Annotated in this window: 55 protein-coding genes (1 of these 55 cut by a window edge); 32 read left to right on the forward strand and 23 right to left on the reverse strand. The window is 63.8% G+C overall.

Translation table 11 applies throughout. From position 1 onward, the window contains the following. Positions 1–119: 119 nt before the first annotated feature. Genes mreD through GJ695_RS13800 form a run of 6 tightly spaced genes read left to right on the forward strand, consistent with a single transcriptional unit; the run spans position 120 to position 8,003 of the window. On the forward strand, positions 120–632 hold the full coding sequence (gene mreD, locus GJ695_RS13775; RefSeq protein ID WP_154360491.1) for a rod shape-determining protein MreD: 513 nt from the start codon (positions 120–122) through the stop codon (positions 630–632). Positions 633–647: 15 nt separating this feature from the next. Continuing rightward, positions 648–2,696 (forward strand): penicillin-binding protein 2, encoded by a 2,049-nt coding sequence (gene mrdA, locus GJ695_RS13780; protein ID WP_154365627.1) that lies wholly within the window; start codon positions 648–650, stop codon positions 2,694–2,696. Between the two features lie 13 nt (positions 2,697–2,709). Further along, positions 2,710–3,825: a rod shape-determining protein RodA gene (gene rodA, locus GJ695_RS13785; protein WP_154365629.1), complete on the forward strand. Its 1,116-nt coding sequence runs from the start codon at positions 2,710–2,712 to the stop codon at positions 3,823–3,825. Continuing rightward, complete coding sequence (gene rodA / locus GJ695_RS13790; protein WP_154365631.1) at positions 3,825–4,937, forward strand: rod shape-determining protein RodA; 1,113 nt, start codon at positions 3,825–3,827, stop codon at positions 4,935–4,937. Before rodA (GJ695_RS13785) ends, rodA (GJ695_RS13790) begins: the two co-directional genes overlap by 1 nt. After that, complete coding sequence (gene mrdA / locus GJ695_RS13795) at positions 4,934–6,853, forward strand: penicillin-binding protein 2 (protein WP_154365632.1); 1,920 nt, start codon at positions 4,934–4,936, stop codon at positions 6,851–6,853. Before rodA (GJ695_RS13790) ends, mrdA (GJ695_RS13795) begins: the two co-directional genes overlap by 4 nt. Beyond that, entirely contained in the window at positions 6,837–8,003 is a 1,167-nt protein-coding gene (locus GJ695_RS13800) for a septal ring lytic transglycosylase RlpA family protein (protein ID WP_154365634.1), read from the forward strand. Before mrdA (GJ695_RS13795) ends, GJ695_RS13800 begins: the two co-directional genes overlap by 17 nt. Positions 8,004–8,012: 9 nt before the next feature. On the opposite strand, the gene GJ695_RS13805 is transcribed toward GJ695_RS13800, so the two are convergent. From GJ695_RS13805 to GJ695_RS13840, 8 genes are all read right to left on the reverse strand, one after another. Continuing rightward, on the reverse strand, positions 8,013–8,699 hold the full coding sequence (locus GJ695_RS13805; RefSeq protein ID WP_166455214.1) for an SPOR domain-containing protein: 687 nt from the start codon (positions 8,697–8,699) through the stop codon (positions 8,013–8,015). 10 nt (positions 8,700–8,709) lie between these two features. Continuing rightward, on the reverse strand, positions 8,710–9,459 hold the full coding sequence (locus tag GJ695_RS13810; RefSeq protein ID WP_154365637.1) for a type III pantothenate kinase: 750 nt from the start codon (positions 9,457–9,459) through the stop codon (positions 8,710–8,712). Next, positions 9,456–10,253, reverse strand: coding sequence for a biotin--[acetyl-CoA-carboxylase] ligase (locus tag GJ695_RS13815; RefSeq protein ID WP_154365639.1), 798 nt, complete (start codon positions 10,251–10,253; stop codon positions 9,456–9,458). Before GJ695_RS13815 ends, GJ695_RS13810 begins: the two co-directional genes overlap by 4 nt. An 8-nt stretch (positions 10,254–10,261) precedes the next feature. Continuing rightward, complete coding sequence (locus GJ695_RS13820; RefSeq protein ID WP_154365641.1) at positions 10,262–11,059, reverse strand: SDR family oxidoreductase; 798 nt, start codon at positions 11,057–11,059, stop codon at positions 10,262–10,264. Between the two features lie 2 nt (positions 11,060–11,061). Then, on the reverse strand, positions 11,062–11,727 hold the full coding sequence (locus GJ695_RS13825) for a thiol:disulfide interchange protein DsbA/DsbL (RefSeq protein WP_154365643.1): 666 nt from the start codon (positions 11,725–11,727) through the stop codon (positions 11,062–11,064). Between the two features lie 11 nt (positions 11,728–11,738). After that, positions 11,739–12,434, reverse strand: a complete 696-nt coding sequence (locus GJ695_RS13830) for an SPOR domain-containing protein (protein ID WP_154365645.1) — start codon at positions 12,432–12,434, stop codon at positions 11,739–11,741. A gap of 21 nt (positions 12,435–12,455) precedes the next feature. Then, entirely contained in the window at positions 12,456–14,165 is a 1,710-nt protein-coding gene (gene argS / locus GJ695_RS13835; RefSeq protein ID WP_154365647.1) for an arginine--tRNA ligase, read from the reverse strand. A 119-nt stretch (positions 14,166–14,284) separates the two neighbouring features. Then, positions 14,285–14,524 carry a hypothetical protein gene (locus GJ695_RS13840; protein WP_154365649.1) on the reverse strand — a complete coding sequence of 80 codons (240 nt, stop codon included), beginning with the start codon at positions 14,522–14,524 and terminating at the stop codon, positions 14,285–14,287. 167 nt (positions 14,525–14,691) lie between these two features. Between GJ695_RS13840 and rsmB the strand changes: the two genes are divergently transcribed. From rsmB to GJ695_RS13885, 9 genes are all read left to right on the forward strand, one after another. After that, positions 14,692–16,098 (forward strand): 16S rRNA (cytosine(967)-C(5))-methyltransferase RsmB, encoded by a 1,407-nt coding sequence (gene rsmB / locus GJ695_RS13845; protein WP_154365651.1) that lies wholly within the window; start codon positions 14,692–14,694, stop codon positions 16,096–16,098. Beyond that, positions 16,091–16,699, forward strand: a complete 609-nt coding sequence (locus GJ695_RS13850; RefSeq protein WP_166455215.1) for a DUF4390 domain-containing protein — start codon at positions 16,091–16,093, stop codon at positions 16,697–16,699. The genes rsmB and GJ695_RS13850 overlap by 8 nt, the downstream gene beginning before the upstream one ends. Continuing rightward, the gene (locus GJ695_RS13855; RefSeq protein WP_166455216.1) at positions 16,700–19,003 is read left to right on the forward strand and encodes a sensor histidine kinase; all 2,304 of its coding nucleotides are present in this window, start codon (positions 16,700–16,702) and stop codon (positions 19,001–19,003) included. 60 nt (positions 19,004–19,063) lie between these two features. After that, positions 19,064–19,780 carry a response regulator gene (locus tag GJ695_RS13860; protein ID WP_154365655.1) on the forward strand — a complete coding sequence of 239 codons (717 nt, stop codon included), beginning with the start codon at positions 19,064–19,066 and terminating at the stop codon, positions 19,778–19,780. After that, complete coding sequence (locus GJ695_RS13865; RefSeq protein WP_166455223.1) at positions 19,780–20,223, forward strand: GTPase; 444 nt, start codon at positions 19,780–19,782, stop codon at positions 20,221–20,223. The genes GJ695_RS13860 and GJ695_RS13865 overlap by 1 nt, the downstream gene beginning before the upstream one ends. A gap of 77 nt (positions 20,224–20,300) precedes the next feature. Continuing rightward, positions 20,301–20,558 carry a BTH_I0359 family protein gene (locus tag GJ695_RS13870; RefSeq protein WP_154365657.1) on the forward strand — a complete coding sequence of 86 codons (258 nt, stop codon included), beginning with the start codon at positions 20,301–20,303 and terminating at the stop codon, positions 20,556–20,558. Between the two features lie 39 nt (positions 20,559–20,597). Continuing rightward, the gene (locus GJ695_RS13875; RefSeq protein WP_154365658.1) at positions 20,598–21,365 is read left to right on the forward strand and encodes a class II glutamine amidotransferase; all 768 of its coding nucleotides are present in this window, start codon (positions 20,598–20,600) and stop codon (positions 21,363–21,365) included. Beyond that, positions 21,362–21,895 carry a hypothetical protein gene (locus tag GJ695_RS13880; protein WP_154365660.1) on the forward strand — a complete coding sequence of 178 codons (534 nt, stop codon included), beginning with the start codon at positions 21,362–21,364 and terminating at the stop codon, positions 21,893–21,895. Before GJ695_RS13875 ends, GJ695_RS13880 begins: the two co-directional genes overlap by 4 nt. 77 nt (positions 21,896–21,972) lie before the next feature. Beyond that, complete coding sequence (locus GJ695_RS13885; RefSeq protein ID WP_154365662.1) at positions 21,973–23,253, forward strand: EAL and HDOD domain-containing protein; 1,281 nt, start codon at positions 21,973–21,975, stop codon at positions 23,251–23,253. 18 nt (positions 23,254–23,271) lie between these two features. On the opposite strand, the gene GJ695_RS13890 is transcribed toward GJ695_RS13885, so the two are convergent. Further along, positions 23,272–23,652: an SPW repeat protein gene (locus tag GJ695_RS13890; protein WP_154365664.1), complete on the reverse strand. Its 381-nt coding sequence runs from the start codon at positions 23,650–23,652 to the stop codon at positions 23,272–23,274. 152 nt (positions 23,653–23,804) lie between these two features. Between GJ695_RS13890 and GJ695_RS13895 the strand changes: the two genes are divergently transcribed. Continuing rightward, entirely contained in the window at positions 23,805–24,725 is a 921-nt protein-coding gene (locus tag GJ695_RS13895) for an ABC transporter ATP-binding protein (RefSeq protein WP_166455217.1), read from the forward strand. 10 nt (positions 24,726–24,735) lie between these two features. Further along, positions 24,736–26,034, forward strand: coding sequence for an ABC transporter permease (locus tag GJ695_RS13900; protein WP_154365666.1), 1,299 nt, complete (start codon positions 24,736–24,738; stop codon positions 26,032–26,034). Between the two features lie 3 nt (positions 26,035–26,037). Here GJ695_RS13900 and metH read toward each other — a convergent pair whose 3' ends face one another. Together metH and GJ695_RS13910 are read right to left on the reverse strand one after the other, a co-directional pair. Next, the gene (gene metH / locus GJ695_RS13905) at positions 26,038–29,811 is read right to left on the reverse strand and encodes a methionine synthase (RefSeq protein WP_154365886.1); all 3,774 of its coding nucleotides are present in this window, start codon (positions 29,809–29,811) and stop codon (positions 26,038–26,040) included. Positions 29,812–29,954: 143 nt separating this feature from the next. Next, the gene (locus GJ695_RS13910) at positions 29,955–30,542 is read right to left on the reverse strand and encodes a 2-hydroxychromene-2-carboxylate isomerase (protein ID WP_154365668.1); all 588 of its coding nucleotides are present in this window, start codon (positions 30,540–30,542) and stop codon (positions 29,955–29,957) included. Between the two features lie 47 nt (positions 30,543–30,589). Between GJ695_RS13910 and GJ695_RS13915 the strand changes: the two genes are divergently transcribed. Together GJ695_RS13915 and GJ695_RS13920 are read left to right on the forward strand one after the other, a co-directional pair. Next, complete coding sequence (locus tag GJ695_RS13915; protein ID WP_154365670.1) at positions 30,590–31,045, forward strand: hypothetical protein; 456 nt, start codon at positions 30,590–30,592, stop codon at positions 31,043–31,045. Continuing rightward, positions 31,042–31,917, forward strand: coding sequence for a DUF2145 domain-containing protein (locus GJ695_RS13920; protein WP_154365672.1), 876 nt, complete (start codon positions 31,042–31,044; stop codon positions 31,915–31,917). Before GJ695_RS13915 ends, GJ695_RS13920 begins: the two co-directional genes overlap by 4 nt. Here the strand turns inward: GJ695_RS13920 and GJ695_RS13925 are convergent. The 4 genes from GJ695_RS13925 to GJ695_RS13940 form a co-directional block, all read right to left on the reverse strand. After that, complete coding sequence (locus GJ695_RS13925; RefSeq protein ID WP_154365674.1) at positions 31,898–32,587, reverse strand: FkbM family methyltransferase; 690 nt, start codon at positions 32,585–32,587, stop codon at positions 31,898–31,900. The two genes, GJ695_RS13920 and GJ695_RS13925, sit on opposite strands and share 20 nt — an antisense overlap. A gap of 8 nt (positions 32,588–32,595) precedes the next feature. Then, a complete protein-coding gene (locus tag GJ695_RS13930) occupies positions 32,596–33,873 on the reverse strand; it encodes a hypothetical protein (protein WP_154365676.1) in 1,278 nt (425 codons plus the stop codon). Further along, positions 33,870–34,778 (reverse strand): hypothetical protein, encoded by a 909-nt coding sequence (locus GJ695_RS29825; protein ID WP_208023421.1) that lies wholly within the window; start codon positions 34,776–34,778, stop codon positions 33,870–33,872. Before GJ695_RS29825 ends, GJ695_RS13930 begins: the two co-directional genes overlap by 4 nt. A gap of 104 nt (positions 34,779–34,882) precedes the next feature. After that, the gene (locus tag GJ695_RS13940; protein WP_154365678.1) at positions 34,883–35,521 is read right to left on the reverse strand and encodes an NAD(P)H-dependent oxidoreductase; all 639 of its coding nucleotides are present in this window, start codon (positions 35,519–35,521) and stop codon (positions 34,883–34,885) included. 92 nt (positions 35,522–35,613) lie between these two features. Between GJ695_RS13940 and GJ695_RS13945 the strand changes: the two genes are divergently transcribed. Next, on the forward strand, positions 35,614–35,994 hold the full coding sequence (locus tag GJ695_RS13945; RefSeq protein WP_154365680.1) for a MerR family transcriptional regulator: 381 nt from the start codon (positions 35,614–35,616) through the stop codon (positions 35,992–35,994). Here GJ695_RS13945 and fmt read toward each other — a convergent pair whose 3' ends face one another. Continuing rightward, positions 35,995–36,942: a methionyl-tRNA formyltransferase gene (fmt, locus tag GJ695_RS13950; RefSeq protein WP_154365682.1), complete on the reverse strand. Its 948-nt coding sequence runs from the start codon at positions 36,940–36,942 to the stop codon at positions 35,995–35,997. It lies immediately after the preceding gene. Between the two features lie 3 nt (positions 36,943–36,945). Then, on the reverse strand, positions 36,946–37,488 hold the full coding sequence (def, locus tag GJ695_RS13955; protein ID WP_154365684.1) for a peptide deformylase: 543 nt from the start codon (positions 37,486–37,488) through the stop codon (positions 36,946–36,948). 196 nt (positions 37,489–37,684) lie between these two features. Here def and GJ695_RS13960 point away from each other — a divergent pair, with 196 nt between their 5' ends. The 4 genes from GJ695_RS13960 to GJ695_RS13975 all read left to right on the forward strand — a co-directional run bounded on the left by GJ695_RS13960 (position 37,685) and on the right by GJ695_RS13975 (position 43,289). Next, on the forward strand, positions 37,685–38,785 hold the full coding sequence (locus GJ695_RS13960) for a LysM peptidoglycan-binding domain-containing protein (protein WP_154365686.1): 1,101 nt from the start codon (positions 37,685–37,687) through the stop codon (positions 38,783–38,785). An 8-nt stretch (positions 38,786–38,793) separates the two neighbouring features. After that, positions 38,794–39,909, forward strand: coding sequence for a DNA-processing protein DprA (dprA, locus tag GJ695_RS13965; RefSeq protein ID WP_166455218.1), 1,116 nt, complete (start codon positions 38,794–38,796; stop codon positions 39,907–39,909). Between the two features lie 43 nt (positions 39,910–39,952). Then, a complete protein-coding gene (locus tag GJ695_RS13970; RefSeq protein WP_154365689.1) occupies positions 39,953–40,417 on the forward strand; it encodes a Smg family protein in 465 nt (154 codons plus the stop codon). Between the two features lie 199 nt (positions 40,418–40,616). Beyond that, positions 40,617–43,289 (forward strand): DNA topoisomerase III, encoded by a 2,673-nt coding sequence (locus GJ695_RS13975; RefSeq protein ID WP_154365691.1) that lies wholly within the window; start codon positions 40,617–40,619, stop codon positions 43,287–43,289. Between the two features lie 25 nt (positions 43,290–43,314). Here GJ695_RS13975 and GJ695_RS13980 read toward each other — a convergent pair whose 3' ends face one another. Further along, on the reverse strand, positions 43,315–43,539 hold the full coding sequence (locus GJ695_RS13980) for a hypothetical protein (protein WP_154365693.1): 225 nt from the start codon (positions 43,537–43,539) through the stop codon (positions 43,315–43,317). Here GJ695_RS13980 and GJ695_RS13985 point away from each other — a divergent pair. The 6 genes from GJ695_RS13985 to GJ695_RS14010 all read left to right on the forward strand — a co-directional run bounded on the left by GJ695_RS13985 (position 43,520) and on the right by GJ695_RS14010 (position 47,951). Beyond that, a complete protein-coding gene (locus tag GJ695_RS13985) occupies positions 43,520–43,756 on the forward strand; it encodes a hypothetical protein (protein WP_154365695.1) in 237 nt (78 codons plus the stop codon). The two genes, GJ695_RS13980 and GJ695_RS13985, sit on opposite strands and share 20 nt — an antisense overlap. 63 nt (positions 43,757–43,819) lie before the next feature. Beyond that, positions 43,820–44,140 (forward strand): metalloregulator ArsR/SmtB family transcription factor, encoded by a 321-nt coding sequence (locus GJ695_RS13990; protein WP_154365697.1) that lies wholly within the window; start codon positions 43,820–43,822, stop codon positions 44,138–44,140. A 26-nt stretch (positions 44,141–44,166) separates the two neighbouring features. Further along, positions 44,167–45,177, forward strand: coding sequence for an acyl-CoA desaturase (locus GJ695_RS13995; protein WP_229260524.1), 1,011 nt, complete (start codon positions 44,167–44,169; stop codon positions 45,175–45,177). Further along, positions 45,174–45,656 carry a hypothetical protein gene (locus GJ695_RS14000; protein ID WP_154365699.1) on the forward strand — a complete coding sequence of 161 codons (483 nt, stop codon included), beginning with the start codon at positions 45,174–45,176 and terminating at the stop codon, positions 45,654–45,656. Before GJ695_RS13995 ends, GJ695_RS14000 begins: the two co-directional genes overlap by 4 nt. Before the next feature lie 90 nt (positions 45,657–45,746). After that, a complete protein-coding gene (locus GJ695_RS14005) occupies positions 45,747–46,238 on the forward strand; it encodes a hypothetical protein (protein WP_154365701.1) in 492 nt (163 codons plus the stop codon). Positions 46,239–46,376: 138 nt separating this feature from the next. After that, on the forward strand, positions 46,377–47,951 hold the full coding sequence (locus tag GJ695_RS14010; protein WP_154365703.1) for a methyl-accepting chemotaxis protein: 1,575 nt from the start codon (positions 46,377–46,379) through the stop codon (positions 47,949–47,951). A 97-nt stretch (positions 47,952–48,048) separates the two neighbouring features. Here the strand turns inward: GJ695_RS14010 and GJ695_RS14015 are convergent, their stop codons facing one another. From GJ695_RS14015 to GJ695_RS14030, 4 genes are all read right to left on the reverse strand, one after another. Further along, positions 48,049–51,633 carry a M1 family aminopeptidase gene (locus tag GJ695_RS14015; RefSeq protein ID WP_154365705.1) on the reverse strand — a complete coding sequence of 1,195 codons (3,585 nt, stop codon included), beginning with the start codon at positions 51,631–51,633 and terminating at the stop codon, positions 48,049–48,051. 9 nt (positions 51,634–51,642) lie between these two features. Then, positions 51,643–52,536: an ABC transporter ATP-binding protein gene (locus GJ695_RS14020; RefSeq protein ID WP_154356690.1), complete on the reverse strand. Its 894-nt coding sequence runs from the start codon at positions 52,534–52,536 to the stop codon at positions 51,643–51,645. A gap of 167 nt (positions 52,537–52,703) precedes the next feature. Next, positions 52,704–53,900: an ABC transporter permease gene (locus GJ695_RS14025; protein ID WP_154365706.1), complete on the reverse strand. Its 1,197-nt coding sequence runs from the start codon at positions 53,898–53,900 to the stop codon at positions 52,704–52,706. 3 nt (positions 53,901–53,903) lie between these two features. Then, on the reverse strand, positions 53,904–54,680 hold the full coding sequence (locus GJ695_RS14030) for an ABC transporter ATP-binding protein (RefSeq protein WP_154365708.1): 777 nt from the start codon (positions 54,678–54,680) through the stop codon (positions 53,904–53,906). Positions 54,681–54,792: 112 nt separating this feature from the next. Here GJ695_RS14030 and GJ695_RS14035 point away from each other — a divergent pair, with 112 nt between their 5' ends. Further along, positions 54,793–55,227, forward strand: a complete 435-nt coding sequence (locus GJ695_RS14035) for a hypothetical protein (RefSeq protein ID WP_154365710.1) — start codon at positions 54,793–54,795, stop codon at positions 55,225–55,227. A gap of 50 nt (positions 55,228–55,277) precedes the next feature. Continuing rightward, positions 55,278–55,919 (forward strand): 2-polyprenyl-3-methyl-6-methoxy-1,4-benzoquinone monooxygenase, encoded by a 642-nt coding sequence (coq7, locus tag GJ695_RS14040; protein WP_154365712.1) that lies wholly within the window; start codon positions 55,278–55,280, stop codon positions 55,917–55,919. A 7-nt stretch (positions 55,920–55,926) separates the two neighbouring features. On the opposite strand, the gene GJ695_RS14045 is transcribed toward coq7, so the two are convergent. Then, positions 55,927–56,476: the 3' portion of an AraC family transcriptional regulator gene (locus tag GJ695_RS14045; RefSeq protein WP_154365714.1), read on the reverse strand. The gene runs 338 nt beyond the window's last position; 550 of the gene's 888 nt are visible here — the last part of the coding sequence; the start codon falls outside the window, past its right edge — the gene reads right to left on this strand; its stop codon occupies positions 55,927–55,929.

Here is a 56,476-nt window from a genome sequence, read left to right on the forward strand (position 1 = left end):
GCCGTGCCGGCAAACGCCGCGGCCACGCCAGCGGCGACGCGCGCAGCGCCAGCCGCAGCGACGACCGCGCCGGCCACGCAAGCGCCGGCTGCCGCCACCAAACCTAAGGAGCCGGCACGATGAATCGTCCGCACTATATCCTGCTGCCGGTCAGCCCGCTGTTCATCGCCTTCAGCCTGTTCTGCGCCTTCCTGCTGAATCTCCTGCCATGGGGCCAGTTCGTTGGCGTGCCGGACTTCGTGGCGCTGCTGCTGGTGTTCTGGGGCGTGCACCAGCCGCGCAAGGTCGGCATCGGCACCGCCTTCTTCCTCGGCCTGCTGATGGACGTCCACGACTCCACGCTGCTGGGCGAGAACGCGCTGGCCTACACGCTGCTGTCCTACTTCGCCATCATGCTGCACCGCCGGGTGCTGTGGTTCCCGATCTGGACCCAGGCCATCCACGTGCTGCCGCTGCTGATCATGGCGCAATCGGTGCAGCTGCTGGTGCGCTTCTGCGTCTCCGGCAAAACGCCGGGCTGGTTCTACTTCGTTGAAAGCGTGATCGCCGTGGTCCTGTGGCCGCTGGTGACCTGGATGCTGCTGGCGCCCCAGCGCCGCGCGGTCGACCGCGATCACACGCGCCCCATCTGACGCTGCGGCTCCGGCATGACTGAAATCAAGGACAACCAGCGCGAACTCCAGCAGTTCCGCCTGCGCCTGACGGTGCTGGGCGGGATGGTGTTCGTCTGCTTCGCGCTGCTGCTGTTGCGCTTCCTCTGGCTGCAGGTCGTCAAGTACAGCGACTTCGCCGTCAAGGCGGAAGAGAACCGCATCGCCATCGTCCCCATCGTGCCGAACCGCGGCCTGATTTTGGACCGCAACGGCGTGGTCCTGGCGCGCAACTACTCCGCCTTCACGCTGGAGATCACGCCGTCCAAGCTGAATACCACGCTGGACGAAGCCATCGACGAGCTGTCCAAGCTGGTGGAAGTCGACATCAAGGACCGCAAGCGCTTCAAGAAGCTGCTGGACGAATCGAAGAATTTCGAAAGTGTGCCGCTGCGCACCCGCCTGACCGACGAGGAAGTGGCGCGCTTCACCGCGCAACGCTTCCGCTTCCCCGGCGTGGAAGTGCAGGCGCGTTTGTTCCGCCAGTATCCGCTGGGCGAAACGGCGTCGCACGTGATCGGCTTCATCGGCCGCATCAACCAGTCCGAAGTCAAAGCCATCGAAGCCACCGACGACGGCCCGAATTACAAGGGCACCGACCATATCGGCAAGGAAGGCCTGGAGAAAAGCTACGAGAAGCAGCTGCACGGCCAGACCGGTTATCAGGAAGTGGAAGTGTCGGCCGGCGGCCGCGCCGTCCGTACCCTGTCGCGCACGCCCGCCACGCCGGGCAATAACCTGATCCTGTCGATCGACATCGAACTGCAGAAGGTGGTGGAAGAAGCCTTTGGCGAATGGCGCGGCGCGTTTGTCGCCATCGAACCGGAGACCGGCGACATCCTGGCCTACGTCTCGCGTCCCGGCTACGACCCGAATCTGTTCGTCGATGGCATCGACGCGCAAAGCTGGAGCGACCTGAATACCTCGCTGGACCGGCCGATGGTCAACCGTCCGCTGTCCGGCACCTACGCGCCCGGTTCCACCTTCAAGCCGTTCATGGCGCTGGCCGCGCTGGAACTGAACAAGCGCAATCCCGCTACCGCGTACCCCGATCCTGGCTTCTTCTACCTGGGCGGCCACAAATTCCGCGACGATAAAGTGGGCGGTCACGGCAACGTCGATCTGCGCCGCTCGATCATCGTCTCCTGCAACACCTATTACTACCAGCTCGGCAACGACATGGGGATCGACGCGATCACCCAGTTCATGCAGCCGTTCGGCTTTGGCCAGAAAACCGGCATCGACCTGGATAACGAAAAGACCGGCGTGCTGCCGTCCAAGGAATGGAAGCGCAAGCGCTTCAAGGGCAATGCGGGCAAGTGGGTCGGCGGCGACACCATCTCGGTGTCCAACGGCTCCGGCTACAACTCGTACACGCCGCTGCAGATCGCCCACGCCATGGCCAACCTGGCCAACAACGGCGTGGTGATGAAGCCGCACCTGGTGAAGATCGTCGAGGACGGCGGCACGCGCGCGCGCAAGCTCACCGTGCCGACCGAGAGCTACCGCATCCCGCTCAAGCAGGAAAACATCGACATCGTGAAAAGCGCGATGGTGGGCGTGAACAGTGAGCAGGGCGGTACCGCCTTCCGCGCCTTCGGCAACGCCGGCTACACCTCGGGCGGCAAGACCGGTACGGCGCAGGTGGTGGGCATCAAGGCCAACGAGAAGTACAACGCCTCGGCGCTGGCCGAACGCCTGCGCGACAACGCGCTGTACACCGCCTTTGCGCCGGCCGACAAGCCGAAGATCGTCATCGCCATGGTGGTGGAAAACGCCGGCTGGGGCGCGGAGATCGCCGCGCCGATCGCCCGCAAGGCGCTGGACTTCTACCTGCTGGGCAAACGCCCGGCCGACAAGGAAACCACCAAGGTGCCGAAGGAAGACGCGGCGGAAATCGTGCCGATCGAAGATCCGGAAGCGGCCGAAGCCGCCGCTGCGGCAGCCGAATCGCGCCGCGAGCCTGCGCCGACGCCAGCTCCGCCGCCAACGCCCGCCGCAGTACCGGCGCCGCAGCCGCTCGCGCCGGCACGGAAGAAACAATAAGGACCACCACATCATGCGCATCCATGAAAGACGTTCGCTGTGGCGTCGTATGCGGCCATACTTCACCGTCTTCGACGTCCCGCTGACCCTCATCATCATCATGCTGCTGACGGTCAGCACGATTACCCTGTACTCGGCCAGCATCGGCATCCCCGGCAAGATCGAGGACCACTTCCGCAATATCGTGTTGTTCTTCTTCGTCATGTGGCTGGTGGCGAACATCACGCCGCAGATGATGATGCGGATCGCCGTGCCGGCGTATGCGATCGGCGTGTTCCTGCTGGTGTGCGTGGCGCTGGTCGGCACCATCAAGCTGGGGGCGCGGCGCTGGCTGCACATCGGCGTGACCGACATCCAGCCGTCCGAGCTGATGAAAATCGTCACACCGCTGATGCTGGCGTGGTTCTTCCAGAGCCGCGCCGGCCACCTGACCTGGCATTCCTACCTGATCGCGGCGCTGCTGCTGATGGTGCCGGTGGGGCTGATCGTGCGCCAGCCGGATCTCGGCACGGCGCTGCTGGTGGTGGCCGCCGGCTTCTGCGTGATCTTCCTGGCCGGCCTGGCGTGGAAGGCGCTGGTGGGATTGTTCCTGGCCGGCGCCGCCGCGCTGCCGGTGATCTGGTCGGTGCTGCACGACTACCAGCGCGAGCGCGTGATGACGCTGATCGATCCGACCACCGACCCGCTGGGCAAAGGCTTCCACATCATCCAGTCCACCATCGCCGTGGGTTCGGGCGGCGTCACCGGCAAGGGTTGGACGCATGGCACGCAGGCTCACCTGGAATTCATCCCCGAGCGCACCACCGACTTTATCTTCGCGGTTTATTCGGAGGAGTTTGGCCTGATCGGCAACCTGATCCTGATGGTGCTGTACCTGATGCTGATCGGCCGTGGTCTGATGATCGCCGGGAACGCGCCCAACTTCTTTACCCGTCTGATGGCCGGCGCGGTGACCATGATTTACTTCACCTATGCCTTCGTCAACATGGGCATGGTCAGCGGCATCCTGCCGGTGGTGGGCGTGCCGCTGCCGTTCATGAGCTACGGCGGCACCGCGCTGCTGACGCTGGGCCTGGGCGCCGGCATCCTGATGAGCATTCAGCGCCACCGGAAACTGGTGCAGACCTGATGTCGCTTGCCCACGGGCCCTCGTGGTGGCAGCGCCTGCGCCCCCACGTGATGGTGTTTGACCTGCCGCTGGCGTTGGTCATCACGGCGCTGCTGTCGGTGGGCCTGGTCACGCTGTATTCGGCCGGTCTCGCCATTCCCGGCAAGGTGTCGGACCAGTTGCGCAATATCGCGGCGGCGGTGCTGGTGATGTGGTTCGTGGCGAACGTCACGCCGCAGATGATGATGCGGCTGGCCGTGCCGGCGTATGCCGTCGGCGTGGCGCTACTGGTGGCGGTGGCGCTGTTCGGCATCATCAAGGGCGGCTCGCGCCGCTGGCTGTATATCGGCACCCAGATCCAGCCATCCGAATTGATGAAGATCGCCATGCCGCTGATGCTGGCGTGGTTCTTCCAGCGCGAGCAGGGCCACCTGAGCTGGCGCTCCTATCTGATCGCGGCAGTGCTGCTGGCGATACCGGCCGGCCTGATCGCGCGCCAGCCGGACCTCGGCACGGCCATGCTGGTGACGGCGGCCGGCGCCTGCGTGATTTTCCTCGGCGGCCTGTCGTGGAAGGCGCTGGGTGCGCTGCTGGCCGCCGGCGCCGCCAGCCTGCCGGTGTTGTGGACCTTCATGCATGACTACCAGCGCGACCGCGTGCTGACGCTGATCGATCCGTATCACGACCCGCTGGGCAAGGGTTTCCACATCATCCAGTCGATGATCGCCATCGGCTCCGGCGGCGTGACCGGCAAGGGCTGGACGCACGGCACGCAGGCCCACCTTGAATTCATCCCCGAGCGCACCACCGACTTTATCTTCGCCGTGTTTTCCGAGGAGTTCGGGCTGCTGGGGATTATGGTGCTGATGGTGCTGTATCTGCTGCTGATCTGGCGTGGCCTGAACATCACGGTGAACGCGCCGACGCTGTTTTCGCGCCTGCTGGCCGGCGCCATCACCATGATTTACTTCACCTACGCCTTCGTCAACATGGGCATGGTCAGCGGCATCATCCCGGTGGTCGGCGTGCCGCTGCCGTTCATGAGCTACGGCGGCACGGCCTTGATGACGCTCGGCCTGGGCGGCGGCATCTTGATGAGCATTCAGCGTCACAGCAGGGAGGTGCGCGGATGACCGAATTCAAAGACAACGAAGTCGAAATGCGCGAGTTCCGCCTGCGCGTGACGGTGCTGGGCGGCCTCGTGTTCCTGTGCTTCTTCCTGCTGCTGGCGCGCTTTGTCTGGCTGCAGATCATGAAGTACCAGGATTTCGCCGTGAAAGCGGAAGAGAACCGCATCTCGCTGGTGCCCATCGTGCCGAATCGCGGCCTGATTTTGGACCGCAACGGCGTGGTCCTGGCGCGCAACTACTCGGCCTACACGCTGGAGATCACGCCGTCCAGGCTGGAAGCGCCGCTGGATGAAACCATCGACGAACTGTCCAAGGTAGTGGCGGTGGAGCTGAAGGACCGCCGCCGTTTCAAGAAGCTGCTGGAAGATTCCAAGGGTTTCGAGAGCGTGCCGCTGCGCACCCGCCTGAGCGATGAAGAAGTGGCGCGCTTCGCGGCCCAGCATTTCCGCTTCCCCGGCGTGGAAGTGCAGGCGCGCCTGTTCCGCCAGTATCCGCTGGGCGAAACGGCGTCGCACGTGATCGGCTACATCGGCCGCGTCAGCCGCGCCGAAGCCGATGCGCTGGAGGACGGCGATGACGCCGCCAACTATCGCGGCACCGACCATATCGGCAAGGAAGGCCTGGAGAAAAGCTACGAGAAGCAGCTGCACGGCCAGGCCGGTTTCGAGGAAGTGGAGAAGACCTCGGGGGGCCGGGCGGTGCGCACGCTGTCCAGCACTCCGGCCAAGGCAGGCAGCAACCTGATACTGTCGATCGACATTGAGCTGCAAAAGATCGTGGAGGAAGCTTTCGGCGACCGCCGTGGCGCGCTGGTGGCGATCGAGCCGGAGACCGGCGACATCCTGGCCTATGTCTCGCGGCCCGGCTACGATCCCAACCTGTTCGTCGACGGCATCGACACGCAAAGCTGGGACGAGCTGAATAACTCGCCGGACAAGCCGATGATCAACCGTCCGCTGTCCGGCACCTACGCGCCGGGTTCCACCTTCAAGCCGTTCATGGCATTGGCCGCGCTGGAACTGGGCAAGCGCACGCCGACGCAGGTGACTTACGATCCCGGCTTCTACATGCTGGGTGGCCACCGCTTCAACGACGATGTGCCGGGCGGGCATGGCTCGGTCGACATGCGCAAGTCCATCATCGTCTCCTGCAATACCTATTACTACGAGCTGGGTCACGACATGGGCATCAACGCCATTCACGACTTCATGCAGCCGTTTGGCTTCGGTGAAAAGACCGGCATCGACCTGGATAACGAAAAGACCGGCGTGCTGCCGTCGCCGGAGTGGAAGAGCCGTCGCTTCAAAGGTGCGGCGGGACGCTGGGTGGGTGGTGATACTATCTCGGTCAGCAATGGTTCCGGCCTCAATGCCTACACGCCTTTGCAGATTGCGCACGCTGTGGCCAATCTGGCAAACAACGGCGTGGTGATGAAGCCGCACCTGGTGAAAATCGTCGAGGACAGCACCACCCGCGCGCGCAAGCTGACGGTGGCGCAGCAGAGCTATCGCATCCCGCTCAAGCAGGAGAACATCGACTTCATCAAGAACGCGATGGTGGGCGTGACCAGCGAGCCGGGTGGCACCGCCTACCGCGTGTTCGCCAACGCCGGCTACACGGTGGGCGGCAAGACCGGCACCGCGCAGGTGATCACGATTAAAAAAGGCGAGAAGTACAATGCTGCCCGCCTGGCCGAACGCCTGCGCGACAATGCGCTGTTCACCGCGTTTGCGCCGGCGGACAAGCCGCGCATCGTGCTGGCCATGGTGGTGGAAAACGCAGGCCATGGTGGCGAAGCCGCCGCGCCGATTGCGCGCAAGGCGCTGGATTATTACCTGCTGGGCAAACGCCCGGCGGAGAAGGACAAGAATAAAGTGGAAAACGAAGACGTGGAGACCGGCGATGCGCCTGCAAGGTAATCCTCTCCTGCACCTGACCGCGATGGCGGCTGCGCTGGTGCTGGTCGGTTGCGGCACGGCGCCGGTGGCGACCCAGTCGTCGCCGCGTCCCGTGCAGGCGACAGGCCCGGTGATCAAGTCGCCATCCGCCAGCAAGGCCGATCCGTCGCTGCCGGTGCTGCCGCCGGCGAACTCCGGGCGTGGCGGCTACTACCAGGACGACGGCCCCGGCGATGCGCCGCCGCCGAACCTGATGGAGACACCGGATGCGGACGTGCGCAACGATCCGCTGCTGCCGCGCTCCAACCGTCCCTACGTGGTGTTCGGCAAGACCTATACGCCGATCACCGACGACCAGCCGTACACGCAGATCGGCGTCGGCAGCTGGTACGGCAAGAAGTTCCACGGCCAGCGTACCTCGTCCGGCGAGCTGTATGACATGTACAAGATGACGGCCGCGCATCCGACGCTGCCGATTCCGTCGTATGCGCGCCTGACCAATATGGTGAGCGGCGCGGTGGTCATCGTGCGGATCAACGACCGTGGACCGTTCCATCCGAACCGCGCCATCGACGTCTCGTACACCGCCGCGCTGAAACTGGGCCTGCTCGGCAAGGGCAGCCATGAACTGAAGATTGAACGCATCCTGCCGGAAGAGGTGGACCGCATCCTGGCCACGCGCGAAGGCATGTCGGGTGGCGCCAAGCCGCGCCTGACGCCGCCGTCCAAGGACCGCTTGCCTTCCTCGCAGCCGGGCGTCCCGGCTCCTGCGCCAACGCCGACAGTGACCGCGAAGATGATCGACACGCCGCTGGTGCTGACGCCGGCCGCGCCGGCCGCAACGACTGGGACCACAGCGCCGGTCAGCGCCCCGCCCAAGGATATCGAAGCGCTGATGCTGGCCGACCGCGCGCCGGCAGGCTATGCGGCGCCGAAGCCGCCGGCTGCCGCCGGCGGCTTCTATCTGCAACTGGGCGCCTACTCGCGCGCGGAAAATGCGGAGACGGTGCGCGGCAAGCTGTCCGGTAAATTCGAGGCATTGGAAGTCGTGCAGGGCGGTTCGGTGTTCCGCCTGTTCGGTGGTCCGTTCGCCACCCGCCAGGAAGCGCAGCAGGCGGCGCAAGGGCTGCCGTCGTCGCTGGGCCTCAAGCCCATCGTCGTGCAGCGCTGATTCGTAACGCTATTTGCAGCTGCGGGTTTCGGTATTCGGGAAGCCGGCGCGGATTTTTTCCAGCCTGGCTTTCAGGTCCGCATCCACATCGCGGAACTGGAAGGCCAGCAGCTTGCTGCCGCTCATGCGCGGCGCCACGCGCGCGGTGCGCACGCCTTGCTTCATCAGGGCCGCCAGCTGGTTCTGCGCCGCGCCTTCGGTCTTGAACACGCCCAGCGAAATCCCCCAGCGCAGCGGCGAATTGTCGGACATGATGAAGTAGTTGGTCACGCCCAGTCCGCGCAGCTCGCCGGCCTTCTTGTCGGCGGCTTCCTTGCTGCCTTGCGGCGGAATATAAACGATATAGCTCGATACCTCGGTGCCCGGCAGGTTGTGGCGCGACTGGCGGTCGCCCAGGTCCAGTGCTGCCAGCTGGGTTTCGAAGCGGCGCGCGTCGGCCAGCACGAAGCTGGCGACTTCCAGACAGGCCTGTACCGGCGCGGGCGCCGGCCTGGCGTCGGCGCTCGCGGCGGCGACGGTGGCCGCCGCCTTGTTGGCCTGCTCGGCCGAGATGATGGCCAGCTTGTTGGCGTTGAGCTGGTTGAGCAGGCGCTCCGGTTCGTGCTCGTTGCCGCTGAAGTGGCCCAGATAGCCGCGTCCATACGCGAACAGCGCGGCGTTCACGGCGAGCAGGGACCAGAAAATAAACTTCAGCACGGAGCGTTCCTTATTCGGTGCGGACGGCGGCGTGGAGGCCGATCAGCACAATGTTTTCAACGATACGGTACGGTACTTTCAGCATCGGCGCAATGAACGGTGCGGCGCCGCCGGAAATGATGCACGCCTCGGCCTTGTGGGCGGCGCAGGCATGCTCGATGGCGCCGCTCTGCGCGGCCAGGATGCCGCTCAAAATGGCGTCGTCGGTATTGTCGGCGAATCCGTCCGGCAGCTTACCGTCTTGCGCGATCTGCGGCAACTGCGCGGTGTTGCGCGCCAGCGAGCTGGCCATCAGGCCCAGTCCCGGCAGGATCATCCCGCCCAGGAACACGCCGTCCGCCGTGACGGCGTCGATGGTGGTGGCGGTGCCGCAGTTGACCACCACCACCGGCAGGCCTGGCGCCAGCGTGTGGCCGGCGATGGCGGCGGCAAAGCGGTCGCAGCCCAGTTGCGCCGGATTGCGGTAGCCGTTGGTGAGGCCGGCCAGCGCCGGCAGCGAGGCAAACCACTCCGGCTGGATATCGGGCAGGCAGCGTTGCAGCACGTATTCCAGCTGCACCCGCAGGGCGTTGCCGGCGACGTTGGCGATGAGGATGCGCGAGACGCCATGGCTGGTGGCCGCTTCGCACCAGGACAGTTCCAGTTGCGGCGTGTCGGCGTGGGTGGCGGCGCCGTGGGCAATCCATGCGCCCAGTGTATCGTTGGCCTGCACCAGCGCCCATTTGACGCGGGTATTGCCGGCGTCGATCAGTAAAATCATGTTGGTACTCCGGATAAGCGCAGCGAGACATCGCCGGACAGGATTTCCACGCGGCCGTTCTCGGTGTCTAGCAGCAGGCGGCCGATGGCGTCGACGCCGGCGGCGCGGCCTTGCTGGAGCACGGCGCCGTCGTCGAGCAGGACCACTTCCTTGCCCTGCCAGGCGTGCAGCGCGTTCCAGCGTTCGACGAACGGTGCGAAGCCGGTGTCGTCGAATTCATCCAATACGGCGGCGAGGCGGCTCAGCAGAGCTGCCATCAATTGGTTACGGTCCATTTGCGCCAGCCACGGTGCGCTGGCGACTTCGCGGCCGATGGCCGCTTCCAGTTCGTCCGGCATCAACAGGTTGATGCCGCAACCGATGACGGCCCAGATGGCGTCGTCGGTCTTTTGCGTTTCGACCAGGATGCCGGCCAGCTTGGCGCCGTCGCGCAGCAGGTCGTTCGGCCACTTGATCTGCACCGGCACGCCCAGCGCGGCGATGGTTTCGGCCAGTGCCACGCCGACCGCCATCGGCAGGCCGGACAGCTTGTGCAGCGGCCCCTTGAAACGCCAGGCCAGCGAAAACATCAGCGCGGCGCCGGGGCGCGACAGCCAGGAGCGGCCGGCGCGGCCACGGCCGGCGGTCTGGTTTTCGGCGATGCGCAGCAGCGGGCCTTTGAGGCTGTCGATGCGCGCCAGCAGGTCGGCATTGGTGGAGCCGGTTTCGGCGACGACCTCGATCGCCACATGGGTGGCGGAGGTGGCGCAGTGAGCGGCGATGTCGGGCGCGGACAGCGCGGCGGCTTGGTTCATGGCGATGCTCATTGAGGCGGCGCGGCCGGGCTGGCGGCTTTGCGTGGTTTGTGCGGCGCCTTGCTGAAGGCCCAGTCGTAGACGGCGTTCGGCAGCAGGCGCAGCACCTTGGCGACGACGCCCATCTGCCACGGGATCACGGCGTAGCTGTCGCCGGCGGCGATCACCTGCGCGGCGCGGGCGGCGAATTTGTCGGGCGCCATCAGGAACGGCATTGGATACGGATTCACCTGCGTCATCGGCGTGTCGATGTAGCCGGGACAGAGCGTGACCACGCGGATGCCGTGCGGCTTCATCTCCAGCCGCAGCGATTCGCAGTAGCTGATGACGGCGGCCTTGGAGGCGCTGTAGGCTTCAGCGCCGGGCAGCCCGCGAATGCCGGCGACGCTGCCGATGCCCACCAGCCGGCCCGGCGTGCGCTGCGCGCGCATGGCGCCGATGAAGGGCGCGAAGGTGGCGGCGGTGGCGACGACGTTGGTGGCGATGACTTCGGTGAATACGGGAATATCTTCGGCATGCTCGGTCAGGGTGCCGACCGAGATGCCGGCGTTGGCGATCACCACGTCGACGCCGTTCGCATGCGCGAGGAAGGACTGCGCGGCGGCGGCGATCGCCGCGTGGTCGCGCACATCAACCGCGTAGTGGCGGTGGCGTTCGGCGTTGGGGAGCGTGGCGATCAGCGCGGCGAGGGTGTCGCCACGCCGGGCCAGCAGGCCAAGGGTGGCGCCCTGCGCCGCATACTCGCGGGCCAGCGCGGCGCCAAGGCCGCTGGAGGCGCCGGTGATGAAGACGCGCAAAGGCGTCATGCTTACTTCTTCTCTGCTTTGGCTTTGGTGACCAGCACGTCCAGCACCTGCGTCACCGCTTCGTTCAGCTGCGCTTCGCTGTTGGCGTTGGATTCAGCCATCGACGGCGCGGTGACGTATTTGCCGTCCACCGCCAGCAGCGGCCAGAATTCGACGTTGTAGGCGTCCATCATCGACATGGCCTTGCGCAGGTGGCCGACGATGCCGAAGCCGCGGTAGGTATCGATGAATTTCTGCTTGTCGACGCCCTGTTTGGCGACGAAGTCGAACACCAGTTCATCGCGGTTCATGCGGTTGTGGTTGACGTGGATTTCGTTGAAGATCTTGGTGTGCAGCTCAGGCGTCAGCACGCCCATGGCCTGCAGCGTGTAGAACATTTTTTCCTGCGGCAGATCGGCGTTCTGGCGGCCGATGTGCACACGCTTGAAGACGATGTTGTCGCCCTGTTTTTTCACCCAGGCGTTGAGCGTGGCGTCGAAGCCGGCGCAGTGCGGGCAGGCGTAGTCGAAGAACTCGATGATCTCGACTTTTTTGCCGGTGTCCACGGGCTGCGGCGCAGCCAGGGTTTTGTACTCGACGCCGTCCTTCGGACTGGTCGGGGATGCGGAGGCGGTGAACGCCACGGCGCTCAGGGTTACTGCGGTCAGGATGAACTTCAGGAATCGCATCTTTACTCCTCTTATTTCTGGTTGCGCACAACGGCGACATCGACGCCGTTTTCGGACAGTTTGCTGCGTGCCTTGTTCATCGCCTCGACCTGGTTGTAGGGACCCATGCGCACGCGGTGCAGCACGCCGGTGTCGGTGGAGCGGTCCGAGATGGTCGCCTCGAAGCCCAGCAGGGCCAGCTTGGCGCGCGCATTTTCGGCGTCGGCCACTTCGCGGAAGGCGCCGGCCTGCAGGTAGTAGATGAATTTGTCGTCGGCACCGGCCGTGTCGGCAGCGGCAGGTTTTGCGACCGGCTGCGGCGTGACGTTGGCGGCGTTCGGCGCCGCCTTGGGCGCGGCCGGCGTGGCCTGGATCTTGTCGACCACGGCCTGCAGCGGATCGGCCGCGTGCGCAACCGGTGCGGCAGGCGCCGGCGCCGGGGCCGCTGGCGGCTGGTCCTTGGCCAGATCCTTGGCCGCCTCGCGCGCCGCATCCTTGTTGCCGTACATTGGCTTGTTCGGATCGGCGACCTGTCCCGCCGTCGGTTCCGTTGCCTTGCCTGCGTGGCCCTTGTCCGTGAACGGAGTCGAGCCCTTGGTGATCATCAGCGCCACCACCACGGCGATACTCAGGCCGATGACCAGACCGATGACGATGCCGATGAAGGTGTTGCCTTGCTGTGTGCGACGCGGACTAACTGAGCTGAAGCGGCTGGAACGGAAATTCATTGTGCGGGATACCCTTGGCAATTACATTTTGTTGGGAGCGGAAACGCCGATCAGCGCCAAGCCGTTGCGCAGCACCTGGCGGGTGGCGACCATCAGCGCGATACGCGCCGCCTTCAGCGCCTCGTCGTCGACCAGCACGCGCTCGGCGAAGTAGAAGCTGTGCAGGTTGGCGGCCAGGTCGCGCAGGTAGAACGCGATCTGGTGCGGGCCCAGTTCCGTCTGCGCGCGCGCCAGCGTTTCCGGGTAGGCCGCCAGCGTCGCCAGCAGCGCCGCTTCGGTCGGCGCGGTCAGCGGCGACAGGTCGACGCCGGCCAGGTCGGCTTCGTTGCCGGTCCATTGTTCCAGCATGCGGCAGATGCGCGCGTGGGCGTACTGCACGTAATAGACCGGATTCTCGTCCGAGGTTTTCAGCGCGACGTCGACGTCGAACACGAATTCGGTGTCGGCTTTACGCGAAATCAGGAAGAAGCGCACGGCGTCGCGACCCTTGGTGATGTCGCCGCCGCCCGACCATTCGATCAGGTCGCGCACGGTGACGTAGGAGCCGGCGCGCTTGGAGATCTTGACCTCTTCGCCGCCCTTCATCACGGTGACCATCTTGTGCAGAACGTAGTCGGGGAAGCCTTGCGGGATGCCCAGGTTGACCGCCTGCAGGCCGGCGCGCACGCGGGCGATGGTGCCGTGGTGGTCGGAACCCTGGACGTTGATGGCCTGGTTGAAGCCGCGCTGGAACTTGACGATGTGGTAGGCCACGTCCGGCACGAAGTAGGTGTAGGTGCCGTCCTTCTTGCGCATCACGCGGTTCTTGTCGTCGCCGTAGTCTTCGGTGCGCAGCCACAGCGCGCCGTCTTCTTCGTAAGTCTTGCCGGAGTTGTTGAGCATCTCGACGGCGGCGTCGACCTTGCCGTCCGAGTACAGCGACGATTCCAGGTAGTAGTTGTCGAACTTGACGCCGAAGGCTTGCAGGTCGATGTCCTGCTCGTTGCGCAGGTAGGTCACGGCGAAGGCGCGGATCGATTCGATGTCTTCGATGTCGCCCGAGGCGGTGGCCGGCGAGCCGTCCGAGGCCGACACGGTTTTCCCGGCCAGGAAGTCGGCGGCGATGTCGGCGATGTAGTCGCCGTTGTAGGCCGATTCCGGCCAGGCGGCGTCGCCCGGCTTGTGGCCGCGCAGGCGCGCCTGCACCGAGTTGGCCAGGGTCTGGATCTGCACGCCGGCGTCGTTGTAGTAGAACTCGCGGGTGACGTCGTAGCCTTGCGAGGCGAACAGCGACGACAGCGCGTCGCCGAGCGCCGCCTGGCGGCCGTGGCCCACGTGCAGCGGGCCGGTCGGGTTGGCGGAGACGAATTCGATGATGACTTTCTTGCCGGCGCCGGCCGCGGCGGCGCCGAACTGCGCGCCTTGCGCCAGCACGGTCTTGACCACGGCCTGCTTGGCGGCGGCGCTGACGCGCAGGTTGATGAAGCCGGGACCGGCGATGTCGGCCGACTCCACCAGGCCCTTGCCGGCCGGATCGGCCAGCAGCGCGTCGACCACTTTGGTGGCCAGTTCGCGCGGGTTCATCTTGAGCTGCTTGGCCAGTTGCATGGCGATGTTGCAGGCCACGTCGCCGTGCGACGGGTCGCGCGGACGCTCCAGCACCACGTTGGCGGTCACGTCGGTGCCGGCGAGGAGAGGGGCGAGGGCGGCCTGGAACAGGGCGGTGATATCTTGTTTTTGTTGGGCTAGCATGCGCTTAAAAATTCATCAGATAGTGGAAACGGCGGGCGCATGGGCGCCGGCCAAACAGCGTTAATTATACTGTGTTGGCCGGGCGGGAGGCGACTCCCGGGGAAAGGAGCGGGGATTGCTTAATGAATAAACTTTGCGGCAAGAAACGCCAGACTGCCGGACAGGCCCGCCAGGGTGATGGCGGTGGCGAAAAACCATTTCAGCAGCCGCGTTTCCATCGACGCCATCCGGACTTCCAGTTTGGCGATGTCTTCCCGCGTCGCGTAGTTCGACTTGATGACCGCGACGTCGATCTCGACGGCCGTCAGGCGTTTCAGGATTTCTTCGGTGGCGGACTCGGATTTCGTTGGCGTTTCCATTGCTGCCTCCCTCACTGGACTAGCATGGTACTCCCGCCGCAGCCCGCGAGGTTGATGTGGATTAAGCGCGGTTGATACATCCCTTTTACAAATACCGTGGTCGCCTTGCGTCAGGCGCTAATGTATACTGCGCGATCACGGCCGTCGCCCCACTCTGGAATTAGCATATGAACAAGCGTCCAACGCTCTCTTTGAAGTCTCCCGCCAAGCCGGCCGCACCGAAATTGCGCGCCAGTCACGCGCGTGAGCTGAAACCGGCGTTGCAGACCCATTTCCAGACCGGCCTGAAAGCCGATTCGCTGGCCTACAGCCTGATCGGCGCGGCCAACGCCCTGGCCCAGGTGCGCACCGGCACCAATCTGCCGCAGGCGCTGGCCCAGGTGTGGGCCAGGCAGCCGGACACCACGCCGCAGGCGCGCGGCGCCATGCAGGACATCGCCTACCGCGCCATGCGCCAGCTGGGGCAGAGCGAGGCGCTGGTGACGCTGATGGCGCCCAAGGCGCCGGAAGCGCTGGTGTCGTCGCTGCTGTCGTGCGCCATGGCGCTGCTGACCGCGCCGGACGAGGTCAAGCCGTATGAAGATTTCACCATCGTCGACCAGACCGTGACGGCGGCCGAATCGCATCCCGACACCGCCCGCGCCAAGGGCATGGTCAACGCCGTGCTGCGCCGCTTCCTGCGCGAGCGCCAGGCACTGCTGGGCACGGTACAGCTGCAACCCGTAGCAAAATGGAACTATCCGCAGTGGTGGATCGACGCCGCCAAGACCGCCTGGCCCGACAGCTGGCAGGCGATCCTGGCGTCCGGCAACAGCGCGCCGCCGCTGACGCTGCGCGTCAACGCCCGCAAAACCACGGTCGACGCCTACCTGGCCACGCTGGCCGACGCCGGCATGGCCGCCACCCGGATCGGCCCGTACGCCGTGCGGCTGGAAAAACCGGTCGGCGTGGCGCTGATCCCCGGCTTCGCCGACGGCCTGGTGTCGGTGCAGGACGCCGGCGCCCAGCTGGCCGCGCCCTTGCTCGATGTACAAGACGGCATGCGCGTGCTGGACGCCTGCGCCGCGCCCGGCGGCAAGACCTGCCACATCCTGGAACTGGCGGACGCCCATGTCACCGCGCTGGACGCCGACGCCAAGCGCCTGGCGCGCGTCGGCGAGAACCTCAAACGCCTGCAATTGCAAGCGACGCTGAAGCCGGCCGAAGCCCAGACCAGCGGCTGGTGGGACGGCCAGCCGTTCGACCGCATCCTGGCCGACGTGCCGTGCACGGCCTCCGGCATCGTGCGCCGCCACCCGGATATCCGCTGGCTGCGGCGCAAGGCCGACACGCTCCAACTTGCAACACTTTCCGGCAAAATCCTCGACAACCTTTGGCAGATGCTGGCGCCGGGTGGTAAATTGCTGTTCGTGACATGTTCCTTGTGGCCGCAGGAATCCGAGGCGCAGGCGGCCGCCTTTGCTGTACGCAATCAGGCTGTCAGACTGGATGCGCCCGGTCAATTGCTCCCCGCCGGCGGCCCCGGGCAGGATCACGATGGTTTGTTTTACGCGCTGTTCCAGAAAAATGCGTAACCTCTTGAGCACTTGCCCACCCGTGACGCTACGATTGTTTCGATCTCTCATCGCTTCCCTGCTGCTGATGCTGACGCTGCTGGCCGTGCTGCCGCAGCCGGCACACGCCGCCGAGGGCGTCGAAATCCGCCGCGCGCTGATCGAAGCCACCGAGGACGGCTACCGCCTGTCGGCCACCTACGGTTTCGAACTCAGCCACGAGATGGAAGAGGCTTTGCAATACGGCAAGACCCTGTACTTTTACACCGAAATCGAATTCACCCTGCCGCGCTGGTACTGGTTTGACGAGAAAGCCATCACCAAGCGCCAGACCGTCAGCCTGTCGTACAACGTGCTGACCCGCCAGTACAACGTCGCCATCAGCGGCGGCGTGTACCAGTCGTTCCCGACGCTCGACGAGGCGCTGTTCCTGATCCGCCGGCCCAACCGCTGGCTGGTGGCGCCGCGCGGCGCGCTGAAGGTCGGCGGCACCTACACCGTCAAGCTCAGCATGGGACTCGATCCCAACTACGTGTCCAAGCCGCTCAAGGTCAACGCGCTGAATAACAATGAATGGCGCCTGGCGTCGGACAAGAAGTCCTTCGTGTACAAGGCAGAGTAAGTGAATACGGCCCTGCGGTATCTGTCCGTCATTGGCGGCGCCATCGTCAGCATCCTGCTATTCCTGTTGGCTTCGGCCTCCGACAATTCCGGATTTTTCGACCGTTCCTACGCCTGGCTGCTGGGCCTGAACGCGGCGGTGGCGGTGGCGCTGCTGCTGCTGGTGGCGGTGTCGCTGTTCCGCCTGTACGGCCGCTACAAGGCCGGCAAGTTCGGCTCCAAGCTCATGACGCGGCTGGTGCTGCTGTTTGCCGCCATCGGCGTGCTGCCGGGGCTGGTGATCTTCCTGGTCTCGGTGCAGTTCGTCTCCCATTCGATCGACTCGTGGTTCAACGTGCCGGTGGAGAAGGCGCTGCAGTCCGGCATCAACCTGAGCCGCGCCGGCCTGGAGCGCGCCGTCGGCGAGCTGGGCGCCACCGCCAACCGCACCGCGCAGGAACTGGCCGACCGCCCGTTCGGCACCGAGCGCGCCACGCTGGCGGCGCTGGTCAAGAGCGAGAGCGGGATGCAGAACGCCATCATCGTCGATACCGAAGGCGGGCTGGTGGTCAGCGCCCGCGCCAGCCGCAGCGGCAACCTCAGCGTCGACCTGCCGACCCGCGAGATGATGTCCAAGGTCAAGAAAGACAATCTGTACGGCGCGCCCGAGGGCGGCAACGAGCTGCACAGCGACCTGATCAGCGCGCCGGCGGTGCCGGTGGTGCCGGCCGAGACCGTGAACCAGTTGCGGCTGCGCGTGTTGATCCCGATTCCCGACCACGTGCAGCCCAACGGCACCCACCTGGCGCCGCGCTATCTGCAGCTGATCCAGCTGGCGCCGGCGCAGCTGGCGGCCGACGGCGAGACCATCCGCGCGGCCTATGCCGACTACAAGGAACGCTTCGACGCCCGCGACGGCCTGCGCAAGATGTACATCGTGACGCTGACCCTGACGCTGCTGCTGGCCGTGTTCGGCGCCGTCGCCAGCGCCTTCCTGATCGCCAGCGACCTGGCGCAACCGCTGCTGCTGCTGGCCGAGGGCACGCGCGCGGTGGCCGAGGGCGATTTGTCGCCGCGGCCGATCGTCGCCACCTCCGACGAGCTGGGCACGCTGACGCAGTCGTTCAACACCATGACGCGCCAGCTGTCGGACGCCCGCAGCGCCGTCGAGCGCAACCGCAGCGCGCTGCAGAACGCCAAGGCCCACCTGGAGTCGGTGCTGGCCAATATGTCGGCCGGCGTGATGGTGCTGGACCATGAATTCCACCTGATCAGCTGCAACGACTCGGTCGAACGCATCTTGCAGCAGGCCGGCGTCACCATGATCGGCCAGAAGCTCGACGAGATCGAAGGCTTGCAGGAATTCGGCGGCGCCATCGTGGCCGCCTTCGCGGCGCAGAGCGCGCAGTCGGCGGCCGGGCGCAATATTGCCCGATTGCATTGGCAGCGCCAGATCGAGGTGCCGCGCGCCGCGCCCGGCGTCGAAAGCAATGACCTGACGCTGCTGACGCGCGGCTCGCGGCTGCCGATCGAGGGCGGCAGCGGCTACCTGGTGGTGTTCGACGATATTTCCGACGTCATCTCGGCGCAGCGCTCGATGGCCTGGGGCGAGGTGGCGCGCCGCCTGGCGCACGAGATCAAGAATCCGCTGACGCCGATCCAGCTGTCGGCCGAACGCATGCAGATGAAGCTCGAAGACAAGCTGATGCCGGCCGACGTCGAGCTGCTGAACAAGGGCACGGCCACCATCGTCAACCAGGTGGCGGCCATGAAGCGCATGGTGGACGACTTCCGCGACTACGCCAAGACGCCGCCGGCGGTGCTCGAATCGCTGGACTTGAACGCGCTGATCGATGAGATCCTGCACCTGTACATCAGCGGCGAAGGCAACGACATCATCCACCCGCAGCTGGCCCCCGGCCTGCCGCTGGTGATGGGCGATCCGACCCAGCTGCGCCAGGTCATCCACAACCTGCTGCAGAACGCGCAGGACGCCATGGGCGAGCTACCGCACGGCGCACCGCAGCCGCGCATTGACGTGATCACCGAAGCCATTCATTATCAGGGCGCGGATGGCGGCACGCGCACGGCGGTGCGGCTGGCGATCTCCGACAACGGCCCCGGCTTCGCGCCGAAAATCCTAGCGCGCGCGTTTGAACCGTATGTCACCTCGAAGGCGCGCGGCACCGGCCTGGGCCTGGCGATGGTGAAGAAAATTATCGAAGAACATGGTGGACGGATCGATATTCAGAACCATGTCGATAGAAGTGGCGCGTCAGTGTTGATTTTGCTGTTAAAGTTAGCATCGGCGTCGCAAAATAGCTAACGGCTATGACTACAAAAATCATTGCCGTCCGGGACGGCGAAATGAGGAAGGCAAGGGAAGATGGCAAACATTCTGGTAGTTGACGATGAAATGGGTATCCGCGAGTTGCTCTCGGAAATCTTGAGCGACGAGGGACATGCAATACAACTGGCGGAAAATGCCCAGCAGGCCCGCGAGGCGCGCGCCCAAGGCGCGCCGGACCTGGTGCTGCTCGATATCTGGATGCCGGATACCGATGGCGTCACGCTGCTCAAGGAATGGCAGCGCGACGGCCTGCTGACCATGCCGGTGATCATGATGTCGGGTCACGCCACCATCGACACCGCGGTCGAGGCGACCCGCATCGGCGCGCTGAACTTCCTGGAAAAACCGATCGCGCTGCAAAAGCTGCTGAAGGCGGTGCAGGCCGGTCTGACCCGCGCCCAGGAAACCGTGCGCGCGCCGGCCCTGGCGCCGCGTCCGGTGGCGGCGGTGCTGCCCGAGGAAACGCCGGCGGCCGGCGGCTTCGCCCAGCAGAATCCGGCGGCCGGCATTGCCGTGCGCGGCGGCGCCACCGTGGCCGGCGCCGACAACCACATGTTCAACCTGTCGTTCGACCTGCCGCTGCGCGAGGCGCGCGACGCCTTCGAACGCATGTACTTCGAGCACCACCTGGGCCGCGAAGGCGGCAGCATGACGCGCGTGGCCGAGAAAACCGGCCTGGAGCGTACCCACCTGTACCGCAAGCTGAAACAGCTGGGCGTGGAGCCAGGCAAGCTGGCCAAGAAGAACGCCTGATCGTGGCCAGTTCCAGCGACACCGCCGCCGCCCCCCGGCCGCCGGTGCCGACCTGGCTGGTCACCGGTCCCCGCGCCGGCGCGCGCGAGGCCGCCATCGCCGCCCTCCTGCCGAAGGAGGGGGCCAGCGTCATCATTCTGGAAGGCTTGTCGGACGGCGGTTCGGCGTTATCCTTTGATCCAACGGACGGCCCGGTTCCCTACGATACCGTGCCGCAAGTGTTGCGTATCGCCCCAGGCTGCCTGCATTGCAGCGGCAATCTGATTTTGCGAGTAACATTAAACCGTGTGCTGCGCCGTCCCCCCGCGCGGCTCTACATCAGCCTGGCCTCCGCCGAGCACCTGGAACAGCTGCGTTCCTGGTTGTCCGAGGCGCCCTACGGGGCCTTGCTGGAACTGCAAGACGACATCGCGGCCTCGTCCCAGCCCGCTGATTGGCCTTGAAATCGCCCGCTTTTGGCCCCAACTGGGTCTGGAAGGCGGAAACGCAGGTGTTTCGCCCCCTTGAGAAAGGAAGCAAAATGAACCTCATCTACAACAGCGAGCAATACAGTGTTGTTGAATTCGGCGTGGACCGCAGCCTGGAGGCTTTGCGCTTCGGTGGCTACGAAATCGTCGACAAAGGCGGCAAGCGGGAAATCTTCATTGCCGGCGAACTGGCCAAAAGCTTCCGTCGCGACGTCAACGAACTGATCGCCGGGGAACCGACGATGGCGGAAATCGATGAATTCCTCGGCAATTACGATGAACTCATGAGCCAGCCCGTGGCGCTGCATTAAAAAGGGCCTGTCGGCACATGGCGTGGTTATAATCACGTCATGTGCCAACTCCTAGGAATGAACTGCAATGTCCCGACCGACATTGTGTTCAGCTTTACCGGCTTCGCCATGCGTGGCGGCCATACCGATACCCACCACGACGGCTGGGGCATCGCCTTTTTCGAAGGCGCCGGCGTGCGTCACTTCGTCGACCATCAGGCCGCGATCGCCTCGCCGATTGCCGAGCTGATCAAACGTTACCCGATCAAATCCACCAACGTCATCGCCCACATCCGCAAGGCGACGCAGGGCCAGGTCGCGCTGGAGAACTGCCATCCCTTCGTGCGCGAGCTGTGGGGGCAATACTGGGTGTTCGCCCATAACGGCGACCTGAAGGAATTTCATCCGCTGCTGAACGGCGCCTTCCGCCCGGTCGGCAGCACCGACAGCGAACGCGCCTTCTGCTACATCCTGCAGCAGCTGCGCGCGCGCTTCGGCGAACAGCGACCGGCGCTCGACGCGCTGCGTTCGGTGCTCAGTTCGCTGGTGCACGAGATCGCCACGCACGGCACCTTCAACATGATGTTGTCGTCCGGCGGCGAACTGTTCGCGCATTGCTCGACCAACCTGTTCTACCTGGTGCGCCAGCATCCGTTCGACACCGCCAAGCTGTCCGACGAGGACGTCAGCGTCGATTTCTCCCAGGTGACCACGCCCAACGACCGCGTGGCCATCATCGTCACCCAGCCGCTGACCACCAACGAACAGTGGACCGCCTTCCTGCCTGGCGAGCTCAAGCTGTTCATTGATGGCTGTCCGCAAGCATGATGCGCGCCGCCGCCCAGCTGCTGGCGCTGCTGGCGCTGCTGGCCGGCAGCGCGGCGGCGGCCGATGTGCCGCCGCTGGTGGCCACGCTGGCGCAGGACTACATCGCCGCGCATCCGGACGCCAGGCCGTACCTGGAGCCCACCGTGGCCGCCAGCTACGCCCGTGAATTCCTGGACGGCTTTCTTGCGCCGGACGGCAGCAGGTCAGGGGGCCCGGCGTTGTCGCTGGACGCCTACCATGCCGGCCAAGCCTACCGCAACGCCCATCCGCAAGCGCTGAACGCCATCCTGACCGGCTACGGCTATGTGCGCGTCAACAAGCTGGGCCGCTGGACCGACGGTTTCGAGGTCAGCCTGTTCGAGCCGGAGGACGCCAGGGGCGGCTGGTGGGTGGGCTACCTGCGTCGGCAACCGGACCGTCCGGAGCCGGGGCGGGTGCGCATGGACGGTTACCTGAGCCCGGAGGGAGAGTACGGCCACCTGGGCATGTTCCGGCATCAAGTCCTGGCGATTTCCATTACCGCACCGTAAAAAATTTCTGCGACACGTGTTGGCATTGATGTCAAAATAGTAGCGTGGACCAGCGTGGTCCGTGATTTGGACTCGCAATGATCGATCTCACCCTACATGACGGCGGCCCCCATAGCTTGCGCGTGCGCGAATTCTATCTGGGACGCCAGCCTATTCTGGACCGCAACCAGGCCTTGTTCGGCTACGAGTTGCTGTTCCGCAACGCTCCAGTGGGCCCGGCCCACGTCACCAACGACCTGTCGGCCACCGCTGCCGTGATCGCCCACGCCTCCCAGCTGGGCATGGAAAAAACCATCGGCGATGCGCTGGGCTTCGTGAATGTTGACGCCAGCGTGCTGATGAGCGATATCTTTTCCTTCCTGCCGCGCGAGAAGGTGGTGCTGGAAATCATCAACACCATGCCGGCCACGCCCGAGATCATCGCCCGCATCCGCGAACTGGCCGGCCACGGCTTCAGCTTCGCGCTCGATGACGTGACCGGCGAGACCGACGACGTGCTGGCGCTGCTGCCGCTGGTCGACTACGTCAAGATGGACATGCGCAACATCGCCCTGTCGACGCTGGCCAGGCTGGCGCCGCGCTTCCGCCAGGACAAGAAGAAGCTGGTGGCGGAAAAGGTCGAGACGCGCGAAGAATTCAAGAACTGCCTGGACCTGGGCTTTGATTACTTCCAGGGCTATTACTTCTCCAAGCCGGTCATCATGAGCGGCAAGAAGCTGTCGCCGTCGCAGCTGGCGGTGATGGAGCTGATGACGCTGGTGACCTCGGACGCGGAAAACCAGGAAATCGAGCGCGCCATCAAGCGCGACGTGTCGCTGGCGCTGAACCTGCTGCGCCTGGTGAACACGCCGGCCGTCGGCGCGCGCCAGCGCATCGATTCGCTGAGCCAGGCCGTGACCATCCTCGGCCGCCGCCAGCTGCAGCGCTGGCTGCAGATCATGCTGTACGCCGAACCGAGCAAGCGCGGCCACAGCATGACGCCGCTGCTGATGCTGGCCACCACCCGCGGCCGCCTGCTGGAACTGTTGGCCGGCAAGCTGCGCCAAAGCCAGCGCGAAGTGGCCGACATCGCCTTCACGGTCGGCATCATGTCGCTGATGGATACGCTGTTCGGCATTTCGATGGCCGAGATCCTGGAGCAGATTCCGGTCGGCGACGAGGTGCGCGATGCGCTGCTGCACCGCGGCGGCTTCTACGGCGACCTGCTCAAGCTGGTCGAATGCATCGAGCGCATCGAGGAAATGGACAGCCACATCGTGCCGACGCTGCGCGACCTCGCCATGTCCACCGACGAACTGGTGGAACTGGAGATGGCCGCGTTCGAGTGGAGCGACAACGTGGTGCGCTACGCGCTGTAACGCACCACGCCAGTCGGGTCAGGTCGCGTGCCCGGCGCCGCCCGGCCAGTGCTTGACCAGTTCCGGATCGGTGCGCATTTCCCACAGCGCCAGCACCGCCACCGCGATGCCGACCACCACCGAGTTCCACATCAACTCGGTGTTGTCGGCGATGCGCAGCACCCACGGCGACACCGCCACCCAGATCCCCACCAGCAGATTGAGCACCACGGCCCAGAAGTAGGTCTTGTACAGGTCGAACGCCGCCAGCACCACCACCACCGCGCCGGAGATGAACGCCGTCCACGCCTGCAGCGACGGTATCGGATACGCGAATACCCATGGCGTGATGAAGAACCACAGGCCCAGCAGCAGGATCAGCTGGTCCTGCCAGCGTTTAACGGATGGATTGTTTGCCATATTGCCTCCCTTGGTAGTCAGGCCGCCGGCTGGCGGCGTTCTACTTAGTCCGCCCGTGTTGGGTAAAAGTTTCATCATGCTTGCCAATTTGTTATGGCAACGCTATTCTGCAAGTCGGATCGAACAACCCGGAGGCGGCGGTGCTACTGAGCGTGGAACAAATTTCGAAGTCCTACGGCGCGCGCAAGGCGGTCGATGGCGTGTCGTTCAAGGTGCAGCGCGGCCAGACCGTGGGACTGATCGGCCCGAATGGCGCCGGCAAGTCCACCACCGTGGGCATGATCTGCGGCCTGCTGCGCGCCGATGGCGGCCGCATCACGCTCGATGGCGACGTCATCGGCCAGGGCGCCAGCGCGGCCAAGCGCAAGATCGGCTTCGTGCCGCAGGATCTGGCGCTGTACGACGATCTGTCCGCGCTGGAAAACCTCAAGCTGTTCGGCGCGCTGTACGGCCTGAGCGGCGCGCAGCTGAAGGAGCGCTGCACCCAGGCGCTGGCGCTGGTCAACCTGACCGACCGCGCGGCCGATGCGCCGGCCAGTTTTTCCGGCGGCATGAAGCGCCGCCTGAATATCGCCGCCGCGCTGCTGCACGATCCGCAACTGCTGATCCTCGACGAGCCGACCGTCGGCGTCGATCCGCAAAGCCGCAACGCCATCTTCGACACGCTGGAAGCCTTGCAGGCGCAGGGCCGCTCGCTGATCTACACCAGCCACTACATGGAGGAAGTGGAGCGCCTGGCCGACCACATCGTCATCATCGACCACGGCAAGGTGCTGGCCGACGAAACGCCGGCCGCGCTGTACCAGCGCCTGCCGGCGCAGGCGGCCTTGCAGGTGGAGCTGGCCGGCGAGGCCCCGGCGGCGCTGCTGTCCGCACTGCAGGCGCTCGATGGCGTCACGGGTGTCGAGCGTACCGAGGCCACGCTCAACATCGGCCTGGCGGCGTCGGAGCACGCGGCGCCGGTGCTGGCCTGGCTGAACGGCCAGGGCCACGCGCTGCTGCACTTTTCCACCGCGCGCACGTCGCTGGAAAACATCTTCCTCAACCTGACCGGCCGCAGCCTGCGCGACTGAGAGAACCGACATGACCGCATTGATTGCCCTGATCCGCAAAGATCTGATCCTGTACCTGCGCGACAAGCGCGCGCTGATGCTGCACCTGCTGATGCCGGTGGTGCTGGCCGCCTTCTTCGGTTCGCTGTTCGGCGGCAGTGGCGGCGGCGACAACACCAGCAAGCTGGACCTCGGACTGGTGTTGCAGGACCAGTCCGCGCAAAGCCAGAAGATCGCCGCCGGCCTGAAGGCGGACAGCACCTTGAATATCATCGAACTGAGCCAGCAGGAGGCGCAGGCGAGTGTGCGCAGCGGCAAGCTGCCGGTGGCGGTGGTGATCCCGGCCGGCTTCGGCGAGGCCGCTTCCGCCGCGCTGTTCAGCGGCCGCAACAAGCCGGAGCTGCCGCTGTATTACGATCCGTCGCAATCGACTATGCTGGCGATGGTGAAGGGCATACTGACGCAGCACGTCATGCAGGTGACCAGCTCGTCCGTCATGGGGGCGCAGGGCGGCCAGACCACCGACAAGTATCTGGCCGCATTGCCGGAGCCGGCCAAGCGTAGCGCCGAGGAGGCGCAGCTGGGCGACTTTCTCACCAGCCTGAAAAAGTTCCAGGACCAGCGCGCCGCGACCACCACGCCGGCCGCCGGGAAAACCGAAGCGGCGGCCGGTGGCGGCATGAGTGTCCCGTACACCACGCATGACGAAGGCCTGAGCAGCGGTCCCAAGTACAACGGCTACGCGCACTCGTTCGCCGGCATGGGCGTGCAGTTCATCCTGTTCATGGGGATCAATCTCGGCATCAGCATCCTGCTGGAACAGCGCCTGGGCATCTGGAGCCGTTTGCTGGCCGCGCCGGTATCGCTGTCGACCATTATCATGAGCCGCGCCGCTGCCGGCGCCATCATCGCCACCGGATTGATGTGCGCGATGTTCGCCTGTGGCGTGCTGATCTTCAAGGTGCAGATCACCAGCATTGTCGGCTTCGTCGGCATGGCGGTGTGCTTCGGTCTGATGACGGCGGCGTTCGGCCTGCTGATCGCCGCCTTCGGCAAGACGCCGGAAGCGGCGCGCGGCATCGCCACCTTCGCCACGTTGATCCTGGTGATGCTGGGCGGCGCCTGGGTGCCGTCGTTCGTGTTTCCGCAGTGGATGCAGACGGCGACGCTGATCGTGCCTACCCGCTGGGCGGTGGACGGCCTGGACGCCGTCACCTGGCGCGGCCTCGGCCTGGATGGCGCGCTGCCGGCCATGGGCGTGCAACTGGCCTTTGCGGTGGTGTTCGGCGCGCTGGCCGTGTGGAAGTTCCTGAAAGACCAGCGCCGTTAAAAATCAGGAGAGATTGGGCGCCAGCCAGCGCTCCATGTCTGCCTTGTCGACGCCACGGCGTTTGACCATGTCGTCGAGCTGGTCGTTGCCGATCTTGCCGACCACGAAGTACTTCGACTCCGGGTGGGCGAAGTAGAAGCCCGACACCGCCGCGCCCGGGTACATCGCCAGCGATTCGGTCAGCACCATGCCGATCTCTTCGGCCTGCATGGTGTTGAACATCTCGCGCTTGACGGTGTGCTCAGGGCAGGCCGGGTAGCCTGGCGCCGGACGGATGCCGACATACTGTTCGGCGATCAGGTCCGGATTGCTCAGCGACTCATTGGGCACATAGCCCCACAGGTCGGTCCGCACGCGCTCGTGCAGGTATTCGGCAAACGCTTCGGCCAGGCGGTCGGCCAGCGATTTCAGCATGATGGACGAGTAGTCGTCGTGCGCATCTTCAAAGCGCTTCTCGTGCTTTTCGATGCCCAGGCCGGCGGTTACAGCGAACATGCCGATGTAGTCCTTGATGCCCGACGCCTTCGGCGCGATGAAGTCCGACAGGCACTGGTTCGGCCGCTGCACGCCATCCACCACCGGCTTGACGCCCTGCTGGCGCAGGCCGTAGTAGGTGAAGTCCACGGTGGTGCGCGTGTCGTCGGTGTAGATCTCGATGTCGTCGTCGTTGACGGCGTTGGCCGGCAGCAGCGAGATGACGCCGTTGGCGGTCAGCCAGCGGCCGTCGATCAGCTTCTTCAGCATGGCCTGGCCTTCTTCGTACACCTTGGTTGCCGCCTCGCCCACCACCTCGTCGGTCAGGATGGCAGGGAAGGGACCGGCCAGATCCCAGGTCTGGAAGAACGGGCCCCAGTCGATGTACCTGGCCAGCGTGCCCAGATCGACGTTCTTGAATTCGCGGCGGCCGATGAATTTCGGCTTGACCGGCGCGTTGGCGCCTTCGAACGACAGCTTCATGCGGTTGGCGCGGGCGTCGGCCAGCGACAGCATCGGCAGCGCCTTCTTGTTGGCGTGCTGTTCGCGGATGCGCTCGTAATCCTGTGCGATCTCGTCGATGTACTGCTGGCGCGATTCCGGCGTCAGCAGCGACTGCGCCACCGACACCGAGCGCGACGCGTCCGGCACGTACACCACCGGGCCTTCGTAGTTGTGTGCGATTTTCACCGCCGTGTGGGCGCGGCTGGTGGTGGCGCCACCGATCAGCAGCGGAATCTTCAGCATGCGGAAGTGCTCGTCGCGCTGCATCTCCTTGGCCACGTGGGCCATTTCTTCCAGCGACGGCGTGATCAGGCCGGACAGGCCGATGATGTCGGCGTTCTCCACCTTGGCGCGCGCCAGGATCTCGGAGGCCGGCACCATCACGCCCATGTTGACCACTTCAAAGTTATTACATTGCAGGACCACCGAGACGATGTTCTTGCCGATGTCGTGCACGTCGCCCTTGACGGTGGCGATGACGATCTTGCCCTTCGGCTTGGCGACGATGCCGGTGCGCTTTTCTTCCGCCATCTTTTCTTCTTCGATGTACGGAATCAGATGGGCCACGGCCTGCTTCATCACGCGCGCCGATTTCACCACCTGCGGCAGGAACATCTTGCCCTGGCCGAACAGGTCGCCGACGATGTTCATACCGTCCATCAGCGGGCCTTCGATCACGTGGATCGGACGGCCCTTGGCGGCTTCCACCTGCTGGCGCATCTCTTCGGTATCTTCGGTGATGAACTGGGTGATGCCGTGCACCAGCGCGTGCGCCAGGCGCTTCTCGACCGGGCCGTTGCGCCATTCGAGGTTGGCGGCGTCCTGCTTGCCGGCGCCGGCTTTCAGCGTGCCGGCGAATTCGATCATGCGTTCGGTGGCGTCGTCGCGGCGGTTCAGCACCACGTCTTCCACGCGCTCGCGCAGTTCGGCCGGCAGGTCGTCGTAGACGCCGACCATGCCGGCGTTGACGATGCCCATGGTCATGCCGGCCTTGATGGCGTGGTACAGGAACACGGTGTGGATCGCTTCACGCGCCGGGTCGTTGCCGCGGAACGAGAACGAGACGTTCGACACGCCGCCCGAGATCTTCGCGTACGGCAGGTTTTCCTTGATCCAGCGGGTGGCGTTGATGAAATCCACCGCGTAGTTGTTGTGCTCCTCGATACCGGTGGCGACCGCGAAGATGTTCGGGTCGAAGATGATGTCTTCCGGCGGGAAGCCGACCTGCTCGGTCAGCACCTTGTAGGCGCGGCCGCAGATCTCGATCTTGCGTTCGTAGGTGTCGGCCTGGCCTTTTTCGTCGAAGGCCATGACGATGACGGCGGCGCCGTAGCTCAGGCACAGCTTGGCCTGGCGGATGAATTCCTCTTCGCCTTCCTTCATCGAGATGGAGTTGACGATGGACTTGCCCTGCACGCATTTCAGGCCCGCTTCGATCACCGACCACTTGGACGAGTCGATCATGATCGGCACGCGCGAGATGTCCGGTTCGGAGGCGATCAGGTTGAGGAAGCGGGTCATCGCGGCCTGCGAGTCCAGCATCGCTTCGTCCATATTGATGTCGATGACCTGCGCGCCATTCTCCACCTGCTGGCGGGCGACGCTCAGCGCTTCGTCGTACTGCTCGTTGAGGATCATGCGCGCGAAGGCTTTCGAGCCGGTCACGTTGGTGCGTTCGCCGACGTTGACGAACAGCGAGCTGTCATCGATGGTGAACGGCTCCAGGCCCGACAGGCGCTGCGCCACCGGCACGTGCGGCACGGTGCGCGGCTCGACGGTCGACAGGATCTCGCCGATGGCGTGGATGTGGTCGGGCGTGGTGCCGCAGCAGCCGCCGGCGATGTTGATGAAGCCGGCACTGGCGAATTCCTTCAGCAATGCCGAGGTGTCGGCCGGCAGTTCGTCGAAGCCGGTGTCGCTCATCGGGTTGGGCAGGCCGGCGTTCGGGTAGATGCAGACGAAGGTATCGGCGATCTGCGACAGTTCTTCTGCGTAGGGGCGCATCAGCGCCGCACCGAGCGCGCAGTTCAGGCCGATGGTCAGCGGCTTGGCGTGGCGCACCGAGTTCCAGAAGGCCGGCACGGTCTGGCCGGACAGGATGCGGCCGGAGGCGTCGGTGACGGTGCCGGAGATCATCAGCGGCAGGCGTTCGACGCCCGGATTCTCTTCGTAGAACTTGTCGATGGCGAACAGCGCGGCCTTGCAGTTCAGCGTGTCGAAGATGGTTTCCACCAGCAGCAGGTCGACGCCGCCTTCGATCAGACCCTTGGTCTGCTGGTGATAGGCGTCCACTAGCTGGTCGAAGGTGATGTTGCGCGCGGCCGGGTCGTTGACGTCCGGCGAGATCGACGCGGTTTTTGGCGTCGGACCGAGCGCGCCGGCGACGAAGCGCGGCTTGTCGGCGCTGCTGTACTTGGCGGTGGCGGCGCGCGCCAGCTTGGCCGCTGCCACGTTCATTTCATAGGCCAGGTGGCCCATGTGGTAATCGTCCTGCGCGATCCAGGTGGCGCCGAAGGTGTTGGTTTCGATGATGTCGGCGCCGCCGGCCAGGTAGCGCTCGTGGATCTCCTGGATCACGTGCGGCTGGGTCAGCGTCAGCAGCTCGTTGTTACCCTTGACGAATAGTTCGCGCGCGCCGGAGTCGGCCGGGGCGGCGAAGTCGATGAATTTGCCGTCCGGGCCGCCACGGTAGGCGACTTCATCCAGCTTGTACTGCTGGATGATGGTGCCCATCGCGCCGTCGAGAATCATGATGCGGCGGGCGAGAATCTCGCGCAACTGGGCATCGGACTTGGACATGACGGGACGGGACACGTTGTTATTCATTTAATATCTCTAAGGTCGTGGGGAGGCGCGCCGGAAGGCTGAGGGCGGTCTAAGATTATACGGCATCCCTGAATATGCTTCAGCGAACAGCCGCATCGCCGCAACAATCTGCTGTTTCAGCGCATGGCGAAGGTCAGGGCGTCGGAGAGGCGGTCGTTGCCCCAGTACATGGCGTCGCCGACGAAGAAGGTGGGGGCGCCGAACAGGTGGCGGGCGCGGGCTTCTTCGCTGCGGGCGCGCAGGCGGGCTTTGTTGTCGTCGGATTGCGCCGCCGCCAGCAGGGCGGCTGCGTCCAGGCCGATGCTGGTCAGGATGGCGGCGATACAGTCCGGGCTGCCGATGTCCTCGTCATGCTCGAAGTTGGCCAGCATGGTGCGCGCGCAAAATTCCGCCATCCACGGCTGGTGCTCGCCCAGCAAGGCCACACGCGCCGCCAGCAGCGAGCGGCGCGGGAATTCGGAGGGCTGGCGCCACGGCAGGCCGTATTTGGCGCACTCGCGCGCCATGTCCGTCCACATATAGTCGCCCTTGTCCTTTTGCAGCACAAACGGCGAATTGTCCCAGCCCTGTTCCTTGAAGATCGGCCCCAGCAGGAACGGCTTCCACTGAACAATGACATCCCGCTGCCGCGCCAGACGCAACACGCTCAGGTAGCTATAGGTGCTGGCAAAGTCGAACCAGCAGGCGATTTCGGATGCGGGCATGGCTATCTCCTTTATACTTCCTTATTGGCACAATTCAGGAAGTTTAAATGAATATCACTTTGACCATGCGATTGATCTGCGCTGCTGGCGCATTGGGCCTGGCTTTGCAGGCGCAGGCGGAAAGCATCGCGTCGTCCGCGTCCAGCGCCGGTTCGGCGTCGAGCGGCAGCGTGTCCGATTCGCTGGCCGGTTCCAGCAACAGTTCGAACAAGAACAAGAAGGTGGCCGATGCGGATTACCGCATCATCGATATCGCCGCCACGCCGGATCACGCCGACCGCACCCGCGTCACCCTGCAGGCCGCCGATCCGGAGCAGCGCGTGGTGCTCGACCTGCCGCAAACCACGTTCGACAAGCAGCAGCTGGCCGTCGGCGATACGATGTACGCGCACAACCGCGTCTACGGCGTCGAGTTCGGCCGCGCCGACAATCGCCAGCCGTTCTATCTGGTGCTGGCCGATGAATGGTATGGTGAACTGGCTTCGCGTCCATTGAGCCTTTGAAATTCCTCCGCGCGCTGGTGCTGGGACTGCTGCTGGCGGCAGGCTCGGCGCAGGCATCCTCGTCGCAGTTCTGCGACCGCTCGCATGAGCTGACAGCCGCCGAGCAGGACCGCCTGCTGCGCTTTGCGGCCGTGCTGCGTGACGAACTGGCCGCGAACGATGACGGCGTGGCGCTGGTCAGCCGTTCCGGGCTGGACCTGTCGCGCTTCCATATCCGCTATTCGCATGCCGCGCTGGCGTGGCGCTCGGAGCAGGGACTGTGGGCCGCGCGCCAGCTGTACTACGCCTGCGATGAACACCGTCCGCGCATTTACGATCAGGGTCTAGCCGGCTTCGCCATGGGCACCGACGATCCCGAACTTGGTTACATCAGCATCGTGCGCTTGCCGCCGCAGCCTTTGCTGGACACCTCGCGCGCGCTGCATCTGCTGGCGGCGCAGTACAGCGCCAATGCTTACGCTTACAGCGTGCGCTACCAGAACTGCAATCAGTGGCTGATCGAGATGCTGGCCGCCGGCTGGGGCGAGCTGCCGGACGGCGAGGATTTGCGCGAACGCGCGCAACAATGGCTGCGCGATGAGCACTATGCGCCGGAGCCGGTCGAAATCAGTTCGCGCTGGTGGATGCTGGCCTCGTATTTCGTGCCGCTGGTGCATCTGGACGATCATCCGGACGAGGACCGCGCCGCGCTCACATTGCACATCAGTCTGCCCGGCACATTGGAGACTTTCGTCCACGCGCGCTTTCCGCAAAGCCAGCGGGTGGAACTGTGCCACGACGACCGTCAGATCGTCATCCATCGCGGCTGGACGCCGATTGCCGATGGCTGCCAGCCCGCCGAGGGCGACCGCGTCATCTCGCTGGCCGACTGATTCGCTTGCGCCATGCGGCGCTGTTCGAATGCAGATTGGGAAACGCCGCAGCGCGCACATAGCAATCGTCGATAAACACCGCCGTCACAAACACAAAGCCGCGCGCTTCCAGAAAACGGCGGATGTCCACGCGCGCCGGCTGGTGATTATGCTCGACGGTGATGACGTTGAAGGTATGTTCATCGAAGGGAAAACTCTGTAACAGCAGCAGCTCGCTGCCTTCCGTATCCAGGCTCCAGTAGTCGATGACCGGCGGCGCCTGCGCCAGCGTCAGTGCGGTAGCGATGGTCATGGTGCGCTTGGTGACCAGCGGCGGAATGCCGGCCGCGTCCACCGGCAGGCGCTGGTTTTTGATGGCGAATGCCAGTTGGCCCGGATCGAAGGCGTTCAGCAGGCCGCCCAGCGTGCCTGCCGCCTCCAGGAAGGGCAGATCGGCCACGCGGTCGTACAGACAGGCGTTGAGGCAAGTGCAGCGGCGCGCGCGTATCAGTTTGTCGTAGAAGCCTGTATTCGGTTCGACGCACAGGCCACGCCAGCCGAAGGCGCGTTCCAGCAGTTCCGTGTTGCTGCTGCGGATGCCGTCGGCAGCGCCTGTGTCGAGGAAAAAGCCATCGCGCTTGCCGTTCAACAGTTGCAGCACCAGATGGTCCTGTCCGAATTGGGAGGGCATGGCGTTCCCTATGCGCGATGGCGGCTGAAGGCGTGCGAACGCCATGCGCTGGTCTGCCGGCCCCAGCGGGACTCAAGGTCCGGACGGCTGGTCAAGGTGCGGTGCAGCTCGTCGTTTTCGCGATGGCCGTATAGCATGGTGACGTTGATGCGGTGGTTCTCGAAGCCGGGCTTGAAATGCACTTCGTGCGTGCCGTGGAACAGGTCCGAGTTGAACATCACGCAGCGGTTCTGGCGATAGGGAACGTAGGTTTCCTGTGCATGGTTCTCGCGCAGGAAGGCCTTGATGATGTCGGTCCGGCCGTTGTAGGTGTGGAAGTCCCATGTCTGCGGCGCATCGACGTCGTAGATCTTCATGCCGCCGGTTGCCGGGTCGAGGTTGCAGGCATCGGGTGTCAGCCAGAAGTTGACGTTGACGGCGGCGAAGTCGGCGTGCAGGTTGACATCGGCCGGCAGGTCGCCGGCGTTTTTAAAGCCCCATATCTGGCGCAGCGGGTAGCGTGGCGTGATCACGCGCGGCAGGGCGGCCTTCAGTTCTTCGGCGACTTGCAGCAGCAGTGCGCAGTTGAAGCCGTCCTGGAAGAATGCGCCGAAGCGGCCGAAGGCGTAACGGATGCCGGTCCACACGGTGGCCTGCATGGCGAAGCGATGCAGGCCTGCCAGTGCCTGCGGTGTGAGGAAATCGTCGATGACTACCAGGCCTTCGCCGCGATCGAGGAAGCGCTCCTCGATTTCGCGTGGGCTCCAGTTGGGCGAGAGCGCGCGTTCGACGCGGCCGACTTCCGGCAAGTGCACGATGCGGTTGTAGACGTTGCCGATCAGCGCGCGTTCGGCGCCGCTCAGGACTTTGCGGTCTTCTTCATGAAGGTGGCCGGCCAGATCGCGATAGGTCTGGATAATGGCGTCGAATTGCGGCGGCAGCAAATTCAGGCTGCGCAGGTAGGCAAACTGTCCGGCGTCGTGCCGCAGTTTGCTGACGGTGAGGAAGTCGCGCGGCACGCGCGGCAGTAGTTCGTTTTCGTCCGTTTGCTGCGGATACCAGGGACTGCGCCAGCGGTAGGCCAGCAGTTTGCCCAACTGTTCCATCAGCGGGAAGTCACCACGCTCCATGGCGCGCTCCAGTTCGAACTGGGCCCACTGGAAGGAATGCTTGCCGCTGGCCAGTTCCGCGCGCCAGGTTTCGTGTGCGAGGTTGATGCGGCCGTTTTTCAGTAGCGCCAGGATCTGGGCATGGCGGTCGTCTACGTTATCTGCCGGCGCGGGAGCGAGCATTTCAGCGAGGTTCATCGCTGCTCGCTTTCAAGCTCGGTCCAGAACGCGTCCAGCGCGCCGGCGCGGATCAGTTGTCTTGCGTAGCTGGTCAGCGCCTCCAGTGTGATGACCACGTGGCTGGTGCCGAGGAAGCGTTCGGTGTTCAGCGTGGTGGCGGTGGTGATCGGCGAGCGTGTCATGCCGGTATGTGTGAATGGCGTGGTGCTGGGATGTGTCTTGTCGGTGGTGTCGGTGATGTAGGTCTTCCAGGTGATCGCGGTCAGGGTGCTGTTCTGGTCTGTGCCGGTGCTGTCGGTGCCTGTGCTGTCCGTGCCCGTGATGCCTGTGCCGGTGCTATCGGTGGCATCGGTTCCTGTGGCATCGGTGCCAGTGCCCGTGGCGTCGGTGCCCGTTGCGTCCGTGCCCGTGCTGTCGGTGGCGTCATCGGTGCCGGTGGTATCGGTTGCGTCATCCGTGCCGGTGGCGTCGGTGGCATCGTCGGTGCCGTCTTCGCCGATCTGGTGCCAGTGGCCGAAGATGGCTTGCAGCCAGTCGTTATCGAGCCGGATGCGCACCTTGTCGTTCAAGGCGAAATGCGACAGCGCGGACACCACATGATGCGCGCGCTGCTCCACCACGGCCACTGAAAAATCCCGCACGAAGGATTCCTGCGTGATCGTCGTGCCGTCGCTGCGCATCGAATAATCCCTGAACCACGAGATCAGGTAATTATTGGCCAGACAGGAATAGATCAGGTAATTCATCGCCGCCGCTTCCTCCGGTGCGATGCGCTTGCCGCCGATGTATTCGGCGGTAATCTGCGTGGGATCGGTGATGAATTGTTCGCGCAGCAGGAAATCCGATGCCAGCGCGCGGAACAGCGCGTCGAGACGCCGTTGCAGCGCCAGCTGTTTCCTTGAACCAGTGTTGATGGCGACCATGATGCCTCCTCAATGACATTGATTGAGGATCAATTCTGGGTCTTTAAGCGGCGGGAAGATTTGATACAGCCCAAGCATACGCGATGTATGCCTGGGCTGCGGTATTACGCCAGTTCGGTGATGAACTTGTCGTGCGGACGGCGCACTTTTTTCAGGTTGACCAGCCAGTCGCTGTCCTGCTTGCGGTAGCCCAGCGGCAGGATCACCACGCTGCGCAGGTTGCGTTCCTTCAGCGACAGGATCTGGTCCACGGCGGCGGGATCGAAGCCTTCCATCGGCGTGCTGTCCACGCCTTCGGCGGCGGCCGCCACCAATGCCACGCCCAGGCCGATGTAGGCCTGGCGTGCGGCGGCGTCAAAGTTGGCCTGCTCGGTGCGGGCGGCGATGATGCCGTGCAGCTGCTTGCGATACGCTTCCCAGCCTTCGTTGACGAAGCCGCGCACTTCGTTGGTGTAGTCGAACGCGGCGTCGATGCGCGCCGGGGTGATGTTGTCCCAGGCCGCGAACACCAGCAGGTGCGAGGCGTCGGTCACTTGCGACTGGTTCCACGCCACTTCGCGGATCTTGGCGCGCAGTTCAGGATTCTTTACCACGAACACTTCAAACGGTTGCAGGCCGCTGGAGGTTGGCGCCAGGCGGATCGCTTCCAGAATGCGGTTCAGCTTGTCGTCGTCCAGCTTCTTGGTGGCGTCGAAGCTTTTGGTGGCGTAGCGCCAGTTCAGGTGTTCAATCACATTGCTCATATCGATATTCCTTTATGTAATGGGCTGCTTCAGCAGACTCAGGCAGACCATCTTATAATAAGTTTCAAGTCAACTTGAGGGTCAAGCGAAAAATGAAGATCGGTGAATTAGCCCGAAAGTCAGGCATTGCTGCCTCCGCCATTCGGTTTTATGAAGAGCAGGGATTGCTGGCGCCGATCTCGCGCACCGCGTCCGGTTATCGCGAATACGCCAGCAATGCGCCGGATCGGCTGAAGCTGATCCAGGGCGCAAAGAAATTAGGATTCTCGTTGGAGGTGATACGCAGCATGCTCGACGAGAATGGCAAGTGTTCGTTCGAAAAGACGATGGAACAGTCCGCCATTCTGCTGCGTGAAATCGAAGCCCAGCAGGAAGCGCTGGAGCGGCGCCGGCAGTCGCTGCTGATCCTGCGCGCCACGCTGCTCGACTATCCGAATCAGGAACCGTGTCGTCACAGCGTGTCGATCAACTGATTAGCTGAAGCTCAGGCCTTCCAGCGGGAAGCCTTTGATGAACTCGGCCGCAGGCAAACGCTTGCCGCCCGGCTTTTGCAGCGAAGTCAGACGCAGCGCACCCTGGCCGCAGGCGACCACGATGCCATGCGCGTCGGCCGACAGCACCTTGCCCGCCGGGCCGCTGCCGTCCACCACTTCCGCACCCCACAGCTTGACGATCACGCCGTTGACCGTGCCATGCGCGCCAGGGAAGGGATTGAAGGCGCGGATCTTGCGGCCGATCTCGATGGCGGATTGCGAGAAGTCCAGCGCCGCTTCTTCCTTGCTGATCTTGGATGCGTAGTTGACGCCTTCTTCCGGCTGCACCACGGCTTCCAGCTGCTGGTGCTGGTATTTGTTGAGCGCCTCGACAATCATCTTGCCGCCCAGCGCCGCCAGCTTGTCGTGCAGGCTGCCGGTGGTGTCGTTGTCTTCGATGGCGACTTTCTCGATCAGCAGCATCGGGCCGGTGTCCAGCCCTTCTTCCATTTCCATGATGGTGATGCCGGTCTCGGTATCGCCTGCTTCGATCGCGCGGTGGATAGGGGCGGCGCCGCGCCAGCGCGGCAGCAGCGAACCGTGGATGTTGAGGCAGGGTTTGATGTCCAGCGTGCTGCGCGGCAGAATCAGGCCGTAGGCGGCCACCACCATCACATCGTAGGGCGTCGACAGCAGGCGCTGGTGCGCGGCCAGTGCTTCTTCGGCGCGCTGCGGATCCTTGCTGTCCATGCGCAGCGACAGCGGCTGCAGCACTTCGATGCCTTGCGACAGCGCGTACTGCTTCACGGCGGACGGCTGCAACTGCATGCCGCGGCCGGCAGGGCGGTCAGGCTGGGTCAGGACCAGCGGAATTTCAAAGCCGGCCTCATGCAGCGATTGCAGGGCGGTGGCGGCAAATTCCGGGGTGCCGGCGAAGATGACTTTCATGGCTTAGTAACGACGGCCTTGGGCGCGCAGCTGGGCTTCGCGCTGCATGCCGCGCTCTTCCTTCTGCAGCTTGGCCTTGATGCGGTTGCGCTTCAGCGGCGACAGGTATTCAACGAAGACCTTGCCCTTCAGGTGATCCATCTCGTGCTGGATGCACACGGCCAGCAGGCCATCGGCGTCCACTTCGAACGCTTCGCCCTTGGCGTTGAAGGCGCGCACCTTGACCTTGGTCGGACGCTCGACGCCGTCGTAGATGCCCGGCACCGACAGGCAGCCTTCTTCGTACACTTCCTTGTCGTCGCTGGCCCACAGGATTTCAGGATTGATGAAGGCGGTGAGCGCGTTCTTTTCTTCGCTGATGTCGATGACGACCACCTGCTCGTGCACGTCCACCTGCGAGGCGGCCAGGCCGATGCCCGGCGCGTCGTACATGGTCTCGGCCATGTCGGCCACCAGCTTTTCCAGGCGCTCGTCAAACACGGTGACAGGGACCGCAACTTTGTGCAGGCGTGGATCGGGGTAACGCAGAATATTTAAGATAGCCATGATAACTAAGTGAAAACTATGTGATTGCCTTGCTAATGCGTGGCGATTTTCCCTACCGAAAACACAACAGCCGCGCGGTTTCCCGGTGCGCGGTTTCTCTTGCTAGTTCAGGGTTTTATGGGCAGAATTTGATTCAATTTGGCAAGCTTTACTGCTTTGCTGCCGTGTGCTTGCGGCGCACTTACTGGATCTATTAATGAAAAATTTTAGCACAGTCGGTAACCGCCTTGTTACGGCTGCCCTTTTTGCCGTTGCTTCCGTGGCATCGGCAGCGCCGCTGACCTGCGAATTCCGCGCCGACGCGCCGGACCAGCACGTGGTGGTCAAGGGCGATACCCTGTGGGATATTTCCGGTACGTTCCTCCAGAAACCGTGGTGCTGGCCCACCGTGTGGGGCATGAACCGCGACGAAATCGCCAACCCGCACTGGATCTATCCAGGACAGATCATCTGGTTCGACCGCGCCGCCGGCCGCCTGCGGCTGGGTAATCCGATCAGCGCCAACGGCGCCGGCGATCCGTCCGCGCAGCGCCTGGGACCGCGCGTGCGCACCGACGGCCTCGGCGCGGACGCCGTGCCGTCGATTCCGCCGGGCGTGATCGAACCATTCCTGACCCAGCCGCTGATCATCGAGGAAGGCGAACTGGCCAGCGCGCCGCGCATCGTCGCTACGCAGGAGGGCAGGGTATTCCTCGGCAAGGACGACAAGGCCTATGTGCGCGGCGACTTGCAAGGCAACACCTCGTTCCAGGCCTTCCGTCCCGGCACGCCGCTGAAAGATCCGGTCACCAGACAGATCATCGGCTATGAGGCCTTCTATTTAGGCACGCTGAAATTGCAGGCCGAGGCCAAGCCCGGCGCCGGCAGCGACGTGCACACCTTCATCGTCACCGGCGCCGCCCAGGAGATCGGCAAGGGCGACCAACTGCGCGCCATGCCGCCGACGCCGATCCAGAACTATGTGCCGCATCCGCCCGCGCAGCCGGTCGACGCGCGCGTGGTGGCGATTTACGGCGGCGTCACCCACGCCGGCCAGAACCAGATTGTCAGCATTAATCGCGGAAAGCTTGACGGACTCGATATCGGCGCCGTTTTGCAGCTGTACCATACGGGAGCAACTGTGAGCGATTCCACCGCCAAGAAGAGCTGGTTCGGGCGCGAGCAGCAGGTCAAGCTGCCGGATGAGGAAGTGGGCAGCTTGTTTATCTTCCGCACGTTCAAGCACATTTCCTATGGCTTGATCATGCAGGTGACAGCGCCGGTACAGGTGGGCGACGTCGCCAAGTCGCCGGAGTAAGCCGCGCCGTGCAAGCCACGGACTCCCTTGCCGAATCGACCAGGCCAGCGCTGGCAGGCTGGCTGCGTCTGCAACAGACCGACGGCGTCGGCCTGCTGACCGCGCACAAGCTGCTGGAGCAGTACGATACGCCGGCCGCCATCTTCGCCGCCGACCGGACCGGGCTGCTGGAACTGGTGTCGCCACGCCAGGCGGACGCCGTGCTGGCCGCGCCGGCCGACATTGAGCGGCAGCTGGACGCCATGCTGGCCTGGCAGCAGCAGCCCGGCAACCTGCTTCTGACGCTGGACCATCCCGCTTATCCTGAATATCTGCGCCACATCGTCGGCGCGCCGCTGATTCTGTACGTGAAAGGCAACGCCGGATTGCTGCCGCAGCGTTCGGTCGCCGTGGTCGGCTCGCGCAACGCCAGCCGCCAGGGCGTGCTGAACGCCGGCCACATGGCGCTGGCGCTGTCGGACGCCGGCGTGACCATCGTTTCCGGGCTGGCGCTGGGCATCGACGCCGCCGCCCACGCCGGCGGCCTGGACGGGCCGGGCGGCACCATCGCCGTGCTCGGCACGGGCATCGACCGCATCTATCCCGCCCGCAATGGCGCGCTGGCGCGCCGCATCGCCGAGGAGGGCTGCCTGGTCAGCGAATATGCGCTCGGTACGCCGCCGTCGCGCGACAACTTCCCGCGCCGCAACCGCATCATCAGCGGGCTGGCGCGCGGCGTGCTGGTGGTGGAAGCGGCTGCCAAGTCCGGCTCGCTGATCACCGCCCGGCTGGCGGCGTCCCAGGGACGCGATGTGTACGCCGTCCCCGGTTCGATTCATGCGACACTGTCCAAAGGCTGCCACCAGCTGATACGCGAAGGGGCCAGGCTGGTGGAAAGCGCGGCCGATGTGTTGTCCGCCATGCAAATGCTGGCCGACGGCCAGGCCGGCGCCCGCGCCGCGCCGGACGACAGTTTTGTCGACCTGGTGCTGGACGCCATGGGCGAGGATCCGGTACAGGCCGAGGTGCTGGCGCTGCACCTGGGGCAGCCGGCGGGCGAGTTGCAGGGGCAGTTGCTGGCGCTGGAATTGGCCGGGCTGTTGGAACGTTTGCCCGGCGGCATGTTCCAAAGGCTGCGGGCTTGAACAGCACTTGTATCCAATTCGTGTTAACTGATAGAGTAGAGCCATGTTCGACGTCCTTGTTTATCTCTACGAAACGTATTACCGTCCCGATGCCTGCCCGGAACCGGCTGCATTGGCCAAGAAACTGTCGGCTGTCGGTTTTGACGATGTCGAGATTTCCGAGGCCCTGGTGTGGTTGACCGACCTGACGGCGATCGCGGGCGAGGAACAGGCGCTGACGGCGTCCTCCACCGGCACGCGTTTTTACGTGGAAGAAGAGCAGGATGCGCTGGGCGCTGCGGCGATCGGCTTCATCCAGTTCCTGGAATCGGCCAAGGTGTTGTCGCCACTGCAACGCGAAATCGTCATCGAACGCGCGCTGGCGCTGGACGAAATCCCGGTTTCCCTGGGCAAGCTCAAGGTCATCGTGCTGATGCTGCTGTGGAGCCAAGGCAAGGAACCGGACGCGCTGATGTTCGACGACCTGTTCGGCTCGGACGAAGACCAGGCGCCGCGCCTGTTGCATTAAGCCGCGATAAAAACTTCCCTTTAGGCAATAAATCACGCCATAATCGGCGTCAGGATGCGGCTGCGCTTGCGGTGTCCTGGGCAATCCGCTTATTATTTGCGCTTTGACAAGACTGTGACGCAAACGTGCAGACTGCCGTGCGATCCATGTATGATGCGCATGCTGTCCCTCCCGAGTGTTAAAAACGAGATACTAAAATATGAGCAAAACCCTCATCATCGCCGAGAAGCCGTCTGTCGCGAACGACATCGCGAAGACGCTTGGCGGCTTTACCAAGCACGATGAGTACTTTGAATCCGACGAGTACGTGTTGTCCTCCGCCGTCGGTCACCTGCTGGAAATCGCCGTCCCGGAAGAACACGACGTCAAGCGCGGCAAATGGAGCTTTGCGCACCTGCCGATGATCCCGCCGTATTTCGCGCTGAACCCGATCGCCAAGACCGAGGCGCGCCTCAAGGTACTGAACAAGCTGATCAAGCGCAAGGACGTCACCGGCCTGATCAACGCATGTGACGCGGGCCGCGAAGGAGAACTGATCTTCCGCCTGATCGCGCAGAACGCCAAGGCCAAGCAGCCGGTGCAGCGCCTGTGGCTGCAGTCGATGACGCCGGCCGCGATTCGCGACGGCTTCACCCACCTGCGCAGCGACGAGGAAATGATGCCGCTGGCCGACGCCGCGCGCTGCCGCTCGGAAGCGGACTGGCTGATCGGTATCAACGGCACCCGCGCCATGACCGCGTTCAACTCGAAAGAGGGCGGCTTCTACCTGACCACCGTGGGCCGCGTGCAGACGCCGACCCTGTCGATCGTGGTCGAGCGCGAAGAGAAGATCAAAAAGTTCGTCTCGCGCGACTTCTGGGAAGTGCGCGCCGAGTTCGTGTGCGCCGCCGGCGTCTACGAAGGCCGCTGGCTGGACACCAAGTTCAAGAAGGACGAGACCGATCCTGAAAAACGCGCCGAGCGCCTGTGGAGCAAGGCCGCGGCCGACTCGATCGCGCTGGCCGTGCGCGGCAAGCAGGGCAACGTCACCGAAGAAGCCAAGCCGACCACCTCGATGGCGCCTGGCCTGTTCGATCTGACCAGTTTGCAGCGTGAGGCCAACTCGCGCTTCGGCTTCTCCGCCAAGAACACGCTGGGCCTGGCCCAGGCGCTGTACGAAAAGCACAAGGTGCTGACGTACCCGCGTACCGATTCGCGCCACCTGCCGGAAGATTACATTCCGACCGTGATGCAGTCGCTGGAAATGGTCAAGGAAAATCCGAACTACCACCAGTTCGCCAAGCAGATCCTGGACAAGGGCTGGGTCAAGCCGAACAAGCGTATCTTCGACAACACCAAGATCTCGGATCACTTTGCGATCATTCCGACCACCATCGCGCCGAAGAACTTGTCCGAGCCGGAACAGAAGCTGTATGACCTGGTGACGCGCCGCTTCATGGCGGTGTTTTTCCCGCCGGCGGAATTCCAGGTCACCACCCGCTACACCGAAGTGTCCGGCCACCAGTTCAAAACTGAAGGCAAGGTCATGACCAATCCGGGCTGGCTGGCGATCTACGGCAAGGAAGCTTCGACCGACGACGACAAGGAAGGCAATGCCAACGGCAACCTGGTGCCGGTCGCCAAGGGCGAGAAGGTGCTGACCGACAAAGTCAATCCGAACGGCCTGGTCACCAAGCCGCCTGCGCGCTACACCGAGGCGACGCTGCTGTCCGCCATGGAAGGCGCCGGCAAGCTGGTGGAAGACGACGAACTGCGCGATGCGATGGCCGGCAAGGGCCTGGGCACGCCAGCGACGCGCGCCGCCACCATCGAGGGTCTGCTGACCGAGAAGTATCTGCTGCGCGAAGGCCGCGAGCTGATGCCGACCGCCAAGGCGTTCCAGCTGATGACGCTGCTGCGCGGCCTGGGTGTCAACGAACTGACCGCACCGGAACTGACCGGCGAGTGGGAATACAAGCTGTCGCAGATGGAGAAGGGCAAGATCTCGCGCGAAGAATTCATGCGCGAGATTGCACAGATGACGCAGGTGATCGTCAAGCGCGCCAAGGAATACGACAACGATACGATCCCAGGCGACTACGCGACGCTGACCGCGCCGTGCCCGAATTGCGCCCACGTGGTGAAAGAGAATTACCGCCGCTTCGCCTGCACCCATTGCGAATTCTCGATGAGCAAAACGCCGGGCGGCCGCCAGTTTGAAATCGCCGAAGTGGAGCAACTGCTGCGCGACCGCACCATCGGCCCGCTGCAAGGTTTCCGCTCGAAGATGGGCCGTCCGTTCGCCGCCATCCTGCGCATCGTGCGTGACGAAGACATCAAGAACTTCAAGCTGGAGTTCGACTTCGGCCAGAACGATGATTCGGAAGATTCGGAACCGGTCGACTTCACCGGCCAGACCGCGCTGGGGCCGTGCCCCAAGTGCGCTGGCGGCGTGTACGAAATGGGCCTGGCGTATGTTTGCGAAAACAGCGTCGCCAAGCCGAAGACGTGCGACTTCCGCAGCGGCCGTATCATCCTGCAACAGGAGATCCTGCCTGAGCAGATGGCCAAGCTGCTCAACGACGGCAAGACCGATCTGCTGCCGGGCTTTGTATCGCAGCGCACCCGTCGTCCGTTCAAGGCCTTCCTGGTGAAGGGCAAGGACGGCAAGATCAGCTTTGAGTTCGAAGAGCGCAAGGCCAAAGCGCCCGCCAAAGGCAAGGCTGCGGCAGCGGCCGACGATGGCGCGGATGACGAGAAAAAAGCGCCGGTGAAAAAGGCCGCTGCGACCAAGGCCGCCGCCGTCAAGAAACCGGCGGCGAAGAAGGCGGCAGTCAAGAAGCCGGCCGCCAAGAAAGCAGCGCCTAAAAAGGCTGCCGCCACGGCGGAGTAAGAGAAAGGACCTTCGGGTCCTTTTTTTATGGCCGTCCGCCGCGCTCCACTTCGTCGAGATAGGCTTTGGCGATGGTGGCCTGCGCGAGCTTCTCCTTCATCTGCGCGACCTCGTATTCGTGGATGTCATCGATGACCTGCTGGGCGGCGTCGTAGCGGTCCGCCACGTCGTTGTCGTGCATGACCATCTGGCCGTTGGCAAAGCTGATCAGGTCGCGGTTGTCGTTGACGATGGTGAACATCTCGCGCACGGCGGCGATCCAGCGCACGGCGCGTGCCTTCCACCTTCTCCACGCTATCGAGCGTGAACAGCTGATCCAGCCGCAACGCCGCCTGCGCCTGCTCATACGCCATCGTCGCCTGCTGCGCGACACCAATGATCTGCTTGCTCAACTGGATCAGTTGCAGTTCCGCTGGATGCATAAAGTCGGTTCCTCGTTTTGTCCTGAAATAGCTTACCTGTTTTAAGTTGTGTTGACATGGCGCCTGATTTGGATTTAAATATTAACTTATTCGTTAATAAGTAAATCAATGGAACTGGATAAGGTATTCGAGGCACTGGCCTCCAAGCCGAGGCGGCAGATCCTGGCGTATTTGTCGGAGGTGGCGTTGTCGACTTCCGACCTGGCGGCGCGTTTTGAGATGAGCGCGCCGGCAATCTCGCGTCATCTGTCGATATTGGAAAACGCCGGCCTGGTCAGCAGCGAACGCAAGGGACAGTTCGTGCTCTACAAGCTGAACGGCGATAGCCTGGTCAACACACTGACCGGCTACGCGCTGGAAGTTTGTCCGGTGGGCCGCCCATTGAAACGCGAGTCGCATGCACTGAGCAAGAAAAAGAAAACACCCTGAGCAGCACACACCGCAAGGAGCTTCAGATGGAGCAGCATCGTGTTCGGACCGTAGCGCCCTCGGATTTGGTTGTCGGCGAAGTGCGCTATGCACCGCTGAAGTCGTTGTGGTTTCTCGGCATGGCCGGCATCGCCTTGATCGGCGGCTGGCTGACCTTCAGCTGGAGCGCGTTTGCCGTCTTCCTGCTGACGACCGCCACCGTGCTGCTGTTTGGGCACTCGCTGGGCAGCCACCGCAAGCTGATACACAATAGTTTCCAATGTCCGAAGTGGCTGGAGTATATGCTGGTGTATCTGGGCGTGCAGGTCGGCCTGGCCGGTCCGCTGGGCCTGCTGCGCCAGCACGAGTTGCGCGACTACGCGCAGCGCCTGCCGGACTGCCACGACTACCTGCGGCACGGCCGCCCGATGTGGATCGATGCCTGGTGGCAGCTGAACTGCAATCTGCATCTCGCCAACGAACCGACGACCAGCATCGAGCCGCACATCGCGGAGGACAGGTTCTACCGCTTCCTGGAACGCACCTGGATGCTGCAGCAAGTGCCGGTTGCGCTGCTGCTGTTTTATCTGGGCGGCTGGCCTTTCCTCATCTTCGGTACTTGCGCGCGCGTGACTGCCGGCGTGTTCGGCCACTGGCTGGTCGGCTACTTCGCGCACAACCATGGCGCGATGCACTACGAGGTACGCGGCGCCGCTGTCCAGGGCCGCAATATCCGCCTGACCTCGTTGCTGACCATGGGCGAGTGCTGGCACAACAATCATCACGCCTACCCGGGCTCGGCGCGGCTGGGCCTGAAGTCGGGGGAGTGGGACCCCGGCTGGTGGATGCTGTGCATGATGCGCTGCTGCGGGCTGGCCTGGAATCTCAAGCTGCCGGACGATCTGCCGCCACGCCCGGAGCTGCGATCGCTCAAGGATACAACTGGTAACTTTTCTTACGGAAGTGTGGTCGTCCTGGCGCTCGGCGGGCGCGTTGAATGCTCAAGAACGCTGATGCACAGCGGTCTGCCAACCCACAGCAAAGGAACACAGCCATGAAAACCAAATCCCTGATGATCACCGCCGGCCTGATGTCCATGATGAGCGCAGCTGCCTTCGCGCAAAATCCCGTGGTCCAGGTCCAGCAAGACAATGCGCAGATCCGCCAGGACAGCAAACAAATTCATCAGGACACCCGCGAGATCAAACACGATAATGCCGTGATCGCGGTGAAGAAAGGCGAAGTGGCCGCAGGCAAGCAGCAGCTGCATGCCGAGAAGCAGGAAACCAGGGCGCTGGCCCACGCCGAGCACGTCGAACTGAAAAAAGGCGACATCGCCGGCGCCGCGCAACTCGACCAGGCGCGTCGCAACGAGCAGCAGGCGGTCCAGCAACAGAAGCAGGAAATCAAGCATGACCAGAAGGTCATCGCCCACCACAGCGTGGACAAGCACGCAACGCAAGTGGCGCGCCAGGAGGATAAAGTCGAGCGTCATATCGACACCGCCAAACGTGATCACGACGCCAACAAAATCTGATTGTCATCGCGATAAAAGCCGGGCGCCTCCAGGCCGCCCGGCTTTTTTGCGCTTGCGTTAGGCGCTGCAAGCAACTATATTGAAGCCATCATGACCGTCTCCCTCAACACCGTCACCTCCAATACTGCCTTCCAGCCGTATGTGCCTACCGTCGGCCAATCGACCACGGCAGCGACGTCGGCCTTGTCGTCGCAGGCGGTCAGCCTGTCGGCGCAATCGGCCGTGGTGGCGTTGCTGGGCGGTTCGACCGGCGCCACGGTGTATTCGCCGAGTGGCCTGATGAACAGCTTGACCCAGGCTGGCACGGTGGAAGAGCCGGTGACCACGCCGGTGGAGGGCAGCCACACCGACACCACCAACGCCGCACAGCTGGCGCAGGACCAGGGCATCGTCTCGACGCTGTCGAGCAGCGCCACCGGGTCCGGCGTATATTCCGGCACCGGCAGCGTGGGTGGCGCGATGTCCGAACAGGCCGCTTCGAACTGGGCCGATCTGCTGAAAACCAATCCGAATCTGGCCAGCACCGTCATCTCGAATTCCTTCACGATGGGTATCGTCAGTTCGTTGTCTGTCACTGCCTAGTCATCCGCGAGCACTAAAATTGTTGCCGTGCTAAACTATTGATTCTTTTGGGCAATTGCTGGTCTTCCGCCCGAATAGCGTTTCGATAGCAGCAACGCTTGTTTCTTTTCCAATATTGCTTTTGCGAGCACGGTACTCATGAAAAACTTCAAAATTGGCACGCGCCTGGCCGCGGGCTTTGGTTTGGTATTGGCGTTGATGATCCTGATGACGGTGATCGGCATCCGCCACATGCATACGGTAGCGACCGCCACGCGCGACATGATGCAGCAGCCGCTGGCGAAGGAACGCATGATTTCGGACTGGTATCGCCTGATCCACACCAGCGTGCGCCGCACCACGGCCATTTCGAAGAGCACCGACCCATCGCTGGGGCCGTTCTTCGCGGAAGACACCAAGCAGTCCACCGCTGAAATCAACAGCCTGCAGCAGAAAGTCGAACCGTTGTTGGAAGGCGACGACGAGAAGGCCCTGTACAAGGAAATGATGGCCAACCGCAAGCTGTATGTGGCGTCGCGCGACAAGATCGTGGCGCTGAAGAAGGAAGACAAGCTGGATGAGGCGGCCGAGGAGTTGAATCAGCGCTTCATCCCCTATGGCAAAGCCTACCTCGGCTCGCTGGGCGGCCTGCTGGACCATCAGCGCAACAGCATGGACAGCCAGGCGTTGCAGATCGAAGGCCTGTACGAAAGCAACCGCACCTTCATGATCGGGCTGGGCCTGCTGGTGCTGGTATTGGGTGTGGCCTATGCCTGGCGCCTGACGCGCGGCATCACCGGCCCGTTGGGCCAGGCGGTGGCGATTGCCGAAGCGGTGGCGCATCGCGACCTGACCTCGCATATCGAAGTGACCAGCATGGACGAAACCGGCCGCCTGCTGCAATCGCTGCAGAAAATGAATGATGGCCTGATCAGCATCGTTACCGAAGTGCGCAACGGCACGGAGAACATCGCCACGGCGTCGAACCAGATCGCCGCCGGCAACCTGGATTTGTCGGGCCGCACGGAAGAGCAGGCGTCCAGCCTGGAAGAGACGGCCTCGTCGATGGAAGAGCTGACCGCGACCGTCAAGCAGAACGCCGACAATGCGCGCCAGGCCAACCAGCTGGCGGTGAAAGCGTCGGAAGTGGCGCAGCGCGGCGGTGGCGTGGTGTCGGAAGTGGTGAGCACGATGGAAGCGATCAACGGTTCGTCGCGCAAGATTGCCGACATTATCAGCGTGATCGATGGCATCGCCTTCCAGACCAACATCCTGGCCTTGAACGCGGCGGTGGAGGCAGCGCGCGCGGGCGAGCAGGGCCGTGGTTTCGCGGTGGTGGCGTCGGAAGTGCGCAATCTGGCGCAGCGCAGTGCCGCGGCGGCCAAGGAAATCAAGGGCCTGATCGACGACTCGCTGGACAAGGTGGACGCCGGCAGCATGCTCGTATCGCAAGCTGGCACGACGATGACCGAAGTGGTGGAGAGCATCCAGCGCGTGACCGACATCATGGGCGAAATCACCTCGGCCACGCAGGAGCAGAGCAGCGGCATCGAGCAGGTCAACATGGCGATCGGCCAGATGGACCAGGTAACGCAGCAGAATGCCGCGCTGGTGGAAGAAGCGGCCGCCGCCGCCGCCTCGCTGCACGACCAGGCCGATGCGCTGACCGCGATCGTCGCCGTCTTCAAACTGCACGAAACACCCGCAGCAAGCACGCGCCTGCAACTGCGCTAAACAATCCGGGGTCAGGTCCCCCATTTCTACACGAGCTCTGCTGTAAGCGTCGCTTACAGCAGAGCTCGTGTAGAAATGGGGGACCTGACCCCGGAGCTTATTGGGCTTGCAGTTCGATGTTGATCATGTTGTCGTCGGGCTTGCGGTCGATCAGTTTGTTGTCGGGATCGATGCCGGCCTTGGCCGGGCGGCTGTTGACGATGACGGTGTAGCGGTTCTCTTTCTGGCTGATCTGCTTGCGCTCGCGCAGCAGGCTGTTGCCTTCCTTGTCGTCGACGCCGATGTCGATCCAGTCGTTCAGCGGCACATCCTTTTCCTCGCCCTGTTCGCCCGCGCGCACCTTGGCGGCGTTGACCACGAAGCTGACTTCGTACTTGCCATCGCTGAGCTTGCGCGCGGTGGCCGAGACGGCATGGTTCTCATACAGCACGATGTGGTTGAACAGGTCGTCGATCAGATAAGCCTGATCGGCCGGCGTGACCTTGCGCAGCGCATCGACCAGCACGTTCACGCTTGGATACGGCCCCGGCTTGCCGCCGTACTGCGCCAGCAAGTCCTTCAGCGCGCTGTTGACCTTGGCCTCGCCCAGCACATCCTGCAACTGGTACATCGCCAGGCTGCCCTTGCGGTACTGGATGTAGTTCTGGTTTTCATTTTCCGCCAGCGGCAGTTCCTTCTTGCGTTCCAGCGCGCGCCCCAGCAGATATTGATCCAGGTCGTAGTGCAGGAAGCGGCGCATCTTGCTGGCGCCGAAGTTTTTCTTCATCACCATCAACGCTGAATATTCGGCCAGCGTTTCGCTCAACACCGTGCTGCCGCGCGTGTTGCCGCCCACCAGCTGGTGGCCCCACCACTGGTGCGCCACTTCATGCGCGGTGATGTAGAACGGGTAGTCGATGTCCTTCGGATTCTTGTCGTTGACCTTGGCGATGAAGCCCACCGATTCCGAGTACGGAATGGTGTTCGGATATGACTGCGCAAACTGCGCGTAGCGCGGGAACTCGACAATCCGCACCAGCTTGTGCTGGTACGGTCCGAAATTGCGCGTGTAGTAATCCAGCGATTCCTTGATGCCCTTGTCCATGCGGTCCAGGTTGTATTCGTGGCCCGGATGGTAGTACAGCTCGATGCCGACGTCCTGCCACCAGTCGCGCTTGACCAGGTAGCGCGCCGACTGGAAGGCGTACATGTTCAGCATCGGCTGGTCCATCTTGTAGTGGAAGTAGCGGCGGCCCTTGCTCATCCAGTCCTTGACCAGCGCACCCGGCGCGATCGCGGTCTGGTCGGCGCTGGTGCTGACGGTGGCGTCGAACTTGATCCAGTCGGCGTCGTTGCCGGCGAAGTTGTTGGCCAGGCCGGATGGGTCGTCGCGCGGCAGCATGCGTTCGCGCGCGACCAGCTGGTGCTTGCGGCGGTCGCGGGCGTCGTTCAGTTCCCAATCCTGCTGGTAGCCGATGTGCGGCATGACGCCGTTGTTGAAGAAGGTGCCGTTGCCGATCACCGGCGTGTCGCGGCCCAGGCCGAGGATGCCTTGCGGCGCGTAGCGGATGTCGAATTCCATCGCCAGTTGCGCGCCGGGCGCCAGCGGCTTGCTCAGCTTGTACGTGTAGAAACCGAGGACGGCGTCCTGCAAGCCGTTGCGCACAGTCTGGTCGAAGCGTATCCGGTAGCTGGCGATGTTGTTGTCCTGCGAAACGATGATGTCGCTGACCGGTTGCGTGGTGCGGTTCTGCAGGATGTAGCGGCCCTTGATGATCAGCGTGCGCTGGTCCGGCCAGATATCCACGTTCAGCTGGACGTCGTTGATGCGCGGCTGCGGCAGCTGCGCATACTGCTTGTACTTGCGTTCGTAGTCGGCTTTTTCCGCTTCCTTGTGGTACGCGGATTTGTAGAAGTTGGCCACATGCTGGTTGTAGAACAGCACGCCGCCGGCGCCGGCGAAGATCAGCACGCCCACGGCGATGGTGGTCAGCACCGGCATGGTCAGCGCATGGCGCGCCAGTTGCAGGCGCTGGCGCCAGCCGTCGTTGGCGCCGCGTGCCCAGAACAGCAGCGAGGCCACCACCAGCAGCAGCGCCGCGCCGCCCCAGTAGGCTTCATACCAGCGCTCGCGCACCAGGAAGTGGCCGTAGCCGTTCATCGCCGAGTAGACGATGGGCGGAATATTGCCGTAGATGAGCATCGGATTGTCCAGCCCGACCGAGCCGGCCGTCACGCTGATGATGTAGTAGATGATCATCGCGAAGTAGGCGATATAGCGCTGGTTGATGATGACTTGCAGCGCGATCGCCAGCACCGCCGTCAGCGCATAGGCCGGCATCTGCAGCAGGAACAGCTGGTGCAGGTACAGGCCCGGCTCCAGCAGGAAATAGCCCTGGACGATCTGCACCGACATGCCGGTCAGCATGACCACGACCATCAGCAGCGCCTGCAGCCCGATCAGCGCGAACAGCTTGGACAGCAGCGGCAGCCAGCTCGGGATCGGCAGCGCGTCAAGCATCAGGCCCATATTGGCTTCGCGCTCGCGCCAGATCAGCTCGCCCGCGTAGAAGGTGGTGATCACCATCATGAACAGCGCGAAGGTTTCGCTGACCACGTCCAGCACCTGATAGGTCACCGGATAGGTATTGGTGCCGTACATCGAGCCGAGGTCCAGCGACGAGGCAAACATCATCAGCACGCCGGCCAGCACGATCACCAGGAAGTAGATGTTCTTGGTGGTTTCGCGCAGGTTGAGCCAGCTCATGCGCACCAGCAGCCAGCCCAGACTGCGCGACTGGAAGTCCGGCGTTTCCTGCGTGCTGACCGAGGTCTGCGACAGGTGCTGCGGCACTTCGCCTTCGCCGGTGCTGCTGCGCTTGCCCTGGCCGCTGTCGCTGGTGGCGATGAAGTGGAAGCGCCAGTAGCCGATCAGCAGGCCGACCAGCGCGGCCGAGGCCCAGATCACGCGGTTCAGCAGGTACACGCCTTCCGGCCAGAACATGCGGGTGTTGCGTTCGATGATGGGCCAGTATTCGGTCAGGCGCATGACGGCGGTGGTGCCGAAGGGGTCGATCAGCGCGGCGAAGGTTTTGTAGTCGAGGTCGCGCGCCAGGCCCGGCGCCACCATGTAGCCGACCAGCATCACCACGCTGGAGATGTACACCGGCAGCATGCGCCGCGTCAGCGCCGCCAGCACGAAGAACACGGCGCCGAAGATGAAGATGTTGGGCAGGATGACGATCAGGTAGGGCACCAGGTAGGCGATCGCCTCCGCGTGCGCCAGCCGTTCCGGATCGATGCCGGGGATGAAGCTGCCCAGCCACGCGCCAAGCACGATGCTGGTGAAGATCACCGCCAGCGTCAGGTAGGCGCCGAGGAAGCGGCCGAAGATGTACTGGTGTTTTTTGATCGGCGCACTGAAGAAGAAGTGCTGCATGTCGTACTCGAAGTCCTGCTGCACCGAGCGCCCCATCATGGCGGCGATCACCACCACGCCCAGCGAGCCGAGGAAGCTGGTGGTGAACATCAGCGAGCGCGGTGAATCGATCAGCTGGCTGCCGAAGGTGATCGAGGCGCCTTTGAAGAAGCCGCCGGCGGCGGCCATCCACAGCATCGACAGCGCCAGGAAGCCGAGGAAGTACACCCAGGTCGACAGCAGCTTGAGGCGCTGGCGCGCTTCAAAGAGGGCGATGGCAAACATGATCGGCCCTTAATCGCAGGTGTTCGCGGCGCGGTGGCGGCCGGCGATGGTGGCGAAGTAGACATCCTCCAGATCGCCGATGGCTTCCTCGAAACCATCGCCGGGATCGTTATCGCTATACACATGGATCAGGGTGCGGCCGGACAGCAGCCGCGACGAGATGACCGGGTGGCGCAGCTGGAACGACTGCAGGTCGCGCTTGTCGATGAAGCGGGCCCAGATCTTGTCGCTCACTTCGTGGATCAGCTCCTGCGTCGGTCCGCACAGCAGCAGGTGGCCCTTGTTGATGATGGCCATGTTGGCGCACAGGTCGGCCACGTCGCTGACGATGTGGGTCGACAGGATCACGGTCTTGTCCTCGCCGATGTCGGACAGCAGGTTGTGGAAGCGCACCCGCTCCTGCGGATCGAGGCCGGCGGTCGGCTCGTCGACGATGATCAGCTTCGGATCGCCCAGCAGCGCCTGGGCAATGCCGAAGCGCTGGCGCATGCCGCCCGAGAAGCCGCCCAGGCGCTGGTGGCGCACCTCGAACAGATTGGTTTGTTGCAGCAGGCCGTCGACCACCTCGCGCCGGCGGTTGCGGTTGCTCAGGCCTTTCAGCATGGCGAAATGGTCCAGCATCTCGTAGGCGGTCACCTTCGGATAGACGCCGAAGTCCTGCGGCAGGTAGCCCAGCAGGCGGCGGATTTCGTCCTTTTCATCCAGCACGTCCAGGTCGCCGAAGAACACCGCGCCGGAATCGCATTCCTGCAAGGTCGCCAGCGTGCGCATCAGCGTCGATTTGCCGGCGCCGTTGGGGCCGAGCAAACCGAACATCCCGGTGGGGATGGTGAGCGAGATATTGTCGAGCGCCACCACGCCGTTGGCATATGTTTTCGACAAGTTGCTGATGCTTAATTCCATGCTAACTCCTGATTCTGCACGACCACAGACTTTTCACATGATGGCATTGTATTGAATTTGATCCATAGAAGGGGCGCCATTGCGATGGGCGGCAAAATGGTGCGCCAGAGTGCAGGATAGCCGGAACAGGCGGTAATCGCTGGTTGATGGTTGAATAGACAACTTGGTCAATTCCTGAACAATACCTGCTCGCGGTTGAACCACCAGCGGCACAGGGCCAGCAGCAGTCCGGCGCTGAGGGTGGTGGACAGTAATATCACGGAGAACATGCGGTAGTCCATGGTGCCTTTGACCAGTTCCTTCATCGCCAGCGACACGTTAGTCAGCGGCACCATCGACCATTTCCAGTTCAGCTCCACGCCCGGCAGCAGCGCCACCAGCGTCGGCAGGATGGTGACGATGATCAGCGGCGAGATCAGACCGGCCGCCTCCTTGTAGCTCTTGGCGTAGACCGAGATCGACAGCAGGATGGCGGCAAAGATGGCGGCGGTCGGCACCAGCATCAGCGCCACCATGGCCAGGTCCAGCGGGCCGATGGCGCGCATCATCTGCACCATGTCGCCGCCGATCAGGCCGCCGAAAAACAGGATCAGCGCCGCCACGCTGACGATCATCAGCAGCGCCGAAGTCAGGCCGATGGTGAACAGCATCAGGAACTTGGCCAGCACGATGGCGGTGCGCGACACCGGCGCCAGCAGCAGGGTTTCCAGCGTGCCGCGCTCCTTCTCGCCGGCGCCGGTGTCGATCGCCGGATACATCGCCGCCATCAGGCACACCATCAGCAGGATGTAGGGCAGCATGCCGCCCACCAGCGCGCCCATCTGCTCGCGCTTGTCGGCGGTGGAGTGGTCTTCCAGCGTGATCGGATCGAGCGCGAAGGCCAACTGCTGCTTGCTGAGGCTGAGCGCGGAGAGGGCGTGCTCGCGCAGCTCGCGGTTCTGGCTGCCAATCACCGAGAGCACCCGCTTGCGCGTCAGGTCGACGGTGGCGGCGCTGTTGTAGTGCAGCTGGATCACGCCCTGTTGCTGCGCCTCCATCTGCTGGCCCAGACCGGCGGGAATGACCAGCGCGAACTTGATGCGGTCGCTGGCGATGGCGGCCTTGATTTCGTCCGGATTGAGCAGCGCCACTTCATGGAAACCTTTTTCGCTGGCGAAGCGCTGCGCCAGCTGCGGCGCGTGTTCCTTGCCGAAGATCGCGTAGGCCATGTCGGCCGTGCTGGCATTCTTGAACAGCGTGGTGGACAGCACGCCGAAACCGGCGAAGATCAGCGGCATGGCAAACACCGGGATGAACACGGTGAAGAAAAAGGTGCGGCGGTCGCGCGCCAGCTCCAGCAATTCCTTGAGGTAGATGGTCCACATGGCTCAGCCTCCTTGGTGGATGACGTCGACAAAGGCGTCGTACAGGTCGGCGCTGCCGCCAAGCTGGCGCAACTCGTCGATGCTGCCGTGGAAGGCGGTCTTGCCGTGGTTGATGATGCAGACGCGGTCGCACAGCTTTTCCACTTCGTGCAGGTGGTGGGTGGAGAAAATCAGCGGGACGCGCAGGGCTTTGTAGCTGGCGATAAAATCAAGCAAGATCTTGGCCGACATGACGTCAAGGCCGGTGGTGGGTTCGTCGAGGATGACGATCTGCGGCTCGTGCACCACGGTGCGGGCGATGGCGCATTTCTGCTTCATGCCGGTGGACAGCGCGTCGGCCCGTTTGTTGCCGAACTCATGCATTTGCAGCAGCTCGAACAGCTCGTCGCAGCGGCGCTTCAGGTGGGCTGGACTCATGCCGTGCAGGCGGCCGAAGTATTCGATGTTTTCGCGCGCGGTCAGGCGGCCGTAGAGGCCGGTGGAGCCGGACAGGAAGCCGATGTGCTGGCGCGCCGCCAGCGGGTTGGCCAGCAGGTCGATGCCGTTGGCGTGGATGCTGCCGCTGTCGGGTTTGAGCGCGGTCGAGAGCAGGCGCAGCGTGGTGGTCTTGCCGGCGCCGTTCGGGCCGAGCAGACCCAGCACTTCGCCGGGCGTGCAGCGGAAGCTGACATCGCGCACCGCATGGAACCAGCCGTCGTGATCACGCGGATCGAGCGCCGTCGGAGATTTGCCGCGCGAGGGCAGGCGAAAGCGTTTGGCCAGGCTCCGTACCTCGATCATCGTGCTTGTCCCAGGTTGAAAAGTTTCAAGAATAGCATGCAAAAATTCTGACACGCAAGCTACTTGGTTATGAAAACTCTTGCTATAGTCGCACACAGGCGTGGAGAGAAAGATGAATCCTCAACTGAAGGAAAAAATACTGGCGGTGATGCAGCAGGGCGTCGACCGCGACGAGTCCACCGGGTTCTTCCGCGTGGCGCTGGGGCTGTATTACCTGTCGGGGCTGATGACCGAGGAAAAGGTCGATTTCAAGCTGCTGGACCGCGATTTCAACCGCTTCATCTACCAGACCATCGGCAAGGGACACAGCATCACCAGCATCCTGCAATACATGAGCGGCGAGAAGGTGGTGCCGGTGGTCGAATCGAAACGCTTTCTGAAAGCCTTCGGCGACTGTTGCACCGAGGTGCCGCTGGAGAACATTCCCTTCCTGCTGGGGCTGAACCTGGGCGTGGCCAAGGACATCTCCAAAATCGACGTGCGCGGCCCGGTGGCCGACTACATCGAACGGCAGCGCCAGTTGCGCGAGGACGCCGAGGCGAAATAACGGGGTGGTCCCTTATAATGGGATTTTCCATCGAGAACACGAGTTTGTTTATGGCCGCTTACCACCACACTCCCCTGGACCGATTCATTGCCGGCGCCGACAAGGCGCTGCGCGTCATCAGCGGCGTCGCCTCGGCGTCGCGGCCGACGCCGGCGGCGCGCGCGGTCGATGCGGAGATGAGCGAGGCGGAGCGCCGCCATGCGGCCGGTCTGATGCGTGTGAACCATGTCGGCGAAGTGTGTGCGCAGGCGCTGTACAACGCCCAGGCGCGCTTTGCCCGCACCGAGGCGATCCGCGAGCAGTTCGAGCATTCCAGCCGCGAGGAAGAAGATCACCTGGCGTGGACCGCGCAGCGTCTGGGCGAACTGAATTCGCACATCAGCGTGCTCAATCCGCTGTTCTACGCCGGCGCCTACGCGCTGGGCACGGTTGCCGCCGTGCTGGGCGATGCGCGCAGCCTGGGCTTTGTGGTGGAGACCGAGCGTCAGGTGGAATCGCACCTGGAAAGCCATCTGGAAAAACTGCCGCCGCAGGACGCCAAGTCGCGCGCCATCGTCGACCAGATGCGCATCGATGAAATCGAACACGGCGCCGCCGCCCAGCGCCTCGGCGCCGCCGACGTGCCCAAGCCGGTGCAGGCGGTGATGTCGGTCATGGGCAAGGTCATGACCAGCACCGCCTACTACGTCTGAGCCGCGGTTACGTGCCCTTCAGCGCCTGTGTGGCTTTCATCAGGTCTTTTGATGGTGGCAGGCCGAACAGGCGCGCATATTCCCGGCTGAACTGGCTCGGGCTTTCGTAGCCAACGCTGAACGCCACCGAGGTCGCGCTGCCCTGGCCGCCGATCAGTTGCGAGCGCGCGTGCAGCAGGCGGATGCGCTTCTGGTACTGCAGCGGGCTCAACGCCGTCACGGCCTTGAAGTGGCGGTGGAAGGCGGACACGCTTAACGCCGCCATCTCAGCCAGCGTCTCCACCCTGATCTGTTCGTTGAAGTTACGGCGTATCCAGTTGATGGCGACGCTGATGCGCGACAGCGCCGTATCCGGCGATGCGATGTCGCGCAACATCCAGCCAAGCGGACCCTGCAATACCCGAAACAATATCTCCCGCTCGTAAGCGGGCGCCAGTACCGCCGCCTCGTCCGGCCGGTCGATCAGCCGCAGCATGCGGATCCAGGCGTCGAGCAGCTCGTCGTTGACCGGCGCCACCGAAAATCCCGAACCAAACAATGTGCTGCAGATGTTGACC

Source organism: Duganella alba (assembly GCF_009674495.1).
GTDB lineage: Bacteria > Pseudomonadota > Gammaproteobacteria > Burkholderiales > Burkholderiaceae_D > Rugamonas > Rugamonas alba.

Bases quoted from the DNA above. Each gene is read 5' to 3' on its own strand.
- mreD (WP_154360491.1), top strand. From the start codon at position 120: ATGAATCGTCCGCACTATATCCTGCTGCCGGTCAGCCCGCTGTTCATC.
- mrdA (WP_154365627.1), top strand. From the start codon at position 648: ATGACTGAAATCAAGGACAACCAGCGCGAACTCCAGCAGTTCCGCCTG.
- rodA (WP_154365629.1), top strand. From the start codon at position 2,710: ATGCGCATCCATGAAAGACGTTCGCTGTGGCGTCGTATGCGGCCATAC.
- rodA (WP_154365631.1), top strand. From the start codon at position 3,825: ATGTCGCTTGCCCACGGGCCCTCGTGGTGGCAGCGCCTGCGCCCCCAC.
- mrdA (WP_154365632.1), top strand. From the start codon at position 4,934: ATGACCGAATTCAAAGACAACGAAGTCGAAATGCGCGAGTTCCGCCTG.
- GJ695_RS13800 (WP_154365634.1), top strand. From the start codon at position 6,837: ATGCGCCTGCAAGGTAATCCTCTCCTGCACCTGACCGCGATGGCGGCT.
- GJ695_RS13810 (WP_154365637.1), bottom strand. From the start codon at position 9,459: ATGATTTTACTGATCGACGCCGGCAATACCCGCGTCAAATGGGCGCTG.
- GJ695_RS13815 (WP_154365639.1), bottom strand. From the start codon at position 10,253: ATGAACCAAGCCGCCGCGCTGTCCGCGCCCGACATCGCCGCTCACTGC.
- GJ695_RS13820 (WP_154365641.1), bottom strand. From the start codon at position 11,059: ATGACGCCTTTGCGCGTCTTCATCACCGGCGCCTCCAGCGGCCTTGGC.
- GJ695_RS13825 (WP_154365643.1), bottom strand. From the start codon at position 11,727: ATGCGATTCCTGAAGTTCATCCTGACCGCAGTAACCCTGAGCGCCGTG.
- GJ695_RS13830 (WP_154365645.1), bottom strand. From the start codon at position 12,434: ATGAATTTCCGTTCCAGCCGCTTCAGCTCAGTTAGTCCGCGTCGCACA.
- argS (WP_154365647.1), bottom strand. From the start codon at position 14,165: ATGCTAGCCCAACAAAAACAAGATATCACCGCCCTGTTCCAGGCCGCC.
- GJ695_RS13840 (WP_154365649.1), bottom strand. From the start codon at position 14,524: ATGGAAACGCCAACGAAATCCGAGTCCGCCACCGAAGAAATCCTGAAA.
- rsmB (WP_154365651.1), top strand. From the start codon at position 14,692: ATGAACAAGCGTCCAACGCTCTCTTTGAAGTCTCCCGCCAAGCCGGCC.
- GJ695_RS13850 (WP_166455215.1), top strand. From the start codon at position 16,091: ATGCGTAACCTCTTGAGCACTTGCCCACCCGTGACGCTACGATTGTTT.
- GJ695_RS13860 (WP_154365655.1), top strand. From the start codon at position 19,064: ATGGCAAACATTCTGGTAGTTGACGATGAAATGGGTATCCGCGAGTTG.
- GJ695_RS13870 (WP_154365657.1), top strand. From the start codon at position 20,301: ATGAACCTCATCTACAACAGCGAGCAATACAGTGTTGTTGAATTCGGC.
- GJ695_RS13875 (WP_154365658.1), top strand. From the start codon at position 20,598: ATGTGCCAACTCCTAGGAATGAACTGCAATGTCCCGACCGACATTGTG.
- GJ695_RS13880 (WP_154365660.1), top strand. From the start codon at position 21,362: ATGATGCGCGCCGCCGCCCAGCTGCTGGCGCTGCTGGCGCTGCTGGCC.
- GJ695_RS13885 (WP_154365662.1), top strand. From the start codon at position 21,973: ATGATCGATCTCACCCTACATGACGGCGGCCCCCATAGCTTGCGCGTG.
- GJ695_RS13890 (WP_154365664.1), bottom strand. From the start codon at position 23,652: ATGGCAAACAATCCATCCGTTAAACGCTGGCAGGACCAGCTGATCCTG.
- GJ695_RS13900 (WP_154365666.1), top strand. From the start codon at position 24,736: ATGACCGCATTGATTGCCCTGATCCGCAAAGATCTGATCCTGTACCTG.
- metH (WP_154365886.1), bottom strand. From the start codon at position 29,811: ATGTCCAAGTCCGATGCCCAGTTGCGCGAGATTCTCGCCCGCCGCATC.
- GJ695_RS13910 (WP_154365668.1), bottom strand. From the start codon at position 30,542: ATGCCCGCATCCGAAATCGCCTGCTGGTTCGACTTTGCCAGCACCTAT.
- GJ695_RS13915 (WP_154365670.1), top strand. From the start codon at position 30,590: ATGAATATCACTTTGACCATGCGATTGATCTGCGCTGCTGGCGCATTG.
- GJ695_RS13925 (WP_154365674.1), bottom strand. From the start codon at position 32,587: ATGCCCTCCCAATTCGGACAGGACCATCTGGTGCTGCAACTGTTGAAC.
- GJ695_RS13930 (WP_154365676.1), bottom strand. From the start codon at position 33,873: ATGAACCTCGCTGAAATGCTCGCTCCCGCGCCGGCAGATAACGTAGAC.
- GJ695_RS29825 (WP_208023421.1), bottom strand. From the start codon at position 34,778: ATGGTCGCCATCAACACTGGTTCAAGGAAACAGCTGGCGCTGCAACGG.
- GJ695_RS13940 (WP_154365678.1), bottom strand. From the start codon at position 35,521: ATGAGCAATGTGATTGAACACCTGAACTGGCGCTACGCCACCAAAAGC.
- GJ695_RS13945 (WP_154365680.1), top strand. From the start codon at position 35,614: ATGAAGATCGGTGAATTAGCCCGAAAGTCAGGCATTGCTGCCTCCGCC.
- fmt (WP_154365682.1), bottom strand. From the start codon at position 36,942: ATGAAAGTCATCTTCGCCGGCACCCCGGAATTTGCCGCCACCGCCCTG.
- def (WP_154365684.1), bottom strand. From the start codon at position 37,488: ATGGCTATCTTAAATATTCTGCGTTACCCCGATCCACGCCTGCACAAA.
- GJ695_RS13960 (WP_154365686.1), top strand. From the start codon at position 37,685: ATGAAAAATTTTAGCACAGTCGGTAACCGCCTTGTTACGGCTGCCCTT.
- GJ695_RS13970 (WP_154365689.1), top strand. From the start codon at position 39,953: ATGTTCGACGTCCTTGTTTATCTCTACGAAACGTATTACCGTCCCGAT.
- GJ695_RS13975 (WP_154365691.1), top strand. From the start codon at position 40,617: ATGAGCAAAACCCTCATCATCGCCGAGAAGCCGTCTGTCGCGAACGAC.
- GJ695_RS13985 (WP_154365695.1), top strand. From the start codon at position 43,520: ATGGTGAACATCTCGCGCACGGCGGCGATCCAGCGCACGGCGCGTGCC.
- GJ695_RS13990 (WP_154365697.1), top strand. From the start codon at position 43,820: ATGGAACTGGATAAGGTATTCGAGGCACTGGCCTCCAAGCCGAGGCGG.
- GJ695_RS13995 (WP_229260524.1), top strand. From the start codon at position 44,167: ATGGAGCAGCATCGTGTTCGGACCGTAGCGCCCTCGGATTTGGTTGTC.
- GJ695_RS14000 (WP_154365699.1), top strand. From the start codon at position 45,174: ATGAAAACCAAATCCCTGATGATCACCGCCGGCCTGATGTCCATGATG.
- GJ695_RS14005 (WP_154365701.1), top strand. From the start codon at position 45,747: ATGACCGTCTCCCTCAACACCGTCACCTCCAATACTGCCTTCCAGCCG.
- GJ695_RS14010 (WP_154365703.1), top strand. From the start codon at position 46,377: ATGAAAAACTTCAAAATTGGCACGCGCCTGGCCGCGGGCTTTGGTTTG.
- GJ695_RS14015 (WP_154365705.1), bottom strand. From the start codon at position 51,633: ATGTTTGCCATCGCCCTCTTTGAAGCGCGCCAGCGCCTCAAGCTGCTG.
- GJ695_RS14020 (WP_154356690.1), bottom strand. From the start codon at position 52,536: ATGGAATTAAGCATCAGCAACTTGTCGAAAACATATGCCAACGGCGTG.
- GJ695_RS14025 (WP_154365706.1), bottom strand. From the start codon at position 53,900: ATGTGGACCATCTACCTCAAGGAATTGCTGGAGCTGGCGCGCGACCGC.
- GJ695_RS14030 (WP_154365708.1), bottom strand. From the start codon at position 54,680: ATGATCGAGGTACGGAGCCTGGCCAAACGCTTTCGCCTGCCCTCGCGC.
- GJ695_RS14035 (WP_154365710.1), top strand. From the start codon at position 54,793: ATGAATCCTCAACTGAAGGAAAAAATACTGGCGGTGATGCAGCAGGGC.
- coq7 (WP_154365712.1), top strand. From the start codon at position 55,278: ATGGCCGCTTACCACCACACTCCCCTGGACCGATTCATTGCCGGCGCC.